At 69.0% G+C, this 49,180-nt stretch carries 53 protein-coding genes (1 of these 53 cut by a window edge); 25 read left to right on the top strand and 28 right to left on the bottom strand.

Going from position 1 to position 49,180, the window contains the following annotated elements:
* Window positions 1-92 precede the first annotated feature (92 nt).
* Together D3230_RS14975 and hisC are read right to left on the bottom strand one after the other, a co-directional pair.
* Window positions 93-1,112 (bottom strand): ABC transporter substrate-binding protein, encoded by a 1,020-nt coding sequence (locus D3230_RS14975; protein ID WP_202345856.1) that lies wholly within the window; start codon window positions 1,110-1,112, stop codon window positions 93-95.
* 268 nt (window positions 1,113-1,380) lie between these two features.
* Window positions 1,381-2,478 carry a histidinol-phosphate transaminase gene (hisC, locus tag D3230_RS14970; protein WP_202345855.1) on the bottom strand — a complete coding sequence of 366 codons (1,098 nt, stop codon included), beginning with the start codon at window positions 2,476-2,478 and terminating at the stop codon, window positions 1,381-1,383.
* A 177-nt stretch (window positions 2,479-2,655) separates the two neighbouring features.
* On the opposite strand from hisC, the gene D3230_RS14965 reads away from it, so the two are divergent.
* Window positions 2,656-3,153 carry an Lrp/AsnC family transcriptional regulator gene (locus D3230_RS14965; protein ID WP_202345854.1) on the top strand — a complete coding sequence of 166 codons (498 nt, stop codon included), beginning with the start codon at window positions 2,656-2,658 and terminating at the stop codon, window positions 3,151-3,153.
* 40 nt (window positions 3,154-3,193) lie between these two features.
* Here the strand turns inward: D3230_RS14965 and D3230_RS14960 are convergent, their stop codons facing one another.
* Window positions 3,194-3,763 (bottom strand): YbhB/YbcL family Raf kinase inhibitor-like protein, encoded by a 570-nt coding sequence (locus D3230_RS14960; protein ID WP_202345853.1) that lies wholly within the window; start codon window positions 3,761-3,763, stop codon window positions 3,194-3,196.
* 174 nt (window positions 3,764-3,937) lie between these two features.
* Here D3230_RS14960 and D3230_RS14955 point away from each other — a divergent pair, with 174 nt between their 5' ends.
* Window positions 3,938-4,717, top strand: a complete 780-nt coding sequence (locus D3230_RS14955; protein WP_202345852.1) for a FadR/GntR family transcriptional regulator — start codon at window positions 3,938-3,940, stop codon at window positions 4,715-4,717.
* Here D3230_RS14955 and D3230_RS14950 read toward each other — a convergent pair.
* The gene (locus D3230_RS14950) at window positions 4,714-5,547 is read right to left on the bottom strand and encodes a MerR family transcriptional regulator (protein ID WP_202345851.1); all 834 of its coding nucleotides are present in this window, start codon (window positions 5,545-5,547) and stop codon (window positions 4,714-4,716) included. The genes D3230_RS14955 and D3230_RS14950 overlap by 4 nt on opposite strands.
* A gap of 155 nt (window positions 5,548-5,702) precedes the next feature.
* Here D3230_RS14950 and D3230_RS14945 point away from each other — a divergent pair, with 155 nt between their 5' ends.
* Window positions 5,703-6,644, top strand: a complete 942-nt coding sequence (locus tag D3230_RS14945; protein WP_202345850.1) for a rhodanese-like domain-containing protein — start codon at window positions 5,703-5,705, stop codon at window positions 6,642-6,644.
* 179 nt (window positions 6,645-6,823) lie between these two features.
* Here the strand turns inward: D3230_RS14945 and D3230_RS14940 are convergent, their stop codons facing one another.
* Entirely contained in the window at window positions 6,824-7,426 is a 603-nt protein-coding gene (locus D3230_RS14940) for a TetR/AcrR family transcriptional regulator (RefSeq protein ID WP_202345849.1), read from the bottom strand.
* Window positions 7,427-7,491: 65 nt separating this feature from the next.
* On the opposite strand from D3230_RS14940, the gene D3230_RS14935 reads away from it, so the two are divergent.
* Both D3230_RS14935 and D3230_RS14930 read left to right on the top strand, forming a co-directional pair.
* Window positions 7,492-8,136, top strand: coding sequence for an NAD(P)H-dependent oxidoreductase (locus D3230_RS14935; RefSeq protein WP_202345848.1), 645 nt, complete (start codon window positions 7,492-7,494; stop codon window positions 8,134-8,136).
* 9 nt (window positions 8,137-8,145) lie between these two features.
* Window positions 8,146-9,228 carry a hypothetical protein gene (locus D3230_RS14930; protein ID WP_202345847.1) on the top strand — a complete coding sequence of 361 codons (1,083 nt, stop codon included), beginning with the start codon at window positions 8,146-8,148 and terminating at the stop codon, window positions 9,226-9,228.
* A gap of 21 nt (window positions 9,229-9,249) precedes the next feature.
* On the opposite strand, the gene D3230_RS14925 is transcribed toward D3230_RS14930, so the two are convergent.
* Window positions 9,250-11,226: a M13 family metallopeptidase gene (locus D3230_RS14925; RefSeq protein ID WP_202345846.1), complete on the bottom strand. Its 1,977-nt coding sequence runs from the start codon at window positions 11,224-11,226 to the stop codon at window positions 9,250-9,252.
* A gap of 128 nt (window positions 11,227-11,354) precedes the next feature.
* Here D3230_RS14925 and D3230_RS14920 point away from each other — a divergent pair, with 128 nt between their 5' ends.
* A complete protein-coding gene (locus D3230_RS14920; protein ID WP_202345845.1) occupies window positions 11,355-12,782 on the top strand; it encodes an MATE family efflux transporter in 1,428 nt (475 codons plus the stop codon).
* Window positions 12,783-12,809: 27 nt separating this feature from the next.
* Here the strand turns inward: D3230_RS14920 and D3230_RS14915 are convergent, their stop codons facing one another.
* From D3230_RS14915 to D3230_RS14905, 3 genes are all read right to left on the bottom strand, one after another.
* Complete coding sequence (locus D3230_RS14915; protein WP_337249200.1) at window positions 12,810-13,916, bottom strand: alcohol dehydrogenase catalytic domain-containing protein; 1,107 nt, start codon at window positions 13,914-13,916, stop codon at window positions 12,810-12,812.
* Between the two features lie 5 nt (window positions 13,917-13,921).
* Window positions 13,922-15,274 (bottom strand): MFS transporter, encoded by a 1,353-nt coding sequence (locus D3230_RS14910; RefSeq protein WP_202345843.1) that lies wholly within the window; start codon window positions 15,272-15,274, stop codon window positions 13,922-13,924.
* A gap of 138 nt (window positions 15,275-15,412) precedes the next feature.
* Window positions 15,413-16,678 carry a PucR family transcriptional regulator gene (locus D3230_RS14905; protein ID WP_202345842.1) on the bottom strand — a complete coding sequence of 422 codons (1,266 nt, stop codon included), beginning with the start codon at window positions 16,676-16,678 and terminating at the stop codon, window positions 15,413-15,415.
* 161 nt (window positions 16,679-16,839) lie between these two features.
* Between D3230_RS14905 and D3230_RS14900 the strand changes: the two genes are divergently transcribed.
* The 4 genes from D3230_RS14900 (at window position 16,840) to D3230_RS14885 (ending at window position 20,186) form a co-directional block, all read left to right on the top strand.
* Window positions 16,840-18,165 (top strand): MFS transporter, encoded by a 1,326-nt coding sequence (locus D3230_RS14900; protein ID WP_202345841.1) that lies wholly within the window; start codon window positions 16,840-16,842, stop codon window positions 18,163-18,165.
* 98 nt (window positions 18,166-18,263) lie between these two features.
* A complete protein-coding gene (gene nucS / locus D3230_RS14895; RefSeq protein ID WP_202345840.1) occupies window positions 18,264-18,956 on the top strand; it encodes an endonuclease NucS in 693 nt (230 codons plus the stop codon).
* A gap of 451 nt (window positions 18,957-19,407) precedes the next feature.
* Entirely contained in the window at window positions 19,408-19,947 is a 540-nt protein-coding gene (locus D3230_RS14890) for a TspO/MBR family protein (RefSeq protein ID WP_202345839.1), read from the top strand.
* 62 nt (window positions 19,948-20,009) lie between these two features.
* A complete protein-coding gene (locus D3230_RS14885; protein WP_202345838.1) occupies window positions 20,010-20,186 on the top strand; it encodes a hypothetical protein in 177 nt (58 codons plus the stop codon).
* Window positions 20,187-20,296: 110 nt separating this feature from the next.
* Here D3230_RS14885 and D3230_RS14880 read toward each other — a convergent pair whose 3' ends face one another.
* Window positions 20,297-20,680: an Hsp20/alpha crystallin family protein gene (locus D3230_RS14880; RefSeq protein WP_237467627.1), complete on the bottom strand. Its 384-nt coding sequence runs from the start codon at window positions 20,678-20,680 to the stop codon at window positions 20,297-20,299.
* A gap of 402 nt (window positions 20,681-21,082) precedes the next feature.
* Here D3230_RS14880 and D3230_RS14875 point away from each other — a divergent pair, with 402 nt between their 5' ends.
* The gene (locus D3230_RS14875) at window positions 21,083-21,436 is read left to right on the top strand and encodes an SMR family transporter (protein WP_202345836.1); all 354 of its coding nucleotides are present in this window, start codon (window positions 21,083-21,085) and stop codon (window positions 21,434-21,436) included.
* Window positions 21,433-21,756, top strand: coding sequence for a DMT family transporter (locus D3230_RS14870; protein WP_202345835.1), 324 nt, complete (start codon window positions 21,433-21,435; stop codon window positions 21,754-21,756). Before D3230_RS14875 ends, D3230_RS14870 begins: the two co-directional genes overlap by 4 nt.
* A gap of 59 nt (window positions 21,757-21,815) precedes the next feature.
* On the opposite strand, the gene D3230_RS14865 is transcribed toward D3230_RS14870, so the two are convergent.
* The gene (locus D3230_RS14865) at window positions 21,816-22,034 is read right to left on the bottom strand and encodes a hypothetical protein (protein ID WP_202345834.1); all 219 of its coding nucleotides are present in this window, start codon (window positions 22,032-22,034) and stop codon (window positions 21,816-21,818) included.
* A gap of 208 nt (window positions 22,035-22,242) precedes the next feature.
* Between D3230_RS14865 and D3230_RS14860 the strand changes: the two genes are divergently transcribed.
* The 3 genes from D3230_RS14860 to D3230_RS14850 all read left to right on the top strand — a co-directional run bounded on the left by D3230_RS14860 (window position 22,243) and on the right by D3230_RS14850 (window position 25,030).
* On the top strand, window positions 22,243-22,947 hold the full coding sequence (locus D3230_RS14860; RefSeq protein WP_202345833.1) for a phosphonatase-like hydrolase: 705 nt from the start codon (window positions 22,243-22,245) through the stop codon (window positions 22,945-22,947).
* The gene (locus D3230_RS14855) at window positions 22,944-24,053 is read left to right on the top strand and encodes a TIGR03364 family FAD-dependent oxidoreductase (protein WP_202345832.1); all 1,110 of its coding nucleotides are present in this window, start codon (window positions 22,944-22,946) and stop codon (window positions 24,051-24,053) included. Before D3230_RS14860 ends, D3230_RS14855 begins: the two co-directional genes overlap by 4 nt.
* Window positions 24,054-24,136: 83 nt before the next feature.
* A complete protein-coding gene (locus D3230_RS14850) occupies window positions 24,137-25,030 on the top strand; it encodes an alkaline phosphatase family protein (protein ID WP_202345831.1) in 894 nt (297 codons plus the stop codon).
* Between the two features lie 75 nt (window positions 25,031-25,105).
* On the opposite strand, the gene D3230_RS14845 is transcribed toward D3230_RS14850, so the two are convergent.
* From D3230_RS14845 to D3230_RS14820, 6 genes are all read right to left on the bottom strand, one after another.
* Window positions 25,106-26,257, bottom strand: a complete 1,152-nt coding sequence (locus tag D3230_RS14845; protein ID WP_202345830.1) for an ABC transporter ATP-binding protein — start codon at window positions 26,255-26,257, stop codon at window positions 25,106-25,108.
* A complete protein-coding gene (locus tag D3230_RS14840; protein ID WP_202345829.1) occupies window positions 26,254-27,153 on the bottom strand; it encodes an ABC transporter permease in 900 nt (299 codons plus the stop codon). The genes D3230_RS14845 and D3230_RS14840 overlap by 4 nt, the downstream gene beginning before the upstream one ends.
* Window positions 27,135-28,019 (bottom strand): ABC transporter permease, encoded by an 885-nt coding sequence (locus tag D3230_RS14835; RefSeq protein ID WP_202345828.1) that lies wholly within the window; start codon window positions 28,017-28,019, stop codon window positions 27,135-27,137. The genes D3230_RS14840 and D3230_RS14835 overlap by 19 nt, the downstream gene beginning before the upstream one ends.
* Window positions 28,016-29,146, bottom strand: coding sequence for an ABC transporter substrate-binding protein (locus D3230_RS14830; RefSeq protein ID WP_202345827.1), 1,131 nt, complete (start codon window positions 29,144-29,146; stop codon window positions 28,016-28,018). Before D3230_RS14830 ends, D3230_RS14835 begins: the two co-directional genes overlap by 4 nt.
* Window positions 29,147-29,405: 259 nt before the next feature.
* Window positions 29,406-29,603 (bottom strand): hypothetical protein, encoded by a 198-nt coding sequence (locus D3230_RS14825; RefSeq protein ID WP_202345826.1) that lies wholly within the window; start codon window positions 29,601-29,603, stop codon window positions 29,406-29,408.
* A gap of 132 nt (window positions 29,604-29,735) precedes the next feature.
* The gene (locus D3230_RS14820) at window positions 29,736-30,365 is read right to left on the bottom strand and encodes a TetR/AcrR family transcriptional regulator (protein ID WP_202345825.1); all 630 of its coding nucleotides are present in this window, start codon (window positions 30,363-30,365) and stop codon (window positions 29,736-29,738) included.
* Between the two features lie 91 nt (window positions 30,366-30,456).
* On the opposite strand from D3230_RS14820, the gene D3230_RS14815 reads away from it, so the two are divergent.
* From D3230_RS14815 to D3230_RS14800, 4 genes are read left to right on the top strand one after another with little or no spacing between them, the layout of a single operon-like run.
* Window positions 30,457-31,095, top strand: a complete 639-nt coding sequence (locus D3230_RS14815; protein ID WP_202345824.1) for a biotin transporter BioY — start codon at window positions 30,457-30,459, stop codon at window positions 31,093-31,095.
* A gap of 9 nt (window positions 31,096-31,104) precedes the next feature.
* Complete coding sequence (locus tag D3230_RS14810; protein WP_202345823.1) at window positions 31,105-31,875, top strand: ATP-binding cassette domain-containing protein; 771 nt, start codon at window positions 31,105-31,107, stop codon at window positions 31,873-31,875.
* Window positions 31,872-32,498 carry a CbiQ family ECF transporter T component gene (locus D3230_RS14805; protein ID WP_202345822.1) on the top strand — a complete coding sequence of 209 codons (627 nt, stop codon included), beginning with the start codon at window positions 31,872-31,874 and terminating at the stop codon, window positions 32,496-32,498. The genes D3230_RS14810 and D3230_RS14805 overlap by 4 nt, the downstream gene beginning before the upstream one ends.
* Before the next feature lie 54 nt (window positions 32,499-32,552).
* Window positions 32,553-33,065: an SseB family protein gene (locus D3230_RS14800; RefSeq protein WP_202345821.1), complete on the top strand. Its 513-nt coding sequence runs from the start codon at window positions 32,553-32,555 to the stop codon at window positions 33,063-33,065.
* Between the two features lie 75 nt (window positions 33,066-33,140).
* Here the strand turns inward: D3230_RS14800 and D3230_RS14795 are convergent, their stop codons facing one another.
* From D3230_RS14795 to pxpA, 6 genes are all read right to left on the bottom strand, one after another.
* Window positions 33,141-33,722: an HdeD family acid-resistance protein gene (locus tag D3230_RS14795; protein WP_202345820.1), complete on the bottom strand. Its 582-nt coding sequence runs from the start codon at window positions 33,720-33,722 to the stop codon at window positions 33,141-33,143.
* 204 nt (window positions 33,723-33,926) lie between these two features.
* Window positions 33,927-34,898, bottom strand: a complete 972-nt coding sequence (locus D3230_RS14790) for a 5-oxoprolinase subunit C family protein (protein WP_202345819.1) — start codon at window positions 34,896-34,898, stop codon at window positions 33,927-33,929.
* Window positions 34,888-35,781 (bottom strand): 5-oxoprolinase subunit B family protein, encoded by an 894-nt coding sequence (locus D3230_RS14785; RefSeq protein WP_202345818.1) that lies wholly within the window; start codon window positions 35,779-35,781, stop codon window positions 34,888-34,890. Before D3230_RS14785 ends, D3230_RS14790 begins: the two co-directional genes overlap by 11 nt.
* On the bottom strand, window positions 35,778-37,136 hold the full coding sequence (locus tag D3230_RS14780; protein ID WP_202345817.1) for an acetyl-CoA carboxylase biotin carboxylase subunit: 1,359 nt from the start codon (window positions 37,134-37,136) through the stop codon (window positions 35,778-35,780). Before D3230_RS14780 ends, D3230_RS14785 begins: the two co-directional genes overlap by 4 nt.
* A gap of 28 nt (window positions 37,137-37,164) precedes the next feature.
* Window positions 37,165-37,401 (bottom strand): acetyl-CoA carboxylase, encoded by a 237-nt coding sequence (locus tag D3230_RS14775; RefSeq protein WP_202345816.1) that lies wholly within the window; start codon window positions 37,399-37,401, stop codon window positions 37,165-37,167.
* A 46-nt stretch (window positions 37,402-37,447) separates the two neighbouring features.
* A complete protein-coding gene (gene pxpA / locus D3230_RS14770; protein WP_202345815.1) occupies window positions 37,448-38,182 on the bottom strand; it encodes a 5-oxoprolinase subunit PxpA in 735 nt (244 codons plus the stop codon).
* Window positions 38,183-38,276: 94 nt separating this feature from the next.
* On the opposite strand from pxpA, the gene D3230_RS14765 reads away from it, so the two are divergent.
* Window positions 38,277-39,743 carry a helix-turn-helix domain-containing protein gene (locus D3230_RS14765; RefSeq protein WP_202345814.1) on the top strand — a complete coding sequence of 489 codons (1,467 nt, stop codon included), beginning with the start codon at window positions 38,277-38,279 and terminating at the stop codon, window positions 39,741-39,743.
* Window positions 39,744-39,796: 53 nt separating this feature from the next.
* On the opposite strand, the gene D3230_RS14760 is transcribed toward D3230_RS14765, so the two are convergent.
* The 3 genes from D3230_RS14760 to D3230_RS14750 form a co-directional block, all read right to left on the bottom strand.
* The gene (locus D3230_RS14760) at window positions 39,797-41,197 is read right to left on the bottom strand and encodes a purine-cytosine permease family protein (protein ID WP_337249199.1); all 1,401 of its coding nucleotides are present in this window, start codon (window positions 41,195-41,197) and stop codon (window positions 39,797-39,799) included.
* Between the two features lie 299 nt (window positions 41,198-41,496).
* On the bottom strand, window positions 41,497-43,488 hold the full coding sequence (locus D3230_RS14755) for a hydantoinase B/oxoprolinase family protein (RefSeq protein WP_202345812.1): 1,992 nt from the start codon (window positions 43,486-43,488) through the stop codon (window positions 41,497-41,499).
* Window positions 43,485-45,527 (bottom strand): hydantoinase/oxoprolinase family protein, encoded by a 2,043-nt coding sequence (locus D3230_RS14750; RefSeq protein WP_202345811.1) that lies wholly within the window; start codon window positions 45,525-45,527, stop codon window positions 43,485-43,487. Before D3230_RS14750 ends, D3230_RS14755 begins: the two co-directional genes overlap by 4 nt.
* Before the next feature lie 175 nt (window positions 45,528-45,702).
* Here D3230_RS14750 and D3230_RS14745 point away from each other — a divergent pair, with 175 nt between their 5' ends.
* From D3230_RS14745 to D3230_RS14735, 3 genes are all read left to right on the top strand, one after another.
* On the top strand, window positions 45,703-46,971 hold the full coding sequence (locus tag D3230_RS14745) for a PucR family transcriptional regulator (protein WP_202345810.1): 1,269 nt from the start codon (window positions 45,703-45,705) through the stop codon (window positions 46,969-46,971).
* Between the two features lie 62 nt (window positions 46,972-47,033).
* Window positions 47,034-47,324, top strand: coding sequence for a cupin domain-containing protein (locus tag D3230_RS14740; protein ID WP_202345809.1), 291 nt, complete (start codon window positions 47,034-47,036; stop codon window positions 47,322-47,324).
* Window positions 47,321-47,788: a GNAT family N-acetyltransferase gene (locus D3230_RS14735; RefSeq protein ID WP_202345808.1), complete on the top strand. Its 468-nt coding sequence runs from the start codon at window positions 47,321-47,323 to the stop codon at window positions 47,786-47,788. Before D3230_RS14740 ends, D3230_RS14735 begins: the two co-directional genes overlap by 4 nt.
* A 174-nt stretch (window positions 47,789-47,962) precedes the next feature.
* On the opposite strand, the gene D3230_RS14730 is transcribed toward D3230_RS14735, so the two are convergent.
* Window positions 47,963-48,361: an acyl-CoA thioesterase gene (locus D3230_RS14730; RefSeq protein ID WP_202345807.1), complete on the bottom strand. Its 399-nt coding sequence runs from the start codon at window positions 48,359-48,361 to the stop codon at window positions 47,963-47,965.
* Between the two features lie 36 nt (window positions 48,362-48,397).
* Between D3230_RS14730 and D3230_RS14725 the strand changes: the two genes are divergently transcribed.
* On the top strand, window positions 48,398-48,616 hold the full coding sequence (locus D3230_RS14725; protein WP_202345806.1) for an SCO4848 family membrane protein: 219 nt from the start codon (window positions 48,398-48,400) through the stop codon (window positions 48,614-48,616).
* A 171-nt stretch (window positions 48,617-48,787) separates the two neighbouring features.
* Here the strand turns inward: D3230_RS14725 and D3230_RS14720 are convergent, their stop codons facing one another.
* A complete protein-coding gene (locus tag D3230_RS14720; protein ID WP_202345805.1) occupies window positions 48,788-48,967 on the bottom strand; it encodes a hypothetical protein in 180 nt (59 codons plus the stop codon).
* A gap of 133 nt (window positions 48,968-49,100) precedes the next feature.
* Between D3230_RS14720 and tagD the strand changes: the two genes are divergently transcribed.
* A protein-coding gene (gene tagD / locus D3230_RS14715; protein ID WP_202345804.1) for a glycerol-3-phosphate cytidylyltransferase crosses the window boundary here: on the top strand, window positions 49,101-49,180 show its 5' portion. It continues 319 nt past the right edge of the window; the window shows 80 of its 399 coding nt (coding positions 1-80); it begins with the start codon at window positions 49,101-49,103; its stop codon lies off the right edge, out of view.

Genomic DNA, 49,180 nt, shown 5'->3' with positions numbered 1-49,180 from the left:
AAGGTCAGGGAAATTGAGGACGCGGAAGGTGAGATACACACCGAGCGCCATCACGCCATAAATAAGGCCCAGTTCGATTGCACCGATCATGGTTACTTCACCACGTTCGCGGCGCGGTCGACGAGGTCGGCCGGCAGTTCGACACCGAGGCGCTTCGCAGCACCCAGGTTGACGGTGAGTTCGAGGTCCTTCGACGTCTCGACCGGCATGGTCGCGGGATCGGCGCCGTCCTTGAGGATCCGGATCGCCATCTCGCCCGTCTGCGCGCCGAGCTTGGTGTAGTCGATGCCCACGGTCGCCGCGGCACCGCCGTCGACGTGGGTGGAGTCGGAGCCGATGACCAGGATGCCCTTGTCCTCGGCGACGCCCACGATGGCGCCGATGCCCGAGGCGACGAGGTTGTCGCTCGGCGTGTAGATCGCGTCGACGTCGCCGAGCGATTCCGTGGCCTGCATGAGCTCAGAGGCGTTCGTGACCGTCGCTTCGACGACCTCCATGCCGTGCTTCTTGGCGGCCTCGCGGGCCAGCTCAACCTGCACCTGCGAGTTCACCTCGCCGGAACCGTAGACCATGCCGATCTTCTTCGCGTCGGGGTTGATCTCCGCGATCAGGTCGATCTGCTCGGCGACGGGGCTGAGGTCGCTCGTGCCGGTAACGTTGCCGCCCGGCTTCTCATTCGAGGCCACGAGATCCGCCGCAACCGCGTCGGTGACTGCGGTGAAGAGCACGGGCACGTCCGTCAGGTTCTGTGCCGCCGCCTGCGCCGACGGGGTGGCGATCGCGAGCGCGAGGTCCACCTTGTTGGTCGCGAACGTCTGCGCGATCGTGGTGGCGGTCGCCACCTCGGCGTTTGCGTTCTTCTCGTCGAACGTCACCGTCTCGCCCTCGACGTAGCCCGCGTCCGCGAAGGCCTGCTTGAAGCCCTCGGCCGCCGCGTCGAGCGCGGGGTGCTGCACGAACTGGCTGATCCCGATCGTGACCGAGTCGGTGCTCGCGCCCGAGCCCTCGTCCGAACCGCCGGCACCCGAGGTGCAGCCGGTCAGTACGAGAGCCGCTGAGGCGGCGAGACCTGCAAAGACGAGCGTCCGGTGACGGAAGCGTGTGCCTGCCATGGGTGTTCCTCACTCCAGTGTGATGATCCCCGGGTCTTCGTTCCCGGGGTATTGCGATTCGGTGCCACGAAGGCACCGGGTCCGTTGCTCGATCGTAGTGAGCTTCCGCCCAACTACCAACCTGACAAGAAAAGGTTAGGCAAAACGGGCATTGAGGGCATTCGTTTTGCGGTTGCAGTAGACAGTTTGTGCAGATTCTGCGCGAGATACGCGCGAAGTGCTCCGAGCGAAATGCCGACCCGCGGGGCTTCCCCCGCGGGTCGAGCCGCTACGCCGCGACGGAGGCGCCGATGCCCTCGGCCACCACCGCGGCCACGACGGCGTCGTTCTCGGCCGGATCGCCGATCGAGACGCGCACGCCCTCGCCCGCGAACGCGCGCACCGAGATGCCGTGGCGCTCAAACGCGGCACCGGCATCGGCCGTGGCCTCGCCCAGGGGCAGCCACACGAAGTTCGCCTCCGACGGGATCACCGTGAGCCCCTGTGCCTCGAGCGCCGCGGTCAGGCGGGTGCGCTCGGCCACCATCTCGTCGATCCGAAGCTGCAGTTCGTCCTCGGCCGCAAGCGAGGCCACCGCCGCCGCCTGAGCGAGCCGCGTGACCGCGAACGGGATCGCGACCTTGCGCAGCGCTTCGGCGACCTCCTCGGGTGCGATCGCGTAGCCGACCCGAAGCCCCGCGAGCCCGTAGGCCTTCGAGAAGGTGTGCAGCACCGCGATGTTCGGGTACCGCCGGAAGAACTCGATGCCGCTCGGCGAATCCGCGCTGCGGTCGAAGTGCACGTATGCCTCGTCCACGACCACGAGCACGTGGCTCGGCACCTGGGCCATAAAGGCGTCGAGCTCGGCCTCGGTGACCACCGTCCCGGTCGGGTTGTTCGGGTTGCACACGAAGATCAGGCTGGTGCGCTCCGTGATCGCCGCGGCCATCGCCGGCAGGTCGTGGCGCGCGTCCGCGTCGAGCGGCACCTCGACCGGGACCGCCCCGGCCACGCGCACCAGGATCGGGTATGCCTCGAAGGAGCGCCACGCGAACATTACCTCGTCGCCGGGGGCGGTCATCGCGTGGATGAGCTGCCCGGCGACCTCGACGGAGCCGGATCCGAGCGCGATGTTCTCGGGTGACACGTCGAAGCGGCGCGCCAGCGCTCCGGTGAGTTCCTCGGCGGCGATGCTCGGGTACCGGCTGATGGCCTCGGGCAGCACGGTCGTGAGGTGGGCCACGACGGAGGGCAGCGGCGGGTACGGGTTCTCGTTCGAGGAGAGCTTCACGCTCCGGCCGTCGGGCCCCGCCGGGGCCGGCTTGCCGGCGCGATACGCCGCGATCCGCTCAAGACCCGGCCGAAACGTTTGCGTCGCCTTCGACATGCGCACTCCTTGTTGTGTGGGGCTGCGCGCGAGGCTCGCGCGCAGCCGACTGACGTGCGCCACTCTAAGGACGGCGGGCTCGTCTCGTCAAACCGTATATGTGACTTCGGGCAATCTGCTCAGTTCGTATAGCATTACCGAAGGTTTGCAGTACATGATGCATGTTCGAGGAGGATCATGAGCATCGACCAGCTAGACGTTCGTCTCCTGACGCTCATTAGCGAGAATGCCGGCATCTCGGTCGTCGAATGCGCCCGCCGCCTGGGGGTCGCCCGGGCGACCGCCCAGGGCCGGCTCGACCGGCTGCGGCGCACCGGGGTCATTGCGTCGGAGGCACCCAGCATTGACCTCGCCGCCCTCGGGTACCCGCTGCGGACGTTTTGCACGATTCAGATCCAGCAGTCGGTGGGCCACCAGCGCGTGGCCGAGGGGCTCGCGCAGATCCCCGAGGTCCTCGAGCTGCACACCATCACCGGCGACTACGACATGATGGCAACCATCGTGTCGCGCTCCACCCGCGATCTGCAGCGGGTGCTTGACCGGATTTCCCACACCGAGGGCGTCGCGCGCGCCTCGACACGGCTGGCCCTGGAAAGCCACTTCAAGAACCGCACGCTGCCACTCGTGCGGAGCACGGTGCTCGCCGACGAGACGCCGCGCAAGCCCGCGCCGTAGCCGCGCGGCGAAGCCGCTGAGCGGGCGAAGCCGCTGAGCGCTAGGCGGCCTGACCAAACTCCCCGGTGGCCACGATGATCGCCCGCGCGAGCACCGCCTCCCGCATCATGAAGCCGAGGATCGCGGGGGTCGCCTCCGGGTCAATCTCGATCCGGGGCACGTTCAGCGCGTGCACCACGAACCAGTAGTGGTGCACGCCGGTCCCCGCGGGCGGGGACGCCCCGCGGAACGCGGGTTCACGGCGCTCGTTCGGGAGCGTCAGCGCGCCCTCCGGGAGCAGCTCGCTGCCCGGCGTCCCGGCCAGCGCACCGGCGCCCGCCGCGAGCTGCGTCACCGACGCGGGGATGTGTGCAACGGCCCAGTGCCAGAACCCGGACCCCGTGGGCGCGTCCGGGTCGAAGCAGGTCACCGCGAAGCTCCGCGTCTCCGCCGGAAACCCGGACCAGCTGAGCTGCGGCGAGCGGTTCGCTCCGCCGGCCGCCGCACCATAGAGCTCAGCCGGGAGCGGCTCGCCGTCTTGAATGTCCGCGCTCGTGAGGGTGAACCCCGGAACCTGGCGCATCTGCGCGTAGGGGTTGATCGCCCCGCGTCCCTGCGATGCCTGCGTCATCACCCGCTCCTCCCTGATCAGGCGCCGGTACGGATCACATCGGCGCGGTGAGGCCGTTTGACCGGCCCGTCTGCGCCTCAGCATACGAGGTCACGCCCCGGCTTGCCAGGACATCGGTCGCTATACTGGAGGCGATGAGTGGCGCGCCTGCGCCACACGAGATCCGGGGTGAACATGGCTGTGACGACAGGTTCAGAACGAGCCCGAGCGACCCTCGCATATCTGCGCCGCAAGATCACGACCGGCGAGTGGCCGGTGGGGAGCAGGATCCCGATCGAGCCCGAGCTCGCGGAGCAGACCGGCGTCGGCCGCTCGACGGTACGCGAGGCGGTGCGCTCGCTCGCGAGCATCGGCATGATCGAGACGCTGCCGGGGCGAGGCACCTTCGTGCGCTCGGCCGCGCCCACGAGCACGCTGCTCAATGAGTTCCTCACCGATTTCACGCTCGAAGAGATCTTGAGCTACCGCCGCGCCCTCGAGATCGAGGCCGCGCAGCAGGCCGCGATCCACCGCACCGAGGAGGACATGGCCGCGCTCGAGCTCGCGGCCACCGAGGAGATCGGGTGCACGCGGTGCCCCGTGCTCGGCTTCGCCGAAGGCGGCGACTCCGCCTTCGACAGCAAGTTCCACCGCCTCGTGTTCGACGCGGCGAAGAACCGGTTGCTCGCCTCGCTCTACGCCGGGATCAACGACCGCCTGCGCACCCCGGAGCACCGGGGCCGCCTGGCGAACGTCGCCACGGGTGCCGAGATGGAGCGCGACCACGCCCGCGTCCTCGACGCGATCCGCCGCCGCGACTTCATCGACGCGGTCCACGCGATGGTGGATCACGTGGACCACGACGTGGTGATCGTGAACGATCAGCACGAGGTCGTGCCGCCGCTCTCGCGCACGCCGGAGCAGCAGCAGCGCATTGACAGCGCCCGCGAGGCGCAGGAGAAGGCCCAGGTCTAGCGGCTCCCCCCGAGCTCGGTCGCGACGTAGCTGAGCAGCGCGTCACGCACGAGGGTGGCCCCGGGCTGCCCGCCATAGTTGGCGGCGAAGCGCTCGTCGAGCACGTACATTTCCGCGAGGCCGGTGACGTAGCCGGCGAGATCGCCCGCGGGCTCGTTCGCGGGCGTGCCCGGCACCGAGCGCAGCCAGGCCACGTGCCGCGCCGCAAGCTGCTGCGCCTCCGGGGACGCGGGATCGATGCCCCGTGCGGCGGCGGCCGTCCAGTCTCGGTTCAGCTCGGCCACCCGGCCCATCCACGAGGCGCGCTCGGACTCGTCGAGCCCGTCCCACCAGGCGCTGCTGCGCTCGGCCGCGTCGCGGCCCCAGCGTTCGGCCACCTCTTCGCGATACTCGGAGTGATCGAATCCGGCGAACATGTTTTCGGACATCAGGTCCCTTTCGGTGTGTGTTCTCGGTGCATCGGTGCTGGGCTGGCGCAGCGCCGCGATCGTGCGCTCGACGGCACCGATCTGCTCCGTGATCCGGCCGCGCTCGCGCTGCAGGAGTTCGAGGTGCGTGGCCAGGATCCGCGCTTCCGCGTGCTCGGGCGCCTCGGCGGATCCCGCCTGCGCGTCCTGGGACGCGAGGACCTCAGCGATGGCGTCGAGCCCGAGTCCCAGGTCGCGGAGCAGGAGCACGCGCTGCAGGCGCACCAGCGCCCGCTCGTCGTAGTAGCGGTAGCCGTTGCTCCCGATCCGGCTCGGCGGCAGGATCCCGACGCGGTCGTAGTGGCGCAGCGTACGCGAGGTGGTGCCCGCGGCGCGCGCCACCTCCTGAATCGATCGCTCCATGATCCGTCCGACCCCTCCGATGCTCTGCCGTGTGGCAGTGTCCACGATTTCGTGCACACCCTCACCGTAAGAGTTGACGTTACGTAAATGTCAAGCGCCCGGTCCACCGCCCGCGACGCGCCACGCGTCCAGCCACCCCGCGTACCATGGGAGGCGTGTCTGACGCCAAGATCCTGCTCTACTACGTGTTCGCCCCGGTTACTGACCCCGAGGCGGTGCGCCTGTGGCAGCAGCAGCTCTGCGAGTCGCTCGGGCTGCGGGGACGCATCATCATCTCGCGGCACGGCATCAACGGCACGGTCGGCGGCGAGCTCGACGCGTGCAAGCAGTACGCGCGGCGCACCCGCGAGTACGCCCCGTTCGCCGGCCTCGAGGTGAAGTGGAGCGAGGGCTCCGGCTTCGCCGAGACCGAGCCGACGATGCTGCACGGCGTCGACCGCAGCGCGCCCTGGAAGCGTTCCGCCGACTTCCCCAAACTCAGCGTCAAGGTGCGCGACGAGCTCGTCGCCTTCGGCATCCCCGACGAAACCCGGGTGGACGCAGACGGGGTCGTCGGCGGCGGCACCCACCTCTCCCCCGCCGCGGTGAACGAGCTGGTCGCCGAGCGGGGCGACGACGTCGTGTTCTTCGACGGGCGCAACGCCTGGGAGGCGGAGATCGGCCGCTTCAAGGGTGCCGTGGTGCCCGACACCCGCACCACGCACGACTTCATCACGCAGATCGAGAGCGGGGCGTTCGACGAGCTGAAGGGTCGCCCGGTCGTCACGTACTGCACGGGCGGGATCCGCTGCGAGATCCTCTCCGCCGCAATGATCGAGCGTGGCTTCGGCGAGGTTTACCAGATCGACGGCGGGATCGTCCGCTACGGCGAAGCCTTCGGCAACGACGGGCTCTGGGAGGGCTCCCTCGCGGTCTTTGACGGGCGGGAGGCCATGGAGTTCGCCCCCGGCGCCGCGCAGCTGGGCACCTGCACGGTCTGCGGCGAGCACACGACCCACCTCGCCAACTGCGCCGATCAGGCCTGCCGCGCACGCTTTGTCGCCTGCGCGACCCACGCGGGCGCGCACTGCCCTGCGCACGCGACCGTCGCGGCGTAACCTCCGCGCCGGGCGCCCGGGGCCCGCACGCGACGCGTGCGCCCACTCCCGCGCGCCCGGCGCGTACACCCTCTCCCACACCCGCGCCCCACCCACGGCGCGCGCACCCACTCCCACGCCCGGCGCGCGCATCGATGGGTGAGTTTTGGGTGCTTCACGCGGCCTGAAGCACCCAAAACTCACCCATCGATGGCGTTTTCCTCCCGCGTGAGGCCGGCGAGCAGGCGAGTGATCGCGGCATCGCTCGCCGCGAGGGCCTCCGCCTCGGTGAAGTGCCCCGCGGCGCAGAGCGTCCCGAGGCCGTGCACCAGCCCCCAGAGCGCGCGGATCTCGGCCTCGGCGACGAGGCCCGTGGCGGCAACGGTCTCGGCGAGGACGCGCTCCAGGCGCTCAATCCGGGGGGCCATCGCCACACTGGGCTGGGTGGGCACGCAGACGAGCGGGTCGTAGACCACGTTGAAGGCGTGCGGGTGGGCGACCGCGAATCGGATGTAGGCGGCCCCGCCCGCGCGGAGGCGGGCATCGGCCTCCACCCCGGCACCGTCGATCGCCGCCTCGACCGCGGCCGTGAGGTCGTCCATGCTGCGCTCGGCCAGGGCCTTCAGCAGCCCGAGCCGGTCCCGGAAGTGGTGGTACGGAGCGTTGTGACTCACGTTCGCGGCCCGCGCCACCTCGCGCAGGCTGATCTCGGCGGCGGGCATCTGCTCCAGCAGGTGCAGCGCGGCCTCCTCCAGCGCATCGGCCAGGCGGCCGTGGTGGTAGGACTCCCGGGAAGTTGACATGAGCAACATTGTCCCCTATCTTGACACTGTCCACACTGGTTGACACTGTCAAGATAGGATTTCCTGTGCCCGCTGCGCTCGTGATCGACGGCCACCCCAATCCCGACTCGCTCTCCGCCGAGCTCGCGCGTCGCTACGCCGCGGCCCACGGCGATGCGCGCGTCCTCACGCTCCGTGACCTGGAGTTCGACCTGCACATGCGATTCGGCTATCGCAAGCGCATCCCCGTCGAACCGGACCTCGCGGACGCGCGCGCCGCACTCCACGAGGCACGCCGCATTGTCGTGGTCGCCCCGATGTGGTGGGGCGGGGTCCCCGCGCTCCTCAAGGGCTTCTTCGATCGGGCCCTGCTCCCCGGCGACGAGTACCGGATGTCGAAGCTCGGCCTCCCGATCGGGCTCCTGCGCGGGCGTTCCGGCCGCTTCCTCATGCTCGCCGATACCCCGGCGTTCGCCCTGCCGTTCACGGGCAACGCGGCGGCCGGCCAGGTGGCGCGTCACACGCTCCGCTTCGTGGGAGTGCGCCCGTTTCGGGTCCATCGCTTCCTCGGCGTGGGCACGGCGAGCGATCGCCGCATCGAGCGCTGGATCGAGCGCGCCGCGCACCTGGGAATGGCCGACGGTCGCCGAGACGCCGCGCGCCACACGCCGGACCCCGCGCACGCACGCTCTCAGCGATCATCAGTTCCTGCACTCAGCAAGGTCGTTTAATCTGCAGATGTGAACGAAGAACCCGAGCGGCGTGCGCCCGAAACCGTGACCCGGTGGCTCCCACCCGAGTCCCCGGTGCCCGTCACTGGCGCGCCCGCGGGCGTGGTCTTTCCCGCACCGGACACCCACGTCGTCGAGTGGAATACCCAGGCCCCGGAGGACACCGCGCGACTCACCATGCTCGACCGGGCCGTCGATCGGGTCCTCGCGATCCAGCGCCCGCTCGTGCTCGCGCACCTGCGCCGGGTGGGCGCGCGCAACCCCGAAATGTCTCCCGCGATGCTCGCCCGTTCGCTCGAGCGCCGCTACCTCGCCGCCGTCACCGCGGGCGGCAGCGGGGTCGGGGCCGCAGCAGCGGTGCCCGGGATCGGCACTGTGGCCGCGCTCGGCATTGCCAGCGCGGAGACCGTGGGGTTCCTTGAAGCGACCGCACTCTACGCGCACTCGCTCGCCGAGCTCCACGGCATCGCGCTGCGCGATCCGGACCGCGCTCGGATCCTCGTCCTGACGCTGCTCCTCGGCGACGAGGGGCTCGGGCTCCTCCGTCAGATCACACAGCAGGCGTCCGGCGGCACGTCCCGATCCTCGTTCTGGGGCGAGCTCGTCTCGTCCTCGATGCCGCGGCAGCTCGTCGGCCCGCTGGTGGGACAGTTGAAGGACATGTTCATTCGGAAGGCCGCGCGCGCGGGCGGTGCCTCGGTCATCAGCAAGATCATGCCCTACGGCATCGGGGCCGTGCTCGGCGGTTCTGGCAACTTCGTGATGGCGCGGCGGGTCGTCGCGCGATCCCGCACCGCCTTCGGCCCTGCCCCGCACGCGCTGCCGGACGAACTCGCGATGCTCCGCGCCGAAACGGCCGCGCAGCCTACGCTGCGCGAGCGGTCCGTGGCACGGAAGGGCGAGCGGAGTGCCCGAAAAGCGGAGCGCGCGGAGCAGAAAGCACTGCGCGCGGAGCGGCGCGCCGGGCACACGGATCTCGCCGAGCACACGGATCGCGCCGAACACAGGGATCACGCCGAGCACACGGATTTCTCAGATCTCGCGGATCGCACTGAAACTGAGGCGCTGCGCACCGGGTCCGAGACGTCATAGGTCCGGACCCGGCGGCCGGGGCTACCAGATGCTGACGCGCTCCGCCGGATCGAGCCACAGCGCGTCGCCGGGCTGCGTACCGTAGGCCTCGTGGAACGGGGCGAGGTTGCGCAGGATCTGGTTGCACCGGAACTCATTGGGCGAGTGCGGGTCGATCGTGAGCAGTCGCACGGTCTCCTCGGGGCGCGACTTCTGCTGCCAGGCCTGCGCCCAGGAGAGGAAGAACCGCTCCGCGCCCGTCAGCCCATCGATGACGGGCGATTCGGCCCCGGCGAGCGAACGCAGGTACGCCTTCCACGCGATCTCAAGCCCGGACAGGTCCCCGATGTTCTCGCCGATCGTCAGCTCACCGTTCACCGTCTGACCGTCGGCGCCCTCAGGCGAGAGCTCGTTGTACTGGCCAATGAGCGCGCTCGTCAGCTGCTCGAACGCGGCGCGATCCGACTCGGTCCACCAGTCGGTGAGGCGCCCCTCGCCGTCGTAGCGGGAGCCCTGATCGTCGAAGCCGTGGCCGATCTCGTGGCCGATAACGGCCCCGATCGCGCCGAAATTCGCCGCCGCGTCGACATTCTTGTCGAAGAACGGGGGCTGCAGGATCGCCGCGGGGAACACGATCTCGTTGAAGCCCGGGTTGTAGTACGCGTTGACCGTCTGCGGGGTCATGAACCACTCGTCGCGATCGATCGGCTTGCCGACCTTGCCGAGCTCGCGCAGGAACTCGACCTCGGAGACGCTGCGCGCGTTGCCGAACAGGTCCCCCGCATCGACCGTGAGCGCGGAGTAGTCCCGCCACTTCACGGGGTACCCGATCTTCGGGGTGAAGCGGTCGAGCTTGTCGAGCGCGCGGGTACGGGTGTCGGCCCCCATCCACTCGAGCTGCTGGATCGACTCGCGGTAGGCCTCGATCAGGTGCTCGACCAGGCCATCCATGGCGGCCTTCGCGTCCTCGTCAAAGTGGCGTTCCACGTAGATCCGGCCCACGGCCTCGCCCATCGCGCCCTCGACGAAGGAGACGCCGCGCCGCCAGCGGTCGCGCTGCTCCGTCGCCCCCGTGAGCGCGGTGCCGTAGAACTCGAAGTTCGCGCGGGAGATCTCCTGCGACAGCAGCGCTGCCGATCCCCGCACGATCCCCCAGATCGTCCACGCCTTCCAGGCCTCCAGCTCTGCCTCCACCAACAGCTCCGACAGTCCAGTGAGCGCCTCGGGCTGTGCGGCGACGACCTCGGCGAACGCGGCGGTCGGCGCTCCCATCGCCGCAAGGTAGGCGGACCAATCGAGCTTCGGGGTGATCTCCCCGAGCTCCGCGAAGGTGCGGAGGTTGTAGAGCTTCTGAATGTCGCGGCTCGCAACCTTGTCCCAGTGGGAGGCGGCGATCCGGCGCTCCAGGTCGTAGCTCAACCCGGCCAGCCGGTCCGCGTCGGCGACCCCGGCAAGGCCCAGCATGCGCGCGATGTGCGCCTGGTACTGCTCACGGATCTCCGCGAACTGCTCCTCGCGATAGTAGGACTCGTCGGGCAGGCCGAGGCCGCCCTGCATCACGAAGACGATGTAGCGCGCGGGATCCCCCGGGTCGTTGTCGACGAACATGCCGAAGAACCCGCCGAGGCCGCGCCGCTCCAACCGGCCGACGTGCGCGATCAGCTCCTCGGTGCTGCCGAGCGCGAGCGTGCGCGCGATCTCGTCAGCGATGGGCTGGGCGCCCAGCGCGTCAACGCGCTCCACGTCCATAAAGCTCGCGTACAGCGCGGCCACCTTATCCGCCTCGGCAGTCGCTGGGGCACCGGGTGCGGGAGCCTCGGTGCCGGTAATAATGTCCCGGACCGCCTCCTCGGCGTTCTCCGCGAGCACGGCGAAGGAGCCGTAGCGCGCCTTGTCGCTCGGGATCTCCGTGCGTTCAATCCACTTGCCATTGACGTGCCGGTAGAGGTCGTCCTGGGGGCGGACGGCAGGATCAAGTTCGCTGAGGTCGATGCCGGAGGCAGGCGCTACGTTGCTCATGCGTCCAGACTAGCCGGGACGACTGACGTTGCCCGGGGTGCGCGCGCATTCACGCCGAATACCCTGCTGGCTTCCGGCCGCCGCTCGCCGAAAGGCCCGTGTCGGAGGCAGCCGCTACGGTAGTGCTCATGTCCGAGCACCCCGCCCCCTCCCCGGTTCCCAGCCCCGAGCCGGGCCGCCCCGCAGCGGCCGTCCCCGGACGCGCGGACGAGGCAGGAGCCCCCGAGACGGCTCGCGCGGAGCGCCGCAGGATCGACCGCGGGATCGCACACTTGGCGATCCCCGCGCTCGGCGCCCTCGTCGCGGAGCCGCTGTTTCTTCTCGTGGACTCGGCGCTCGTGGGGCACCTGGGGATGGCCCCGCTCGCCGGGCTCGCCGTTGCGGGCGCGATCCTGCAGACCGCCGTGGGGCTCATGGTGTTCCTCGCGTATTCGACGACCCCGCTCGTGGCGCGGCGTCGCGGCGCGGGAGATCTGCGCGGGGCCGTGCAGGCGGGCGTGGACGGGTTGTGGCTCGCGCTCGGGATCGGGATCGTGGTCGGGATCGCGATCTGGCTGCTCAGCGGCCCGCTGATCGCCGCGTTTGGCGTCGCGCCGGACACGGCGGAGCAGGCCCGGATCTACCTCACGGTCTCCTGCCTCGGAATCCCGGCCATGCTCGTGGTCTTTGCTGCGAGCGGGCTGCTGCGCGGACTCCAGGACACGCGCACGCCGCTCGCGGTCGCCACCATCGGCTTCGCGATCAACGCGATCCTCAACGTGTGGTTCATCCTCGGGCTCGGCTTCGGGATCGCGGGCAGCGCCTGGGGCACCATCATCGCCCAGTGGGGCATGGTCGCCGTGTACCTGATCGTCATCGCGCGCCACGCGCGGCGGGCGGGCGCGGGCTTCCTCCCGCACCGCGACGGGCTCGGGCACGCCGGCCGCAGCGGCGGGTGGCTGTTCATCCGCACGCTCGGGCTGCGCGCCGCGCTGCTCTCCACCGTCTTCGCCGCGACCAGCCACGGCACCGCCGCCACCGCGGGGTATCAGGTCGTGTTCACGATCTTCTCGACCGCGGCGTTCGCGCTCGACGCGCTCGCCATCGCCGCGCAGGCCCTGATCGGCGACGCCCTCGGCGCGAGCGACGCCCGCCGAGCCCGCCTCATCACGCGGCGCAGCGTGTTCTGGGGCATCGCCTGCGGGGCCGTGATCGGCGGCCTGCTCGCCGCCACCAGTCCCGTGCTCGGCCGCGTGTTCACCGGTGAGGCCGCGGTGCTCGAGATCCTGCCGCCAGCGCTCCTCGTGCTCGGCATCTCGCTGCCGCTCGGCGGGCTCGTCTTCGTGCTCGACGGCGTACTTATGGGAGCCGGAGACGCGCGCTACCTCGCGTGGACCAGCATGGTGAACCTCGCCGTCTATCTGCCGATCCTCTGGCTCCTCACCCGGCTCGCCCCCAGCGGGGCACCGGCGCTCGTCGCGCTGACGGCGGGGTTCACGATCGTGTTCATGCTGGCCCGCGCGGTCACCCTGGGGCTCCGTGCCCGGAGCGAGCGCTGGGTGCGACTCGGGGTGTGAACAGGTGCCCCGAGCCGCACCCCGAGATCAGGCCCGTGGATCGAAGGCGATGATCTGTCGCAGCGCGGCCCCCGACGCGAGATCATCCATTGCCCGGTTCACCTGGTCAAGGGTGATCGTAGCGCTCACGAGCTTCTCGATCGGGAGCCGGCCCTGACGCCAGAGCTCGACGTATTCGGGCACATCCTGGGCCGGATCGCCCGAACCGAGGTAGGACCCGATGATGGTCTTCGACTGCGCCACGACAGCGAGCGGATTCACCAGCGCAGTGTCCGCGGGGTTTCCCAAGCCCACCGCGACGAGCCTGCCGCCGCTCGCAACCGTCTCGACCCCCTGCGCGAACGCACGCGCGTTCCCGGTCGCCTCGACCACGACGTCCGCCTGGAGGCCACGCTCCGCGGCTTCTGCCGGGGTCATCGCTTCGTCCGCGATGATCGCTCGCGCACGCTCGTGTTTGCTGACGACGGGGTCCACCACCGTCACCCGTGCGGCGCCGAGTGCCGCCGCGACCAGCGCAGCCGCCATCCCGACGCCCCCCGCCCCGAACACCACGACACGCTCTCCTGGTCGCAGCTGCGCGGCGTTCTTGATCGCGCCGCCACCGGTGAGCACCGCGCACCCGAGGAGCGCCCCAACGTGGGCGGGCACATCATCGGGAACTGGGATCACCGAGCTCCGATGCACCACCGCGTGGGTCGCAAATCCCGACACCCCCGAGTGATGACTCACCGGCTCGTTGTCCCGGGACAGCCGAGTGCCGCCGCCCAGAAGCGTGCCGCCCGCGTTCGCGGCGTTGCCGCGCTCGCAGAGCCGGCGACCCCCGGCCTGGCACGCCTCGCAGGTGCCGCAGCGCGGCTGGAAGACCATGACCACGCGTTGACCCGGCGACAGCTCCACCCCCGCGCCAACCGCCTCGACGATTCCGCAGGCTTCGTGGCCCAAGAGCATGGGAACCTGGCGAATGCGATCACCATTCACCACGGAGAGATCGGAATGGCAGACCCCGGCGGCCTCCATCCGCACGAGCAGCTCCCCGGCCTGCGGGGGTGCCAGGTCGAGCTCCGCAACGGTCAGCGGCACCGTGTGCGCGTAGGGGCCGGACCGCCCACACTCCTCGAGCACTGCTCCGGTCATGCGCATCAGGCGACCCCCGCCCGCACGGGTTCCGGCTGTCCGATCCCCACGGTGTCCTCCGCGCCCACCGCATCCTCCTGGTGAACCAGCGCGGCATCACCCCGAGAGAGCAGGAGGCTCAGCAGCGTGACCGCCGCCGCGGCCGCAAGGTAGAGGGCCACGCCCTGCCACGACCCCGTAGCCGCGAGCAGCGCCCCGGCGATCAGCGGTGCCGGCGCGGAGGAGGCGATGCTCCCCAACTGGTACGACATTGCGGTGCCCGTGTACCGCACACGCGCGGGGAAGATGTCCGACACGTAGCTCGCGGCGGCGGCGTACGACAGCGCGTGCGAGACGGGCAGCATCAGCACCAGCGACAGGAAGAGCCAGACCTCGGAACCGGTGTTGATCAGGAGGAACATCGGGAAGGCGAGGACGATGAACATTGCGGCACCGAGCATGAGCGTCTTCGACCGCCCGATCCGGTCGGCAAGTTGCGCGGCGCGTGGAATCGTGAAGGCCTCGAGAATCGAGACGACGGTGAGCTGCAGCAGCACCACGCTTGAGCTGATTCCGACGTGCTCGGGGATATAGGTCAGGAGGAACACCGTGGCGATATAGAACGGGATGTTCGGCGCGAACAGCACCAGAATACCGAGGAGCATCGGCTTCTTCGCCGTTGCGAACACCTCCGCGATCGGCAGCTTCGACTGCGCTCCCGCGTCCTTGATCTTCGCGAACTCGGGCGACTCCGTAATGGCGAGGCGGACCCACAACCCGACAATCACGAGAACGCCGCTTGCGAGAAACGGGATCCGCCACCCCCAGGCCTGCACCTCGGCGGCCGGCATCAGCTGCACCAGGAAGAACGCTCCCGTGGACAGCGCCATCCCAATCGGCACCCCGCACTGCGGCCAGCTCGCATAGTACGCGCGTTTGTGCGCTGGCGCGTGCTCGGCCGCCATGAGGACCGCCCCGCTCCATTCACCTCCGACCGCGAACCCCTGCAGAATGCGCGCGGCGACCAGCAGGATCGGTGCCCACACGCCGATCTGGGCGTAGTTCGGGAGCAGTCCGATGACCACGGTGCCGCCGCCCATCATGAGCAGCGAGAGCACGAGCATCGATTTCCGGCCGAGGCGATCTCCGAAGTGCCCGAAGATGACCCCGCCGAAGGGGCGAGCCACAAACGCCACGCCGAACGTCGCGAGCGATGCCAGCATCCCGGCGGTGGGACTCAGGCTCGTGAAGAACTGGGTGTTGAACACCAATACGGCCGCGGTGCCGAACAAGAAGTAGTCGTACCATTCGATGCTGGTCCCCACGAGGCTCGCAAACGCGACTCTCCTCGCCGAAACACTCGTGCCTGCGGAAGCCATGGGCCTATCTCCTTTGATTTCCCGGATGGGTCAGACGTCAGTGGACGCATCCCACACGATACGGTCGCTCCGTGGGGTCGCTGAATTGATGACATCGCAGTCTTTCGGCACAAACACTGCAAAATTCGCAATGCTGCGCTACTGGATCCGGCGGATCCGATGACGCTTCAGCGCCAGGCTCAACAGGAGCAGCCCGTCAGGATACGAAGGATCATGCCCGGTGACGTCGCGGATGCGCTCGAGCCGGTACGTGACCGTGTTCGGGCTCACGGACAGATCCGCGGCGGCTTTGGACAGGTTGAAGCGGTGATCGTAGTAACTCTCCAGGGTCTTCACGAGGTCCGTGCCACGCTTCGCATCGTAGTTGCGCAGTGGGATCACGATCTCCTGTAAGAGCTCCTCGGCGTGCCGCGACTCGCGCACGAGATTGTCGAGCAGCACATCGGAGTACGCCAGACAGTGGCCGGCCAGTCCCGAGGAGAGTCCCGCGACCGCGGCCTCGTGCGCTTCGCGATAGCTTCGCGAGATCCCCGCGACCCCCGAGTAACTGCGCCCGAGCCCTCCAACGAACACGCCGAGCTGCCCCGCGACCACCCGCGCTCGCGCTTTCAGCGCCTCGTACTCGGCCGGGTTCTCGACCGGGCAGATCACAATCAATTCGTCATCCCGCACCCCGGAGAGCTGGCCCGCCCCCGAGTCCCGCAGGTGATACGTGGCCGTCGCGAGCGCTTCACGCAGCCGCGTTTCGTCCGCGCCGGGCACTCGGTGAAACAGCACCACCACGTACGCGCCTTGGAGTTCGACCTCCATGCCCGTGAGGAACCGGCCCGCGGGCTCGGTCGCGGCTTTCCCGAGCAGCAGGGCGTCCAGGTAATCCCCGCGCAGGACGTCGTGATCGCGGCGCACCCCCGAGGCCTCCTCGAGGAACGCCTGAGCCACGATCACTGAGACCCGGTCCACGTGTTCCATCACGCGCTGCGCGATCCCCAGGGCCGCGGTGCGTTCCGCAGCGCTCCCCGCACGAGCCTCGTCCTGAATCGCGCCCCACACCGTCTGACCCCAAATTCGATACGCGTGCAACACGCTCTCCATCGAGACGAACTGATAGGACCGGCGGGCGGCCGATGCGCGGAAGTTCGCAATCTCCTCCGGCCCAAACGGCACGCCGGTCCGGCACGACTCCAGGAGATTTCTGATGTTGCGGATCGCGAGCGGCAACATATCGTTCTCGACGGTGTTCTGGCCCAGGCCGCGATACTCGACAAGTTCGGCACGGTACCGCGCCACCAGCTGTGTGCCGAGCTCTTCGATCCGATCCTCCACCCGACGCAGCACGGCGTCCCCGTGCACATCAGGCAGGTGGGTGTCTGGGGCGGAGCCCTCATCGATGTCCTGCGGAGCCATGGCCGTCCTCTCAGAAATGCAGAGCGCACGGTACGGTTCGCGACGCTGGCGACAGCCTAGCGACGCTCCGCGCCCCTGGTGCGCGGTGGCGACGGGTGAACGCCTGGCAAACCCGGCTGCCGCCGCACTGGCCGCGCTCGCGGTAGCCCTAGACTCATCTGATGACCACTCCTGACGCCGCGCTGCGCCTGCGCGCCGCCCGCCGCTGGACCGCCGGCATCATCATCGTTTTCGCGCTGCTCGGCACCGGATTCGGCAGTTGGCTGAGCCGTCTTCCGGCGGTGCGGGATCACCTGGGGGCGAGCACCCTGGAGATGAGCGTGTTTGGCCTCATGCTCGCCCTCGGTTCCCTCACCGGACTGATCTTCTCCGGCCGCACCGTCACGTGGCTCGGGCCTCAGCGCACGCTCGCCGTGGGGATCATCGGCCAGGCGATCGCGATGCCCGCGGCGGCGCTGCTGTTCTGGTCCGGCGCGGTCGTGCCCGCGGTGGTCTGTCTGGTCCTGTTCGGGATTACCTTCGCGACCTCGGACGTGGCGATGAACGTGAGCGGTGCCGCGGCGGAGCGCGCCCTGGGCACGCCCCGCATGCCCCTCTTCCACGCGGCCTACAGCCTCGGAAGCGTCAGCTCGATGGGGCTTGGGGCGCTCGCGGAGGCGCTCGGCATCTCCGTGCCGCTCCACCTCGGCGTCCTGTTCGCGTGCCTGGTCGTGGGCGTCCTGCTGGCGCTGCGCATGGTGCCGAACACCGCCCAGGAGAGCGAACCCGAGCCACTGCTGCACTCGAGCGTGCACACCGGCCCGATCCAGATCGTGGTGCATCCCGAGTCCGCGATGCCCGAACCGCCGGTTCCGGGCGGAGCCGCGGCGTCTCCGGGGTCCGCGGCGGCCACGCCTCCCGCACCGCGCCCGCCGCAGCGCGGCTACTCGCCGTGGCGGGATCCGCGGATCCTCATCATCGGCCTGATCGCGATGAGCATGAGCCTCGCGGAGGGCACCGCCAGCGACTGGCTGCCCCTGGCCCTCGCGGACGGCCGCGGCTTCACGAACACCGCCGCCACCCTCACCCTCGGCGCGTTCTTCGTGTCCATGACCCTGACCCGGATCGCAGGATCCTGGCTCCTCACGCGCCTCGGCCGCGTCATCGTGCTCCGCGGCGGCGCCCTGCTCGTGGTGCTCGGCGTCGTCACGATGATCCTGGTGCCGGCCTCGTGGGCAAGCGTGGCGGCCGCCGTGCTCTGGGGCATCGGCTGCGCGTTCGGCTTCCCGGTCGGCATCTCGGCCGCGGCGGACAACCCGGCGACCGCCACCCGGGACGTCGCCGCGGTCTCCGCCATCGCGTACACGGCGTACCTGCTCGGCCCCATGCTGATCGGCTTCCTCGGCGAGCACTTCGGCCTACTGCAGGCGTTCTGGCCGCTCGTCGTGTTCGCGGTCATCGCCTTCATCTTCGCCGCGACGGCCCGAGAGCCGAAACCCGCCGCGTAGCTCATTGCGGGGATCCGGCACCGGTTCCGGCTCGCCGGGCCGCGCCGCCGGATCAGGCGCCCAGCCACCCAGCGCCAAGTCCGGGTAAACTACGGCGGGTGCGAATCGTTGTTGCTGACTGCTCTGTCGACTATGCCGGCCGGCTCTCGGCCCACCTGCCCCGGGCCAAGCGTGTGCTGATGCTCAAGAACGACGGCAGCATCCTCGTTCACTCCGACGGCGGCTCGTACAAGCCGCTGAACTGGATGAGCCCGCCGTGCTCCCTCGCCCCGGTCGAACTCGACGCGGAGCAGGAGGCCGCGGGCATCGTCGAGGCCTGGCAGGTGACGCACAAGAAGACCGCGGACAAGCTGATCGTGTCGATCTTCGAGTTTTTCCACGACAGCTCACACGACCTTGGCGTCGATCCCGGCCTCATCAAGGACGGCGTGGAGGCGCACCTGCAGGAGCTCCTCGCTGAGCAGATCGAGCTCGCGGGTGAGGGCCACACGCTCGTGCGGCGCGAGTACATGACCGCCATCGGCCCGGTCGACATCCTCGCCAAGGACGCGAGCGGCGGATCGGTCGCGATCGAGATCAAGCGCCGCGGCGGCATCGACGGGGTCGAGCAGCTCACCCGCTACCTGGAACTCATGAACCGCGATCCGAAGCTCGCCCCCGTGCAGGGCGTCTTCGCAGCGCAGGAGATCAAGCCGCAGGCCCGCACGCTCGCGGAGGATCGCGGGATCCGCTGTCTCGTGCTCGATTACGACGCGATGCGCGGCATGGAGGATCAGAACACCCTGTTCTGATCGCTCCCGCAAGATCATGGGGAGTCCGCAGCAGGAGTCCGAACGGAGTCCGCAGCAGTTTCGGGAGGCGTCCCAGGCTCGGCGGCACCCGCGGCGCTCGACGGCTCGTCAGCGCCCGGCCAGGGGTGCCCGCCAGTAGGGAAGCCAAGATCCTTCGCCGGGGTGCTGCTGAAGCTAGAGGAGCGCGCTTCGGGCGGAACTGTCGGCTACGCGACCGGTGGGACTGTGGGTCTTGCTGCTGGGGGCCGCGGCCTGGGTGGCGGGATCGTATCTGGCGCGTGGTCCGGCTGGTACGCAAGCCCCACAGCGCTCTCCCCAGTGCCGCAAGTGATCGTGGCCGAATGGGCCGTGGTGCAGCCTGTGGAGCCGCAGGCGTTTTTCGCGCCTCTTCAGGCCTTACCCCTGGAGACGCGTGTTGTTAGGTTGGTGGGAACCCGACGGAGGAGGGACTATGCACCACCGGCCCACCGTGGCTCGCCAGATCAGCGTTGGTCTTCTGTTGCTGATTGTTGTCGCAGGCATTGCGTACCTCGGATCACTTGCCACGATCCCGAATACCGAGGGGTGGTACGCCTCGGTGCGCAAGGCTCCGTGGAGTCCCCCGAACTGGGTGTTTGGTCCGGCGTGGTCGGTCCTGTACGTGTGCATCGCGGTGGCTGGGTGGCTGATCTGGCGCAGCGGCTGGACGCGGGATGGACGCAATGCCGCACGGCCGGCCCTGATTCTCTACGGTGTACAGCTGGGGCTGAATGCGCTGTGGACGCCCGTATTCTTCGCCGGCTACCCGCGAGTGGGCGAGGCTGCCTGGTGGGGTGCGATGGTGATCATGGTCCTGCTGATCGCGTGTGTCCTCGGCCTGATCGTGGCCGGTGCGCGGTGGTCGCAGGCGGCCGCGTGGCTCTTGGTCCCATATGTGCTGTGGCTTCTCTTCGCTGCGACGCTGAACGCGGCCATCATCAGCCTCAATGAGCCGATTGGCCCGCTGATCTGAGAATACTCTCGGGATTCAGCTCTAGCGTGTGTACAACAACTCGCCACAGCGAAGGAGGAAAGATGAACGAGAAGAAGGATCCCGATACTCCCTCCGAGGACCTCATCGACGAGCCGGTCATGGATGGTGCCACCGACACAATGGACAATTCCGCTGACCCCCGCAAGGGGCAGTCGGACCCGGCGTTGATTCGGCACCCTGAGAAAGGCGACAAGAACACGGCTCCCTATAATTTGTAGGCTCTGCGAAGCTCTGCATGGGTTCGGCCCCTCGCTCCTCCAGCTGGAGGAGCGAGGGGCCGAACCCATGTTTCACCTCTGCGAGGGAGGGTGGCCTCACCCAGGCGCCGTTATGCGGTGATGGACTTCCCGGTGGGGATGTCATCGTGGGCCATACCCACCTCGATCTTCCGTGGCTTTGCCTGCGCGCTCAGCGGCAGAACAACGCTCAGGACGCCATTCGTGTAGCTTGCGCTGATCGCTTCGGTGTCAATCCCCTCACCGATGCTGAACTGGCGCAGGTATCCGCCTTCGCTGCGTTCCTGCGCAATCCACTTCATGCCCTCGGCGGTGCCGGCCGAACGGTACGCGCGGATCGTCAGGAGCTGGCCGTCAAGATCGATGTCCAGACTTCCGGGGTCGATACCGGGGAGGTCGGCCGTGAGGACGTAGCGGTCCTGATCTCGGCTGAGGTCGACGGGCATGGGACGGGGGCCGCTGCGTGCCTGTCGCATGCCTCCAGTTCCACGCTCGAGGTCAGTGAAAGGGGCAAATGTCAGTGTCATTGAAATCAGTCTCCTTCCCATTGCTCCCTGAGGTCGAGCTCCTCAGGTGACAGATAAATTAGCACTCTCGTATGGAGAGTGCCAAATTCCGTGCTCGAGTCAGCCTCACGGCCGACCTCGCCGGTCATGAATCCCAGAACGCCAGAGCGCGAGAGCGCGAGAGCGCGAGAGCGCGAGCGCGCGAGAGCGCGAGCGCGCGAGCCCCGGTACCTGCTCGTGGGGTGCCGCAGTCACGCACCGTCACCGACCGCCAGTTCTCGTACGCCGGAACGCCCGCTCCTGATCCGCGGCGGCACGGCCCCCGTTGACCCCGGCGGGGCCGCTCGGCCAGACTGGTTCAGGGGAGGGCAAGTGACGAAGTGGATCATGCTGTCGGCGGCGATCCTCGCTGAGGTCGCGGGCACGCTTGCGCTGCGGGCGGCCGTGGACGAGCCGCTGTGGACCATCGGCGTGGTGATCGCGTACCTCACGGCGTTCACCCTGCTCGGGCTCACACTCCGCACCGGGATGCCGATCGGGGTCGCCTACGGGATCTGGGGCGCGGCCGGAGTGGCGCTCGTCGCGCTCCTCGCAACCGGGATCTTCGGGGAGCAACTGAGCCCGCTCTCGATGGCCGGCATCGCGGTGATCATCCTCGGTGTGGTGCTCGTGGAGTCCGGGGCCCACCCGGGGCGCAGCGCAGACCAGGCGGAGGCGCGGGCATGAGCTGGCTGTGGCTGATCCTCTCGATCCTCAGCGAGGTCGCCGCGACGCTGAGCCTGCGCGCCAGCGATGGCCTGCGGAAGCGACGCTGGATCACCCCCATCGCGCTCGGGTACCTCGCCGCCTTCACGTGCCTGGGCCTCGCGCTCAGCGCGGGCATGCCGGTCGGTGTGGCCTACGGGCTCTGGACCGCGATCGGGATCGTGCTCGTCGCCGTGTTCGCGCGGGCCGTGTGGAAGGAACCGCTGACGCGCCGCATGCTCATCGGCATCGCGTGCATCATCGTCGGCGTGCTGCTCGTGGAACTCGGGTCAGCGCACTAACGCGGGCGGCACTGGCGCGGGCGGCACTGCGCGGGCGGTGCCGCGCCACGACCTCTGCGCTAGTCCCCGCCGTAGTTCTCCTCGCGACGCTTCCGGCGAGGATTCGTCGTGGCCTTCAGAAACAACCGCACGAGTGACTGCTTCTTCTCGAAGTAGGCGTGCGCCTCGATCTCGCCCGCCGCGTACTGCGCCTCGAGTTCGTGCAGCGTCTCCTCGGCGGCGGACGCGTCAAAGCGTGAGTGCTGCGCACCAAACTCGTTCGATTCACGGATCGGCATTCCCGGTTTCCCCCTCACTGTGACCCGGCGAACTTCTCCTCCGCCACGCGCCTGCTCCCGCGGGATCCTGCGGGCGCGCACCCGTTTTTCTTCGGGCGTTCACGCGTCGTTTCCGTCCCGGTCGCCGCCCGGAGACGCAGCGTGCATAGCGTGGGTCTCGGCTCGACATGACCGGGCTCTGACCCTCCGAAGAAAGTAGCACCCCTGCATGGTTTCCCTCATTACTCTGGACGTCGCCGGCACCACCGTGAACGAGCGCGGTGCGGTGTACGACACCCTGAAGTCGGTCGTTGAGGAGGCGCTGTCCGTCACGATCTCCGACGAGGATCTGCGCCCCGCCCTGGGCGCCAACAAGGCCGAGGCGATCGCCGGCTTCCTGAACAAGTTCCGCGGCGAGGCCGATCCGGCCGAGGTCGAGCGCCTCTTCCTCGAGTTCCGCAGCAAGCTTGAGCAGAGCTACCGCGAGAACCCGCCGGTCGAACTCCCCGGCGTGGTCGACGCGATCCGTCGCATGCGTGCCGCGGGCATGCAGGTCTCGCTGACCACGGGGTTCGACCGCGGCGTGACCCAGATGATCCTCGACGAGCTCGGCTGGACCGTCGGCCCCGAGCCCACCGACACCGTCGATTTCGCCATCACCTCCGATGACGTCTCCACGGGCCGTCCGGCGCCGGAGCTCATCCAGGTCGCCATGCAGCGCTCCGGCGTCACCGACCCGGCCCAGGTGCTCGCCGCGGGCGACACCGAGCTGGATCTCGCCGCGGGCATGAACGCCGGCGCGAAGTACGTGGTGGCCGTGAGCACCGGCGCGCAGAGCGTCGAGCACCTCGCGACGTTCCCGCACACCCACGTGTGCGACGTGCGCGATCTGCCCGAGCTGCTCGGCGTGCCTGCGATCCAGCCCGCCCAGTGATCCCACCCCGCACCTTCGATCTCGCGGTCGTCGGCGCCGGCGTCATCGGGCTCGCCCACGCGGCGCTCGCCCAGGAACGCGGGCTCAGTGTCGTCGTGATCGAGCGCACGGATCGCCCCGTGGGCGCGTCCATCCGCAACTTCGGCCACGTCGGGATCACGACGCAGGAGGGTGAGGGTCTGGCCTACGCGACCGCGGGGCGGAGCCACTGGCTTCGCTTCGCGGAGCGGGCCGGGTTCTGGATCCGGCCCGCGGGCACCATGATCGTCGCTCGGGCCGAGGACGAGTGGGCGCTGCTGCACCGCTTCGCGGAGCTCCGCGGCGACGCCGTCGAGCTGCTTACCCCGGAGCGGACCCGCGAGCGCGCATCGATCCAGGATCCCCGCCTCCTCGGCTCCGCCTACTGCGGGAACGACCTGCGGATCAACTCCCCGGAGGCGATCCCGGCGCTCGCCGCGCACCTCGCGGAGGCGGGGGTGGAGTTCCGGTTCCGCACCAACGTGACCGGCGTGGAGTCGGGCCTCGTCCGCACGAGCCGGGGCGACGTGTCTGCCCGGCGGGTTGTTGTCGCGACCGGGCACGACCTGGATCTCCTCTTCCCGCAGCTCGCGGACGAGGGCGAGTTTCAGCGGTGCCTGCTGCACATGCTCGAAACCGATGCCCCGGCGGGCAGCCACTTCGATCCGGTGATCCTCACCGGCACCGCGGTGATGCGCTACGGCGGCCTCTCGCAGCACCCGGAGGCCGCCAGCATCCGCGAGCGCATGCAGCGGGACACCCCGGAGCTGCTCGACGCCTTCGTGAACGTCAAGATGTCGCAGCGCCCGAACGGGCGGCTCGTGATCGGCGACACGCACGCGTACGCGCACACGCACGCCCCCTTCAAGGACGAGTCCCTCGACGAGCTCCTGCTGCGCGAGTTCGCACAGCTGCTCGGTGCCCCGCTCACGGTGCGCCGGCGGTGGCACGGCGAGTACGCGTCCGCGGCGGCCGAGGACTTCTATGTGCGCGAGCCGCACCCCGGAGTGTTCGTCGCCTGTGTCACCAACGGCACGGGCATGAGCACGGGCATGGGCTTCGCCGAGTCCGTCCTCGACCGCATGTGATTCCCCACCCACCCGCGGGGTGTGGCGCTGCCCCGCGCCGCACCCCGCTTCGGCGTTTCCCCACCACACCACAGGAGCCTCCCGTGATCACGCTTCCCGCGTCCTTCCCTCCCCCGCCCGATACCGCCCCGCGCCGCCGGATCCTGCTCGTGGGCCTCGACGGCCTCCGCGTGGACCGCGCCATCGACGCGGGCCTCATGCCCACCCTTGCGCGCCTCGCGGCCGCGGGCAGCCGGCACCGCATGGTGGTCGCCACCCCCACGCTGTCCGGGCCGAGCTGGGCGACCATCCTCACGGGTGCCACGATCGCCGAGCACGGGGTGACCGATAACCAATTCTTCGGTGCGCGCCTGAGCCAGTACCCGGATCTGCTCAGCCGGGCGTTCTACGCGGATCCGCGGCGGGTGACCTTTGCCGCGGCCAGCTGGCCGCCGCTCGTGGATCCCGCGGGCTTCGGCCCCATCATCCACGAGCGCGTCGAGCAGCACCGCGCCGGCCAGCATCGCGTGGTGATCCGGGACGGGGAGACCCGCGGCTACGTGTCGTTCGACGCGGAAATGGTCGAGCACTCCCTGTGGGCGCTGCGCCACGACACCCCCGATGTGTGCTTCACCTACCTGTGCGACGCGGACGAGTCGGGCCACCTGCACGGCCCGCTCTCCCCCGAGTACGCGGCGTCCCTGGCCCGGCTCGACGCGCACCTGGCCCGCCTCGCGGCCGAGGTCGAGCGCCTCGCCGCGGAGAGCGGCGACGACTGGCTCCTCGCGGTGACGAGCGATCACGGGCACGTCGATGCGGGCGGCCACGGGGGCGACAGCGATATCGAGCGCGAATCGTTCGTGGTGCTCGCCCGACCGGGCCGCGCGCCGCTGGCGTGGCCCGCCGAGATCACCGCCACGAGTGTCACTCCGCGGCTCCTGGCGTTCCTTGATCCGGCACCGGCAGCACCGGCGACGGATCCGTCACCGGCACCCTAACCGCGAACACACGGGGTCGGGCCCGGGGCGAGCAGCGTGCTCGCCCCGGGCCCGACCCCGTGTGTCGACGCGCCGCTACGCGGATGCCGCCCGCTGGCGGAAGAACTCTGCGGCCTCGGGCACCACGGCACCCGCGGGCACGGACACATCGGCGGCGACGCGATAGATGGCGGGTTGCGTCAGCCGGATCGCGACGCGCTCCCCCACCGGCACCGTCACGACCTGATGGGTCGGCAGATCGACCTTCACCCGGTGCGCGCCGTCGAAGGTTTCGACGGTGATGCGCGTCGTTGCCCCCAGGAACAGGTGGGACGTGACCGTCCCCACCGCGTCCGTCGAGGGTTCGCACACGAGGGCGTCGGGCCGCACGAAGAGGCGGTCCGCGGCCGCGGCGTCGGCGGGCGGTGCCCAGAACTCCGGCTGCGGCGAGCGCGCGGCGACCGGCAGCTCGTTTGTCACGCCGACGAAGCCCGCGACAAACGCGCCCTCCGGGCGGAAGAACAGCTCGTCGGGGGTGGCGATCTGCTGGATCCGCCCGTCTCGCATCACCGCAACCCGGTCGGCCATCGCGAGCGCTTCTTCCTGGTCGTGGGTCACGAACACGACCGTGATCCCGGTGCGGAGCTGCAGTTCGCGGATTTCCTCCCGCAGTCCGGCGCGCACCTGCGCGTCGAGTGCCGAGAGCGGCTCGTCGAGCAGCAGGATCCCGGGACTGATCGCGAGGGCCCGCGCGAGCGCCACACGCTGCTGCTGCCCGCCCGAGAGCTGGTTCGGATAGCGGTTCTCGAATCCGCCGAGCCGCACGGTCTCGAGCATTTCGAGCGCGATCCGCTTCCGTTCGGCCCGCGGCACGCGGCGCAGCGCAAGTCCGAACTCGACGTTCTTCCGGACGGTGAGGTTCGGGAACAGGCTGTAAGACTGGAACACCATTCCGATCCCGCGCCGGTGGGGCGGCAGCGGCAGCACCGACTCCCCGTCGACGAGCACGTCGCCCCCGCTCGGGGTCTCGAAGCCGCCCAGGATCCGGAGCGCGGTGGTCTTGCCGCAGCCGGACGGGCCGAGCAGGGCGATGAACTCGCCCGCCTCGATGTGCAGCGACAGGTCCTCGAGCACGCTCGTGGCACCGTAGGACTTCTGCACGCCGCGGAACTCGATGGCGGCACCGGCGGGCGCGGCGGCGCGGGCCGCGGGACGGCTCAGCGTGCTGGGGGTGGCGGTCGAGGTCATGCGGAGGCCTTTCGGGATGCGGCGATCCGGGTGGATGCCTGGAGGACGAGGATCATCAGCGCCCAGGAGAGCAGGGTGACCAGCAGGGACACCGCTATGGAGGTGCGGAAGTTGCTGCCGGAGAGCGTCATGAGTTCGACGGAGAGCGTGTGGAAGCCGAGGGTGATCGAGAACGTGAACTCGGCGAGGCCCGCGGAGAGGCCGAAGAAGGCGCAGTACCAGAGGGAGGCCCGAATGTTCGGAGCGACGACGAGCAGCACGGCGAGCGGGAACGGGGCCCCCAGGCCGCGGGCGCTGTCGAGCAGCTGCGTCACCGGGATCGTCGCGAGGGCGTTGTCGATGATGCGGAACGTGAAAGGGAGCAGCACGACGACGTAGCAGCCGAGGAGCACGAGCGGGAATGACGGGTCCTGGAGGAACTGGCTGATCGCCCGCGCGGTGTCTCCCGCATCGACGCCGGCCCGGAGCACCGCCATCACCCCGGCGACGAGCGCGATCGCGGGGACCACGAGCGGCAGCATGCAGATCACCTCGACGAGCGGCCGGAACCGCTGCGCGGAGACGTGCAAGAGCACGACGGTGGGGACGAGGATCACGAGCAGGATCACCACGGAGGCCGCGGAGAGGCCCAGCGAGAGGCCGAGGCTCCCCATGACCGCCGGGGACGAGAGCGCATCGGTGAGTGCGGTGAGGGTGAGCCCCTCACCGGGCACCCAGAAGCTAAACCAGAGCCCGGCCAGCATCGGGACCGCCAGGTAGGTCACCAGGAGGAGCAGCGCGAGCACCGCGAGCACCCGGGGCCAGCGCGGAGCCCGGTAGGGGCGGGGCGCGGGGATCGGGTCGGCGGCGCGGGATCCGGCGGAGGGCCGGTCCGCGGTTACTTCGAGGACAGCCACTGCCGGCTCCGTTTCTGCAGGGGGAGCGAGATCGCGAGGGTGATGAGGGCGATCACGATCATGTTGACGCTGAGGGCCATCGCGACGTTCTCTTGACCCGAGGAGTTCCCGCCGGTGAGCAGACCCGCGATCTTGAGCGTGACGAGGGGGAAGTTCGCACCGCCGATGAGCGCCGCCGCGGACACGTGCGTCGCAAAGGACGCCCCGAAGAGCAGCACAAATCCGCTGATGAGGGAGGGGAGCACCACCGGCAAGCCGACGCGCCCCCAGAACTGGATCCCCGGGGCCCCGAGCGAGGCGGCGGCCTCACGCCACTCGCGCTTGACGCCCTGCAGGGTGGGCAGGAACAGCATCACCATGGTCGGGATCAAGAAGTACTGGTACATCAGGACGAGACCGCCGGAGCTGTACAGGGAGAACCCGAGTGCGTCGAGCCCCAGCACCCCCGTCAGGATCCCGACGCTGCCGAGAATCACGATGAAGGAGAAGGCGAGGCTGATCCCGCCGGAGTTGGCGAGCACCGTCGCGAGCACGGTGGTGACCGAGTTCACGCGATCCGACGCGAGCGTCACGACCGCTTGTGCGACGAGCGCCCCGAGCACCGTGCCGATGGTGGCGGCGATGAGGCTCACCTGCAGGCTGTTCAGGATCGACTCGCCCTGGGCACCCGAGACGCTGCGGGCGAAGTTCTGCAGGCCGAAGGCCGTCTCCCCGGGGCTGCCGGGCACGGGGACCTGGAACGCGGAGAGGATGAGGCCGAGCAGGGGGACCAGGAGGAACAGGCACGCGAACCCCAGGAACGGGGTCAGGCCCAGGACGGCCCGGGGCGGCTTCACAGCCGCCCCGGCGAGCGCACCGCGACTCATGCGGTGGTGACCTCCAGCCATGCCGTGGTCAGCTGCGCCTTCGCGGCCTCCCGCTGCGCAGCGGTCGGGGTCTGCGCCTCGCCCTCCGCGGGCGGCAGCGCCGCCACGGCGGCCTCGTCGGCGGTCCCGGCCTCGATCATCTCGGGCAGGCGCACCGGACGCGTCTGGCCCTCGAGGAAGATGTTCTGGCCCTCGTCGCTGAAGATGAATTCCATCCACAGGCGTGCCGCAGCCGGGTGCGGCGCATCCGCGTTGATCGACGCCGCGTAGTACGCGGACCACAGCACGTCGGTGGGAACGTTGACCTCGAACGTGATCCCGGCCTCGGCGAGCTTCGTCGCCGACGCGAGGTTCAGGTAGTCCCAGCTCAGTACGATCGGGGTTTCGCCGCGCTCGATCGTGCCGTCGTTCGCGACGACCTTGGTCATGTTGCCGCTGTCCGAGAGCTTCTGGAAGAAGTCGACGCCGGGCTGGATATCGTCAAGCGAGCCGCCGTTGGCGAGCGACATGGCCCACACGATGTTGAACTCGAGCTCCCCGGACGTGGGGTCCTCGAAGGCCCCGATCTTGCCCTGGTATTCGGGCTTCGCGAGATCCGCGATCGTCGTGGGGCACGTCTCGACGCGGTCGGCGTCGCAGCCGATGCTCATGTAGCCGCCGTACTGGCTCGTCCACTGGTTGTCGGCCCCGTGCAGGCCGGCGGCGAGATCCGGCACCGTGGCGGGGCGGTACGCCGCCAGCAGCTCCTGGGCGGCACCGTCCTCCGCGAAGGAGACGCCCGTGTCGAGGTAGTCGATCGAGCGGTCCTGCCCCACACGTTGCTGGATCACGTTGATCTGCTCCTGGCTGGAGCTCATCGAGACGTCGTTGTCGATCTCGATGCCGTACTTCTCGGTGAACGCCGCTTTCAGCTCGCCGTAGTTCGCCCAGTCGTCGAACAGGCCCATGGTGTGCAGCGCGCCCTCCTCCTGGGCTGCGGCGACCAGTGCGTCCATACCGCCGCCGGCCTCGGCGCTCGAGGCCGTGGCCCAGGGGCTGTCCTCGGCCGGTGCGGAGGAGGTCGCGCAGCCGGTCAGCGCGAGGGCGGCCACCACGAGCGCGGTCGCAGAGACGGGAAACAGCTTCATGCCAGTGTTCCAATGCAGTCGAGAAACAAAAAATGGCCGACAGATCATCCGGCCACATGAATCTCAACATCACCGCGTGAACGGCTGACAGCGACACCGGCACGCGCAGGTAAACGCGGGCCAACCACTCAGGGCGACTCCGTGAACACCCCTTTGCCCAGGAAGGCACCCCCGAACACACGACACCGCCCGCCCCGAGGAATCGGGGCGGGCGGTGTCGGTTCAGGCGGAGCGGATCGCCAAGCGATCCGAAGGGGCACTAGTGCTCGCGCAGCTCGTCCTTGACGTCGTTGCGCGCCTTCACGGCGTCGCGCTCTGCTTCGGCCCGTTTCACATCGGCCTCCGCGCGCACCTCATCGATCTTGTCCTTGGCTTTATCGACCCCGTCTTCGACGGCCTGGCCGACCTTCTTGGCCGCTGCCTCAGCATTGTGCTTGGCGTCTTCAAGAAATCCCATTGGTGTTGCCCCCTTCGTTTCCGTTGGTGGACCCCCAGTGTTTCGCGCTTTTCTGAGAGAAAACGCAACGCTTTCTGAGTACACGGTGAACGTACTGAGTACAGTTGCGGCGATCGCGCGGTGCGCAAGGACTCAGTGGGATGGCGCACTCAGGTCGACCGCTGGCGCGTGCTGAAGTGCGACGAGTCCGCCGAGAATCAACTCGATCCCGCGCCCGAAGGAGGCGTCGAGATCGCTTCCCGCGGGGCTCGCCTCTCCGCCGGGCACCGGCGCCGCGGACGCCACCTGCTCCCCCACGAGGGCCCCCAGCGCGGCGGCCTGCCGGTGCGTCTGGGTGGACTGCGCATGTCCGAACGTGAAGAACATCAGGGTGCGCGCGGCGTCGCCTCCGACAAGCTTCGCCAGCTCGTCTTCGACGCGCGAGCGCCCCGTACGGAACGCCGTGGCGGTCGCCACCACATCGGCGCCGTCGCGCACGGCGAGCATCGCTTCCCGGAGGTCACCGCAGAGCCGTCGCGCCGCGTCCAAACGCGCGGCGACGGGCACCTCCGCGAGCGCGCGATCCGTGCGGGGGCCGACGCCCTGCACAATCTGGTCGGCCATGAGGGCGAGCAGCGACTGCTTGTTCGGGACGTGGTGATAGAGCGCGCTCGGCTGCACGTCGAGCTCCGCAGCGACCCGTCGCATCGAGCAGTTCTCGAGGCCCTGCGCGTCCAGGACACGCAGGGCCGCGACGACGACATCGGCGAGTGAGTTGCGCATGTTTCCAGCCTAGCGCTAACCTGAACACCATTCACCAGAACACTGTTCAGGTTGGGATCTTCCCCGCCCGGCACCCACCCCAGGAGTATCGATGACCGACGCCACCGCAGTCGCACCCCCCGCCCGGCAGGCCCGCCGACGCGGCACCCCCGGCACCGATCTCGCCCTGATCGCCACCTTCGCGGCCCTGATCGCGGTCTGCGCGCTGCTCCCCGCGATCAGCGTCGGCGGGGCCGTGCCGATCACCCTCCAAACCTTCGCCGTGATGCTCGCGGGCGCGGTGCTCGGCGCCCGCCGCGGATTCCTCGCGGTGCTGCTCTACCTCGCGGTCGGCGCCATCGGCCTCCCCGTGTTTAGCGGTGGCTCGGCGGGACTTGCCCCGTTCGCCGGCCCCTCGGTGGGGTACCTGGTCGCGTTCCCCCTCGCCGCCCTCGCCACCGGGTTCTTCGTCGAACGGCTCCCGCGCTCGCGCGTGGTCGCAAGCATCCCCCTGATCATGCTTTCGGGCCTCGCCGCGAGCTTCCTCTTCATTCATCCCCTCGGGATCCTCGGCATGTCCTGGCGCGCCGACCTGACCCTGGGTCAGGCGTTCATCGCAGACCTCGCCTTCTGGCCGGGCGACGTCATCAAGAACCTCCTCATGGCAATCGTCGCGACCGCCGTGCACCGAGCGTTCCCCGCACTGCTCCCGGCACGCGCGCGGCGAGACCGCACGACGCAGACCGCGTAGGATCGCCGGGTGATCGAGTTTCAGCAGGCCGCCGTCGTCGTTCCCGGCCCCGACGGGGACACGACGGTCCTGCACCCGACGTCGCTCACACTGACCGAGCCGCGCGTCTCGATCATTGGGGCGAACGGTTCGGGCAAGTCCACGCTTGCGCGGCTGATCAATGGCCTCGTCGAGCCCAGCAGTGGCACCGTCCGCATCGGCGCAGCCCGCAACCGCACCTCTCCCGCCGGCACCGATGACGTCGATCCCGTGCTCGACACACGGACCGACGGGGCTGCGGTGCGCCGCGCGGTCGGCTTCGTGTTCACCGATCCGGCCGCGCAACTCATCATGCCGACGGTCGCGGAAGACGTCGCGCTGTCCCTGCGCCGTCGCATCCGCGGGAAGGCGGAGCGGCGCGAGGCGGCGCTCGCGGTCCTCGCCCGGTTCGGGCTCGACGCGCTCGCCGATCGCAGCGTACACACGCTTTCGGGGGGACAAAAGCAGCTGCTCGCGATCGCCGCGGTGCTCGCGACGGATCCCGCAATCCTCGTCGCCGACGAGCCCACCACGCTCCTGGACCTGCGCAACGCCCTCCGCATCAGCGAGCTGCTCTTCGGGCTCCCCCAGCAGCTCGTCGTGGTCACCCACGACCTGGAACTCGCGGCCCGCGCCGACCGCACCCTGGTCATCGCGGACGGCCGCGTCGCCTTCGACGGGCCGCCCGCCGCGGCCATCGCCCACTACCGGGCGAGCGCGGTGGGCATCTCCGACGCGACGCCCCCGTGGGGCGCTCCGTGAGCTCGGTCAGCCCCCTGGGCGCGTATCTGCCCGGAAGCGGACCGCTGCACCGGCTCCGCCCCGGCGCAAAACTGCTCGGCCTCTTCGTCTTCGCCACCACTGTGGTGCTGCTGCGCGGACCGGTCGCCACCGGGATCGCGCTCGGGATCGCGATCCTGCTCGCCCTCCTCGCGGGGCTTCGCGGGCGCGACTTCTGGCGCGTGCTGCGCGGCTTTGCCCTGATCGCTGTCCCGCTGTTCGCGTTTCAGGCGTGGCAGCACGGCTGGGAACGCGGCGTCGAGGTCGTGGGCGACCTGTTCGCCTTGATCCTTGCGGCGAGCGCGGTCACCGCGAGCACCGCGGTCGACGACATGCTCGACACCGTCGCCTGGGCGCTCCGGCCGCTGCGGCCGTTCGGCGTGCACCCCGAACGCGTCGCGTTCGCGTTCTCCCTGGTGATCCGCGCGGTGCCGAGCATCCTCGATATCGCCCATGAGACCCAGGCGGCCGCCCGCGCACGCGGGCTCGAGCGCAGCCCCCGCGCCAGGCTCGTTCCGCTCGTGCTCCGCTCGGTGGCCCACGCGCAGCTCACGGGCGAGGCGATGACGGCGCGCGGGATCGGCGACGACGAAGACCCGCACTGACCTCCGCGCGCCCCGCCGGGGCACCGGATCCGTCGCAGCCCGTAGGCTAGACGCATGGCTGACGCGCACTCCCCCGAACCCGACGCGGACGTTCCTGATCCGGGCACCGATCCGGACGAGGAGATCCCCGCGGAGGTCCACGCAGACTACGCGAACGAGACGGCCCGCGCGGCCCTCCGCGCGCTCCAGGACACGCCGGACTACGAACACCTCGCGGCGTTCCTCCTCGCCCTGCGCGAGGGCTTCCTCGTGGTCGACATCACGGGCACCGCGGGGAAGAAGCGCGGGCCGCGGGCGCGCACCCTCCGATCCACCTCGGGTCAGCTGGTGCTCCCGATCTTCACCTCGATGGCCGAGCTGCGAGCGGTCGCCCCCGCGAGCCGGTCCGAGGAGCTGAAGGGGGCGGTGATTCCCGCCCAGCAGGCGCTCGCGCTGATCGCGTCCGACCGCTTCGTCGCGGCGGAGTTCGACAAGGCTTCGGCGGCGCTTGTCGTGCTGCGGAAGTACGTCGAGCTCGCGGCCAGCAGCGTCGAGATCACCGCGGAGTCCGTCGCGGCGCTGAAGTAACGCCGCCCCGATACACGCACAGAGCGGTCCGCCCCCGTTCGGGGCGGACCGCTCTGCGCATTGCGGGGGAGTCGGTTACAGCGACTTCATCGAGAAGGCGCGAATCACCTGCACGATGCCCATGACCACCATCGAGATGCCGAGCAGCAGCCACAGGGTGACCGCACCGAGCAGCGGCGAGAGCAGCAGCACGATGCCGGCAATCACGCTGATGATGCCGTAAATGATCGTCCACACCTTGCTGCCGCTCTTGCCCGCGACGGTGAAGGCCATGACGCCCTCGAACAGCCACAGGATGCCGACCGTGATCGACAGGAACATCGCGAGCACGACGGCCGCGGCGCCGATGTTCATCATCATGACGATACCGCCGGCAATGTAGAGCAGGCCGAGCAGGATGTGCCCCACGCGCGCCCAGCCGCCGAGCGTGCGGCTGAAGATCGACGAGCCGAGGTACACGACGCCGACGACCAGCGCGTACGCGGCCATCACGACCGCGAGCACCTGCATGGCGACGACGCCGGACTTCGCGGGGTTGAAGATGATGAGCAGGCCGAGCACGAGGGCGATGAGCCCGCCCACGCCGAACGCGGTGCGTACCCCGTCGGTGAGGCGGGCCTCGACGGGTGCCTGGCTCGGAGTTTCGGTGCCAGTCATGAGAATCCTCCTTCGCTTCGCTGTACCGGATCAGTACAGCCGATGACTCCCATCCAAGCGCATCCGCAGGGTTTTGCGAAGGACAGCGCCGCTTTCACCCCCTGAAGCGTTACATTCCGGGCACCTCGATCAGCCCCGTGCGGCTTGTGGGTCGCGCTGCAGCCGGCCCACAACCATCCGAGCGGTCACGAGCGGCATGGCACGCTACCCTGCCGCCCACACCCGCGCGAACCGGGCGCGCCGATCCGCACGCGCCTGCAGCGCCTCGGCCATGGTCACCGGAGCAAACCGCACCTTCGCGCCCGGCGCGAGCCGAGCAAACAGATCCATATCAGCGCTGATCACGGTCGCGGCCTGGGCGTAGCCGCCGCCGGATACCGCGTCGCAGTGCAACACGATGGGCTGGGTGCCGCCGGGAATCTGGATCGACCCCACCGGGTATCCGGCGTCCGTGATGTTGGAGGGGTCTTGCCCCGCCCCGAAGGGCTGCTCCTTCTCCTGCCACGGCGCGCCGGGTCCGTCGAAGCGAAGCCCCATGCGATCGGCCACCGGGGTCAGGGTCCACTCGCTCTCGGTCAGGTGCCGCAGGCCTTCCGCGGTCAGGAGATGGTCGTACAGGCCCAGCATGACGCGGACCTCCACGTCGCGTGAGAACTGTGGGCGCAGGGCCTCCGGGATCTCGCTCAGTTCCGGAAGCGCCGAGCGCACGCGCTCCCCGACGGGAAGCAGATCACCGGCCTGCAGGCCCCGACCCGCGAAGCCACCCAACTTCCCAATCGGATACGTAGACCGGGAGCCGAGCACGACGGGCACGTCAATGCCCCCGGCCACCGCCACGAAGAACTTCGCCCCGGCCTGCAGGATCCCAAACGAGAGCTCATCCCCGCTCCGGAGTTCCACTCTCGCGCTGTGCGCCACGGGTTCCCCGTTCACGAGCACCTGGACGGGCGCGCCGGTCACCGCGATCACCGCGTCCGCGTGGGTGCGGAGTGATGGGCCGAGGTACGTGCACTCCAGCACGGCCTCGTCCGGCGTGTTCCCCACCAGACGATTCCCCAGGGTCGCGGCGTACTGATCCATCGCGCCTCCCTGCGGAATTCCGAAGCGGTAATAGCCAAAGCGACCGCGGTCCTGCACCGTCGTCGCGAGCCCCGGAGTCAAAATCTCAAGCGGCATCGAGGGCCTCCAATAGCGTCCGGTTGTATGCGTCCGCGTCGCGCAACGCGTCGGCGAGCGTGAACGTGACGGGTGCGTATTTGTAGCGGTAGGTCCCGGCGGCGACCTCAGCCTCAATCTCGCGGTACTCGGCTTCGTCAACCGGGCGATACTTCACAATGTCACCCGTGCGGAAGAGCACCATGAAGTCAGCGAAGTCGGCCAAACGTTGCTCGGGATCGAAGATCGGTGTCGGCGTGATCCCCAGCATCTGGTACCCACCCGCGCCGCGGACGGAGTAGTGAGCGGTGAAGCAACCGCCGATGCCGACGGTGTGCGGCGGCGTGTCTGTGCGCGGGCTCAGGTACTTCGGGACTTCGAGCTGGCGTTCCCGCGGCGTGAGCTGGAAGAGGAAGGGAAGTCCCGCGACGAAGCCCACCATCGACACCAGCCACGGGGCTTCGTGGTGCCGCCGAATGAACTCCTCCGGGCCCGAGAGCCCGTTCACCGCAGCGCTGTAGTCCAGGTCCGTGCCGCTGGGTGCCTGATGGTAGCCCTCGCGGAACCGCGCCTCCGTCTCTCGCGTGTAGGGGTCCGCATACCAAACGGGCACCTCGACGATGCGGGTGTCGAGTGTGCCCTCACCGGCCCGTTTCACGGCCGCTTCGTCTTCGCGCACGGCACGCTCCAGCACGTCGTGCGGCAGCACGTCCGGGTCGAACCTGACGAGCAGCGAGGCATTCGCCGGGCACACGTCGACCACGCCGGCCAACTGCCGTTCGGAGAGACGCAGCGCCATCGAATTCGCCACGAAGTTTGCTTCCAGCGACATTTCGGGCGAGATCTCGACGAGCAGGAACTCGTCCCCGCCCCAGCTGTATCGCGCGTGTTCATCCAGCATCATGACTTGCCACCTCCCAGCAGTCCGGGAACGGACTCGATATAGGTCGTGTAATGGTTGGCTTCCTGGAAATCGTCGAGCGCCACCAGGCGGCGCATGAGCGGAATCGTCGACCGGATCCCGGTGACGTTGGTTTCGGCGAGGGCGCGCGCAGCGCGCGCGAGCGCGCGTTGTCGGTCGATATCCCACACCACGAGCTTGCCGAGCAACGAGTCGTAGAAGGGCACGACCACCTGACCGGCGGCAAAGCCGAAGTCCGCACGCACCCCGGGCCCCCCCGACACCTCCAACGCGTCAATGCGCCCCGGGCTGGGAAGGAAGTTGTTGTCCGGGTCCTCCGCGTTGATACGGAACTCGAAGGCGTGCCCCTCCAGGCGGATGTCCTCCTGGGCGTACCCCAACCGCTCGCCGCTCGCGATCCGGAGCTGTTCGCGCACGAGGTCGATGCCGGTGATCGCCTCACTGATGGGGTGCTCCACCTGCAGACGCGTGTTCATCTCAATGAACGCGATCTCCTGGCGTACGGGGTCATACAAGAACTCGACCGTGCCGGCACCGATGTACCCGGATTGCCGCGCGAGTTCGACGGAGGTGTCCCGCATGCGCGCGCGCAGCTCATCCGGGAGTCCCGGGGCGGGGGCTTCCTCGATCACCTTCTGCTGTCGTCGCTGCATCGAGCAATCGCGGTCTCCCAGGTGCACCCAGGTTTCCCCGTCCCCGAGCACCTGCACCTCGACGTGGCGCGCGCGGGTGACAAACCGCTCGAAGTACACGTCGCTCGAATTGAACGCGGCGAGCGCTTCGGCTTGCGCAACCTCGACCGTGCGCCGCAGCGCCTCGCGATTCTCGATCCGACGGATCCCCCGGCCTCCGCCGCCGGCCGACGCCTTGACAACGAGCGGGTAGCCGATCGTCTCGGCAATCCCCTCCAGATCGGCGCTGGGGTCCAGCGCCCCCTCAGTGCCGGCGAGCACCGGGACCCCCGCGGTCATCGCGGCCTGGCGCGCACGCGATTTGTCGCCCATGAGGCGGATCGACTCGGGGCTCGGGCCCACCCAGACCAGCCCGGCGTCGAGAACCTTCTGCGCGAAGTCGGCGTTCTCAGACAGGAAGCCGTAACCGGGGTGCACCGCATCCGCACCGGACTCGCGCGCGGCCTGAATCACGGCGTCGTGGTTGAGATAGCTCAGGCCCGCCGGGGCCGGGCCGATGACGATGTGCTCGTCGGCGAGCTGCGCCGCGAGCGAGTCCCGATCGGCCTCGCTCACCACCGCGACCGTGCCAATGCCCATTTCGCGTGCCGTCCGGATGATCCGTACCGCGATTTCGCCGCGGTTAGCGATCAGGAGCTTCTTCACTGTGGTGTCCTTCGGAGTTCGGGAGGGGTTAATCAATGATCGCGATGATGTCGCCGGGGCCCACCATGCCGTTGTCGGCAATGGAGAACTCACGAAGCACGCCGGCGACGTCGCTGCGCACCTCCGTGAACTGCTTCATAATCTCGATCACGCCGATGGTCTGCCCGGCGTCCACCGTGTCACCGGCCTCAACGAACGGTGGCTTGTTCGGGGCCGGGCGGCGGTAGAAGACTCCGGGAATGGGCGCGGTAATTTCGGTACTCATATCTCTGCTCTCAAAAGGTGGGTGCTGGGGAAGTGAAAGATCAGGGTTACGCGGCGAGTGCGGCCCGGACGGCCGCGGCAACCTCACCGGCGTTCGCCGTATCGGAGTGCACGCAGATGCTGTCGAACTCAATGCGCAGCTCGGTGCCGTCGACGGCGAGGACGGTGCCGTCGGCCGCAGCGCGCTTCGCCCGAACGGCCGCGGCCGCGGGATCGGTCGCGTGCGGTTGCCGCAGGATGATGAGGCTGGCGTCAGCCGCGTAGTCCAGGTCAACATACAGCTCGCCAACAAACTCGGCCCCCACCTGCGCTGCGGCACGCTGATGGGCGGTTCCCGCGAGGCCGTAGATCGGGACGCCGTAGTCACGCGCGACTCGGGCCGCCGCGGCGGCCAGCTCCTCGTCACGGGAGAGCATGCCATAGAGCGAACCGTGCGGTTTGATGTGCCCCAGGGTCATTTCGTACTTGGCGAGGAACCCGACGAGTGCGGCGGTTTGATACCTGACGAGATGCTCGACCTCCTCGGGCGTGAGCTTCATCTCGCGGCGGCCGAACCCGACGAGATCGGGGAGCCCGGGATGCGCGCCGACGAGGACGCCGTGCTGGCGCGCGAGGGCAACGGTCGCGTCCATCGTCGCTGGGTCACCGGAGTGGAACCCGCACGCCACGTTCGCGACGTCGATGAGCGGCATGAGCGCGCCGTCGTTGCCGAACGTGTGCAGGCCGAGGGCTTCGCCCATGTCCGAATTGAGGGAAATCTGATCACGACGCTGTGCTGTCATGCAGCTAAAGCTACGCCGTCGAGTTCGGGAAGGTTATTATGCAACTGCGAGAGAAACCGATGGAATATTGTGCAACTGCGAGAAAGGGGTCCGCGTGCGCGTCGCTGATCTGCTGGCCGAACACACGCTTCACCTGCGCCTCGAAACACCGACGGGGCCGCAGCGACTGAGCCGAGAGATCAGCCGCTGCGCGCCGACCGAGCACCTCGACCCCACGCCGTTTCTCGACCCGAACGTGCTCCTCCTGACGTCGGGGATCGGCATGAACTTTTCCGAGCAGAGCATTTGGGACGGCTACGTGGAGCGACTCACCCGCGTACCGATCGCCGCCCTTGCGTTCGCGGTGGGTGCCGCGCACAAGACCCTGCCCCCGGGCCTGGTGCTCGCCTGCACCCGGCACGATCTGCCCCTGCTCGAGGTGCCCACCACGGTGCCCCTGCTCAAAATCGACCAGCACGTCGAGGGCATGCTCGGCGCCGAGCGGCTCGCTCGCTTCGACCGCGGCTGGCACCTGGCCGACAAGTGCGCCAAGCTCGCGAGCCAGGGGGCTGAGATCTCCACCCTGCTCGCCGCGATCTACGAGGCGCTCGACGCCCCGATCGCGGTGTTTGACGCCTTCGACACCCTGATCGCGCAGTACCCCGAGTCCCTGGCCTGGCGCGCCACGACCGCCATGGAGTCACAGCCCGACGTTCTGCTGGTGCCGCTCCCGATGGGGCTCAGCACGCCGTGCCAGCTCGCCGTGCGACTCTACCGCCCGGCCACCGAGGTCGAGGCCCTCCTCGCACCCGTCACCTCGATCCTCGCGCTCCAGCTCAATCGCTCGGTGTCCGTCGATGCGAGTAGCCATCAGGACATGCTTCGCTTCGCGAACCGCTGCGTCGCCTGGTCCGAGGCGACACGTGGCGACGTTGCGGACGCGTTCAACGAACTCGGGCTCAGCCGGCGGGCGGAGACCACGCTCCTGGTCGCCGATCTCAGCGGCGAACACGCCAGCGCCGCCTGGAAACTGCGGGTGGCGTTGCACGACGCATTCCACGATGTCCGACTCTCCGAACTCGACACGCAACTCGTCGCACTGGCACAGTTTCCGCGCGAAGAAGCCGCCGAGCTCACCCGCCGGTTCCTCACGATTCAAGAGGGATTACCGCTCGTGTTGAGCGTCCCCACGCACACGATCGACGAACTCCGCATCGCGCTCGTGCACGCGCTCGACCTCGTGCGACATGTCAGCGCCCCGGTCGTGGCTCCGGCGCTCGGCTTGAGCGCCGTGGTGGCGGCGGCGGCGGGGCGCGGGGCGCGCGAGGCGGCGGCCCGGTTCCTGGCCCCGCTGCTCGAACACGACGAACACCGAACGACGGAGCTGATGCCCACGCTCCGGGTGTGGCTGCGCAACGATGCCCAGCCGTCACGCACCTGCGAGGAGCTCTTCATCCACAGGAACTCACTGAGCTACCGGCTGCGACGGATCGAGCAGTTGCTCGGCATCTCCCTCGATACGCTCGACGGCCGCGCAACCTGCCTGATGGCACTGCGACTCGTGGAGTTCGAGCCGTACTAAAACGCCGCGGTCCCGACCCTGCGTCGCCGCCGGGCCGGGACCGCGGCGCCTCGCTACCGCGCGGCGGGAATCGTGGGGATGAGGCCCGTGCGGCTCGTGGGGTTCACCTTCCAGAGCAGTCCATAGACCACCGCCGCCGCGACGGCCGTCAGGAGCGGCCCCCAGGTCGCACCGACCCCGGCAAGCTCCGGGGTGATGGTCCCCAGCTGCAGCATGAAGATCCCGATGACGGTCGCCACGATCCAGGCGATGAGACCGTTGCTGTTGAAGGCGCGATAGTTGCGATCCTCGATCGCGGCGTGCTCCTCGTTCTTCCATCGCCCGAGGAGGATGTGGGTCAGCGCGATCGCGACCCAGGCGGTCACCAGCACCCCCTGCCACGCAAGCGCGATGAGCAGATACTGCACCACGGGGAGCAGCATGAACAGGTAAATGATCACGGAGGAGACCACCACCCACGCCACGTTGGGCATCTTGATCTTGAAGACCTTTTCCCCGAACGCCCGGAGATTCGCTGCCCCGAGGTAGTAGTTCGCCGTATTGATGCGCGTTTGCGTCGCGATCACCACGAGCAGGCCGAGCACCCCCATCAGGCTCACCAGGCCGCCGGCGAGTCCGGTTTCCGAGGCCTCGATACCGGGGATCGTGAACGTCAGGAAGATCCCGACGAACGCCGAGAAACCGTAGGCGAGCACGTAGAACAGCGGGCCGAAGGTGACGCGCTGGTGGTAGCGAATGTCCTGACGCTTGCCGAGCGCCGCGAAGTCCATGGTGAACATCATCATGATCCACACGCCCATGTACCCAGCGAACGTGGCGAGCCAGCCGGGGCCGCCCATGGCGAGCGTCACCGGAAGCTCGGGGGCCTGCGTCAGCCACGTGTCGGAGAACCCATACTGCACGCCCGCCCAGATCACCGCGGCGATCAGCCCAAAGAAGTAGATCGGCATCAAGATCCCGTTGATCTTGTCCAGGAAGCGACGCACGCCGCCGATGACGAGCGGAGTCGAATACAGCACGACGATGAGGCTCCACAGCCACATTTCGCCGCCGAAGGCCGTCATGAACGCGTACGCTACGATCGACCCCTCAAACACCGCGTAGTAGATCGCGATGAGGGCGAAGATGATCATGGCGATGGCCGATCCGGCATTGCCGAGGATCGTCCGTGAGAACTGCGCGACGGTGGTCCGATTGTTGATCGCGTACCGCGACAACACGGTGTTGATCAGCCCGTAGACGATGATCGTCAGGACGATGCCGATGATCGCGTTGACGGTGCCGTAGGCGGACGCCATTGCCGCCCCGATATAGACGAAGAAGAACGCGCTGGCTGTGCCGTACCACGCCATCGTCAGGCGGCCACGACTCATCTGGTCGTCGTCATTGCCCTCCCGCGCAAGCGCGTCGGTGGCTTCCACGTCCAGGTTACTTCCGGTTAGATTGAGACTCACGAGTGGTACCTCCATTGGTATCAGGGTGGGTGCCGGGCTCGCGAAATCGCGCTCCGTTGCGCGACCTCGGGAGTCCGACTGGGCAGGCTCGCCGCGACGCATGCCACTGCGCAGTCAGCGGTGGGGCTCGCTCTCACGTGCCGCTCCGACGGGCACCCATTCATTGTCACGAGCCGGAGTGCTGACCAGTATTGGGCGTACGCCGGAAGAATCATCCAAAGTTCTGTCGAATGCACAATCCACGAGTCGAGCTCGTGATGGTGCGCGGCCCGGGGCGGAACCCGCCCCGGGCCGGGTTCCTAGCGGCTCCAGCCGGCCACGGAACGGCGCAGCATCTGCTCCCGATGCTGGCGGGTGGTCTCGGCGAAGAGCTCGCCGGTGCCCCAGTCGAGGATCACGCCGTAGCGCCGGATCACGTCGAGCAGGTCGATCTCCCCGGAACGGTACCGCGCCGCGATATCTTCCGGATCCGCGGCGAGCCACCCGGTGCGCTGCGACCGGATCTCGGCGCGCAGGGCCGTCGTCGCCTCGTGATCGATCGCATACTGATCCAGATCCGGATCGATCGCCGTGATCACCACGCCGTAGTCCGCGGCGGCGCGGGCGAGAGACACGTACTCGTCGATCACGTCTTCGAGCACCTCATCGGGTGTGCGCTCCAGGGGATCGCCGAAGCCACCGCCGCCGGCAGACGGCCGGTAAAAGGTGTCCCCGGGCTGCACGGGCACGGAGGAGAAGATCGAGCCGAGGAACCGCTCGTGCTCGGTATCGCGGTTGAGCCACACCCCGTGCGGGATCGACGGCAGCCCGCCCTCGATGCCCCAGGTGATCGAGCGGGCGCGATCGCAGCAGTAGCTCATGACCGAGGCGTCGGCGTCGGTGAGCGTGCCGCCCTTCTCCACCCCGCAGCCGCCGCGGAAGCGCCCGGGACCGCCCGAGTCCGTGCCGATCTGGTGCATCGTCGTGAGGACGGGCGTGAGCCGCTCCTGCCCCTCGCAGGCCTGCACCGCAAGCCCGACCCCGAACACGGGTGCCGTGGCGCTCGAGCCGTCCTTCGAGGAACGTCCGCCCCAGCCGCCGGCCATCCAGTCGTACCACATGAAGTACGGATTCTCGTCGTGGCGGGAGTCGCGGCCGCCGACCAGCAAATACTCCAGGTTGAACGCGCACGCCATCGCGCGCTCCGGCATGATCTGCGACCAGATCTCGAAGATCCCGTTCATGAGTTTCTCGTACGGTCCGGAGCAGAAACCGGTCACGGCGTAGGGCCAGCCGGCGTTCACCACCGTGCCCTCCGGCCCGATATCGGCGGTCACCGCCGCGTAGAAGCCCGAGTTCAGCGGCACGTCCGGGAAGAACGTCTTGGTCCCGGCGTAAATCGCGGAGAACGTGGTGCCGTAGCCGGAGTTCAGGAAGGTATCGACCACGTCGGCGCTTCCCTCCAAGTCGTAGTGGATCCCCTCGCCGTCGAGCGTCATCACGATCTTGATCGGCACGAGCCCCTCGGCCTTGCCCGGATCGAGATCGAGGTAGTCGACCGTCTCCCAGCGGCCGTGCGGCAATTCCGCGAGCCGGCGGCGCACGGTCCGCTCCACGTAGTCCTGGGTCTCCTGCATCGCGAGTTCCACGGTGCTCGTGCCGTAGCGTTCCACGAGGCGCAGCACCTCGCGCTCACACACCGCCGTCGCCTCGGCTTGCGCGTGCAGATCGCCGAGCGCCTGTTCGGGGGCGCGGGTGTTGGCGACCAGCAGCTGGGCCACATCGTGCAGGAAGACCCCGCGCGACCAGACGCGGATCGGGGTGATGCGCAGGCCCTCGCCGAAGTGTTCGGAGGCGGACACGTCGAACGAGCCCGGCACCTTGCCGCCGATGTCCGCCCAGTGGCCCTTGTTCTGAGCGAAGGCGATGATCCGCCCGGACGAGAAGATGGGCCGCACGAAGGAGACATCGTTGAAGTGGGTGCCGCCACGGTACGGGTCGTTGATCGCGAACACGTCGCCGGGGTTGATGTCGTCGCCGAACTGCTCGATCACGGCCTTGGCCTGGAAGTGCAGGGTACCGACGTGGACCGCGATATCGCCCGATCCCTGCATCACGGTGTTGCCCTGCGCGTCGCACAGGGCCGAGGAGAAATCGCGCGAGTAGATGACGAAGGAGTAGCAGGTGCGCAGGATCTGCTCGCTCATCAGGTCCACGCTGGTGGCGAAGGCGTTCTTCAGCACCTCGAAGGTGACCGGGTCCAGCGCCGTCTGGCGGGCCGGGGCGGTGAGCGTGCCGGTGGGGGTAGTCATCGGGAGACCTCCTCGAGAGTGATACGAATGTTGAGCCACTCGTCGATCTCGGCGCGCGTGTGCGGCGGAACGACGGTGGTGGAGTCCAGCTGGTTGATGATGCCGGGACCGGCGAACGCGGTGCCCGCGCGCAGCGCGTCCCGGTCATACACCGGGGTATCGACCCACCCGTCCGCGCCGAAGTACACGGGGCGACGACTCTCCGGTTCGCCCGGTTCCTGCGGCACGGGCTCCGCCGGGCGGAACGACGGCTTCGGAATCTTGCCGACCGCGCCGAGGTGCAGCTGGTAGACCTCGACCGGCGCGTCGTCCTGCCGGAACGCGAACTCGCGCTCGTACTCCTCGTGGAAGGTGCGCACCGCGCGCGCCAGCGCCCCGGGGCCCGAGCCCATCGGCACCTGGAGCGAGCGCCACTGGCCCTGGTAGCGCATCGAGATCTTGCGCTGCAGCATCGCGTCCGCCTCGGCGACGCCCTCGTGCCGCAGCCGCGCGGAGGCCTCAGTCTCGAGCTCCACAAAGGCCTGCTCGATCGCTTCCTCGTCGGCACCCGAGGCCAGTCCCGTAAACATCTGGGCGAAGTCGTGCTGAATGTCCACGAGCAAGCACCCCATCGCGGAGGTCACGCCCGGGTTGGGCGGCACGATCACCGTCGGAATCCCGAGTTCCCGCGCAACGTCGGCACCGTGCAGGGCACCGGCACCGCCGAAGGCCAGCAGGGCGAAATCACGCGGGTCATAGCCGCGCCGGATCGACACGAGGCGCACGGCGTCGGCCATGTTCGCGTTCGCGACCGAGACGATCGCCTGCGCGGCCTCCTCGAGCCCCATGCCGAGCGGCTCGGCGATCACGCGCTGGATCGCTTCTTCCGAGCGCGCGCGGTCGAGCTGCTTCACGCCGCCGGCCAGGGAGGTTCCGAGCCGGCCGAGCACCACGTTCGCGTCAGTGTTCGTTGGCTGGTCGCCGCCGGTCGCGTAGCAGGCCGGCCCGGGGTCGGCGCCCGCGGACTGGGGCCCGTTGCGCAACGATCCGGCGATGTCGATGTGGGCGAGGGATCCGCCGCCCGCACCGATGGTGAGCACCTCGATCGAGGGGAAGATGATCGGGTGGCCGTACTCCACCTGCCACTCCTGTGAGACGCGCAGCTCGCCGCCGGCGACCAGGGAGATGTCGGTCGAGGTGCCGCCCATGTCCAGGCTCACCGCGTTCTCGTAGCCGCACTGCTGGGCGATGTGCTTCGCGGAGATCGCGCCTGCCGCGATTCCCGAGGCGGCGAGCCGCACCGGGAACTTCTCGACGAGCCGCGGGGTCATGGATCCCCCGCCTGAGTGGAGCAGCAGCAGGTCGCCGCCGTAGCCGCCCTCGCGCAGCCGCTCCGCGAGTCGGTTCACGTATCCGGAGACGAGTGGCGCGAGGACCGCGTTGGCGACGGCGGTGTTGAAGCGCGGGTACTCGAAGATCTCGGGGAGCACCTCCGCGGAGGTCGAGACGGTCGCGTCCGGGATGATCTCTTCGAGGATCTCCCGCATCCGCGTCTCGTGCGCCGCGTTGGCGTAGGAATTGAGGAAGCACACCGCGACCGTCTTCACGCCGCGCCGGCGCAGCAACTCCGCGAGCTGACGGGCCTCAGTCTCGTCGAGCGGCGTCACCGTCTGCCCGTTGTAGTCCACGCGCTCCGTGACCTCGAAACGGTCGCGGCGGCGGATGTACGGCTCGGAGACGTCGTTGTAGGCGTCCCAGAGATCGTCCTTCGTGCCGTCGCGGATCTCGAGCACGTCGCGAAACCCGCGGGTGGTCACGAGGGCGGCCGCCGGGAAGTTCCGGGTGATCAGGGCGTTGGTCGCCACGGTGGTGCCGTGAGAAAACAGCGCCACGTCGCTGAGATCGATCTGGCCGCGCTCCACGCCGTTCATCACGGCGATCATGGGATCGCTCGGCGTTGACGGCACCTTGGTCACGCGCATCTGCTGGGTGGCGTCGTCGAAGATGCAGACGTCGGTAAACGTCCCTCCGACGTCGACCGCGACACGGACACTGCTCATGGGGCTCCTCCTGAAGTTCGTCGTTGAGTTCCGGATGCATCTAACCTTTGTGCCCTGGCGGCTCCGGGTCACTGGAGAATCTCACGCTTTCTCCGCGGCCGTATGTAGAATCTCCAAGAAATGGCGGGATCGCGGGGTGCAAACCTCTCGTTCATACAATCTCCGAAGGTGGAGCATGGCAAATTCCTCCGGCGCGCACGCAGAACTCGAGCGGTTGCGCACCACGCTCGATCTCACGAACGCGCTCCTCGCCGCGGTCTCCTCCACCGATCCGGTGCACGCGCTCACCGCCCGCATGGCGACCCTCTGCCACGGCACCGCGATCATCTACGACTTCGAGGGCGCCGTCGTGGCGAGCACCGGCGAGGCACCCACCCAGCTCATCTGGAACGAGGTCTCCGGCACCCATCAGCGCGAGCTCACGCTCGACATCGGCCGCTGGCACGTGCGCACGCGCCGCGTCTCGCTCCGGGCCGGCGTGCACGTCATCGCGATCGCCAGCCGTGGTGCCGGCACGATCGCCGCGACCGGGGAACAGCTCCTCGACACTTCCGAGCGGCTACTCGGCGCGGTGCACGGCATCCAGTACGGGGCCACGCAGCGCGACCGACGCGACAACGAACAGCTCATCGCCGCGCTGCACGACGGCGTCGTACCCGCACGCGAGCACCGGTTCTGGAGCCGCCTCGCGCAGTTCCGGTTCCCGGCGTACTCGCCCGTCCGCGCCCTCGAATTCGCGCCGTTCGACGGGGCCTCCGCGAACGACACCCAGCTCGCGCAGCTCATCGGCCGCGCCCGCTCCGACGACGTGCCGCTGCTCATCATGCTGCGCCGCGTCGACATGGACTCGCCCGCGACGATCGCGGCGCTCGTTCCGGAATCCCCGGAGAGCGACCACTGGATCGCCGAGGTCTCCCGCCTCTTCTTGACCGGGGTCTCGGCCCCGTTCGCATCCCTCTCGCGCGTGTCTGAGGGCGTGCGCGAGGCGGAGACGGCGCTCGGCATCGCGCGCCAGTGGGCTGGCGCCGCTGACGCGCCCGCTGCGCTCGGCCCGGTGCTGATCGACCGGATCGACCTCGCGACGTGGCTGCTCTCCCACGTCGATCCGCGGCAACTCGAAGCCCGCATCGCCGCGACACTCGCCCCGATTTCGTCGCCGCAACTCCGCGACACCCTCGTCACCTATTTCGCCGCCGAGCAGAACATCGCCCGCACCGCGGAGGCGCTGTTCGTCCATCCCAACACGATCCGCTACCGGCTCGCCCGCGTCGAAGAAGAGACGGGGCAAGCGGTGAGCTCCGCCTTCGCCGCCGCAAACCTCATTCTGGCCCTCTACCCGGAGCTGATCGGCCGCTGGTCCGCGCTTCGGGGCCCGTCCGGCAGCCCCGGACTCACGCGGCGGGGACCTCACGGACCCACTGGCGACTCGTCCCCCGTCCCCTAGGCTAGGGATCACCGCAGCTGCGGCTCTGGGCACCGCCCACCACTCAGACATCAAGGAGGATCATGAGCACCGGATCACACGGCGAAGTACAGCTGGAAAACGAGTACTTCCGCGTCACGCAGTGGACCATCGAGCCGGGCGGCGTCATCCCGATGCACCGCCACGACTACGAGTACGTGGTGGTCCCCATGGTCACCGACACCATGCACGTCACGAACGCCGACGGCAGCGAGATCGTCGCGGAGCTCGTCGCGGGGCAGAGCTACACCCGGTCGGCGGGCTCGGAGCACCAGGTCGAGAACCGCACTTCGACCGAGAACATCGTCTTCGTCGAGACGGAGCGCCTCGCGTGAGCGCCGCACCGGAGTCCGCGGTCACCGTTCGCCCGATCGCCGCGGAGGATCGCGCGGCGTGGGGTGAGCTCTACCGCGGGTACCGCGACTTCTACGGCAAGCCGCACGACGACGCGGTGTACGACACCGTGTGGGGGTGGCTCATGGATTCCGCCCACGAGACCCGCGGCCTCATCGCGGAGGCCGGCGGCGTCCCCGTCGGGATCGGGCATTTCCGACGCTTCGCGCGGCCCATCGACGGCGGTCACGGGCTGTACCTCGACGACCTGTTCACCGCCGAGACCGCCCGCGGATCCGGGGCCGGCGGCGCGATCCTCGACCGCCTGGCCGAGATCGCCGCTGACGAGGGGGCCGCGCTGGTGCGCTGGATCACCGCCGACAGCAACGCGACCGCGCGCCGACTGTACGACCGCGTCGCCACGCAGACCCCCTGGGTCACCTACGACCTCGCGCCCCGCCGCTAGGCCGCGCACGCGCCGCGCCACGCTTCGCGCAGGGCACCGCGCCAAGCTCCGCACCAACCCCCGCCGAGAACGCGATTTCGCACCTGTTGTGATTCACACAGGTGCGAAATCGCGTTCTCGGCGGATGCAGTGCGGTGCAGCAGGGTGCAGCAAGGTGCAGCCCGGCTGGGCGGGTTACTCGCGGAGGCGCTCGGTGCCCGTGGTGGGCACGGTGCGGCCGTGCACCACGGTCGCACCGTCACTGTCGACCGCCACGAACACGATCTCATTCAGGGTGAGCACCTCGCTCCCGGTCACCGCGTTCTCCACGCGGCAGCTCAGCGTGATCGAGGTCCGTCCGAACGTGACCACGCGGTACTCGAGCTCGAGCAGGTCCCCGCGGTCAGCGCGGGAGACGAAGTCGATGGCCGACATGTGGCGGGTGACCACGTCGATCGTGCCGAGCTGCGCGACGGCCACGATCGCGGCCTCCTCGTCGACCCACTGCAGCAGCCGGCCGCCGAACAGCGCCCCGTGCTGGTTCAGGTCCTCGGGTTTGACCCACTTGCGCACGACGTGCCGATACTCACTCATGGCCACAGCATAGTGTGGCCACCGTAGACTGCAGGCATGCTTGTTTTCGCCGGGATTCTGCTGCTCGTCAATGCCGCCTACAACATCATCGTGTGGCCGCAGTTCTGGAAGCGGGTGGCGAAGGATCCGCGGGCGCGGGACGAGCAGGGCCGGGCGACCCGGTTCCTCACGGTGCACGCGGTGCTGATCGGGATCGCGCTGCTGATCGCCGTGCTGTCGGCGATCGCCGGAGCCCTCGTCCTGATGCAGGCGTAGCGACGCCCACGGGCCCGCACCGCGGCCCACGCGGGCGCGCGCTGCGGGCCGCGGACGCACGCCCCTCGCTCAATCCACAGGAGATTCTCGAGCCAGGTGCCGGATCCGGGTCGAAATCTCCTGTGGATTCGTGAATCTCCGAGGTTTTCGTGACGCGTCCGCGCGCCGGGCTCACTCCGTGTCGGTCTCCTCGGTCTCCTCGGGGGCGGGATTCGGGTGCCCCGACTCGGTGTGCGTCGCGGGGCCCAGGTGGGACGCACCGCCCTCGTCGACCCACTCGTGTCCGTCCTCGGTGTTGAGCGCGGGATCGGATTCGTGGTCCGGTGTCTTACGCTGCGACTCCTGGTTCATGGCGGATTCCCCTCCCGTTCGCGCCCGCCTGAGCGGGCTGATGTGCGGACCACACTACGCTCCTCCCGCACCCGGCAACACCCCCTTGACAGCGCTCTCAGCGGCATCCATGGTGACCGCTTAGGATAGAGGGATGAAGCGGATCCTGACCTACGGCACGTTTGATCTCCTGCACTGGGGACACATCCGGCTGCTCCGGCGGGCCCGAGCGCT

Origin of the sequence: Leucobacter chromiireducens subsp. solipictus (assembly GCF_016758195.1) — a bacterium.
In the GTDB taxonomy this organism is placed as follows: Bacteria; Actinomycetota; Actinomycetes; order Actinomycetales; family Microbacteriaceae; genus Leucobacter; species Leucobacter solipictus.
Note: the sequence above shows the minus strand (reverse complement) of the source record. Positions and strands in the feature narration are given on the sequence as shown.

Excerpts from the sequence above, each read along its gene's own strand:
- D3230_RS14820 (WP_202345825.1), bottom strand. The coding sequence starts at position 30,365 with ATGCGCAACTCACTCGCCGATGTCGTCGTCGCGGCCCTGCGTGTCCTG.
- D3230_RS14940 (WP_202345849.1), bottom strand. The coding sequence starts at position 7,426 with ATGTCAACTTCCCGGGAGTCCTACCACCACGGCCGCCTGGCCGATGCG.
- D3230_RS14750 (WP_202345811.1), bottom strand. The coding sequence starts at position 45,527 with ATGAGCAGTGTCCGTGTCGCGGTCGACGTCGGAGGGACGTTTACCGAC.
- D3230_RS14790 (WP_202345819.1), bottom strand. The coding sequence starts at position 34,898 with ATGCCGCTTGAGATTTTGACTCCGGGGCTCGCGACGACGGTGCAGGAC.
- hisC (WP_202345855.1), bottom strand. The coding sequence starts at position 2,478 with ATGTCGAAGGCGACGCAAACGTTTCGGCCGGGTCTTGAGCGGATCGCG.
- D3230_RS14835 (WP_202345828.1), bottom strand. The coding sequence starts at position 28,019 with ATGAGTCGCGGTGCGCTCGCCGGGGCGGCTGTGAAGCCGCCCCGGGCC.
- D3230_RS14720 (WP_202345805.1), bottom strand. The coding sequence starts at position 48,967 with ATGAACCAGGAGTCGCAGCGTAAGACACCGGACCACGAATCCGATCCC.
- D3230_RS14830 (WP_202345827.1), bottom strand. The coding sequence starts at position 29,146 with ATGAAGCTGTTTCCCGTCTCTGCGACCGCGCTCGTGGTGGCCGCCCTC.
- D3230_RS14890 (WP_202345839.1), top strand. The coding sequence starts at position 19,408 with ATGCACCACCGGCCCACCGTGGCTCGCCAGATCAGCGTTGGTCTTCTG.
- D3230_RS14785 (WP_202345818.1), bottom strand. The coding sequence starts at position 35,781 with ATGATGCTGGATGAACACGCGCGATACAGCTGGGGCGGGGACGAGTTC.
- D3230_RS14905 (WP_202345842.1), bottom strand. The coding sequence starts at position 16,678 with ATGGCTCCGCAGGACATCGATGAGGGCTCCGCCCCAGACACCCACCTG.
- D3230_RS14915 (WP_337249200.1), bottom strand. The coding sequence starts at position 13,916 with ATGACCGGAGCAGTGCTCGAGGAGTGTGGGCGGTCCGGCCCCTACGCG.
- D3230_RS14870 (WP_202345835.1), top strand. The coding sequence starts at position 21,433 with ATGAGCTGGCTGTGGCTGATCCTCTCGATCCTCAGCGAGGTCGCCGCG.
- D3230_RS14955 (WP_202345852.1), top strand. The coding sequence starts at position 3,938 with ATGGCTGTGACGACAGGTTCAGAACGAGCCCGAGCGACCCTCGCATAT.
- D3230_RS14920 (WP_202345845.1), top strand. The coding sequence starts at position 11,355 with ATGTCCGAGCACCCCGCCCCCTCCCCGGTTCCCAGCCCCGAGCCGGGC.
- D3230_RS14815 (WP_202345824.1), top strand. The coding sequence starts at position 30,457 with ATGACCGACGCCACCGCAGTCGCACCCCCCGCCCGGCAGGCCCGCCGA.
- D3230_RS14800 (WP_202345821.1), top strand. The coding sequence starts at position 32,553 with ATGGCTGACGCGCACTCCCCCGAACCCGACGCGGACGTTCCTGATCCG.
- D3230_RS14900 (WP_202345841.1), top strand. The coding sequence starts at position 16,840 with ATGACCACTCCTGACGCCGCGCTGCGCCTGCGCGCCGCCCGCCGCTGG.
- D3230_RS14825 (WP_202345826.1), bottom strand. The coding sequence starts at position 29,603 with ATGGGATTTCTTGAAGACGCCAAGCACAATGCTGAGGCAGCGGCCAAG.
- D3230_RS14740 (WP_202345809.1), top strand. The coding sequence starts at position 47,034 with ATGAGCACCGGATCACACGGCGAAGTACAGCTGGAAAACGAGTACTTC.
- D3230_RS14725 (WP_202345806.1), top strand. The coding sequence starts at position 48,398 with ATGCTTGTTTTCGCCGGGATTCTGCTGCTCGTCAATGCCGCCTACAAC.
- D3230_RS14845 (WP_202345830.1), bottom strand. The coding sequence starts at position 26,257 with ATGACCTCGACCGCCACCCCCAGCACGCTGAGCCGTCCCGCGGCCCGC.
- D3230_RS14860 (WP_202345833.1), top strand. The coding sequence starts at position 22,243 with ATGGTTTCCCTCATTACTCTGGACGTCGCCGGCACCACCGTGAACGAG.
- D3230_RS14885 (WP_202345838.1), top strand. The coding sequence starts at position 20,010 with ATGAACGAGAAGAAGGATCCCGATACTCCCTCCGAGGACCTCATCGAC.
- D3230_RS14730 (WP_202345807.1), bottom strand. The coding sequence starts at position 48,361 with ATGAGTGAGTATCGGCACGTCGTGCGCAAGTGGGTCAAACCCGAGGAC.
- D3230_RS14965 (WP_202345854.1), top strand. The coding sequence starts at position 2,656 with ATGAGCATCGACCAGCTAGACGTTCGTCTCCTGACGCTCATTAGCGAG.
- D3230_RS14880 (WP_237467627.1), bottom strand. The coding sequence starts at position 20,680 with ATGCGACAGGCACGCAGCGGCCCCCGTCCCATGCCCGTCGACCTCAGC.
- pxpA (WP_202345815.1), bottom strand. The coding sequence starts at position 38,182 with ATGACAGCACAGCGTCGTGATCAGATTTCCCTCAATTCGGACATGGGC.
- D3230_RS14960 (WP_202345853.1), bottom strand. The coding sequence starts at position 3,763 with ATGACGCAGGCATCGCAGGGACGCGGGGCGATCAACCCCTACGCGCAG.
- D3230_RS14795 (WP_202345820.1), bottom strand. The coding sequence starts at position 33,722 with ATGACTGGCACCGAAACTCCGAGCCAGGCACCCGTCGAGGCCCGCCTC.
- D3230_RS14755 (WP_202345812.1), bottom strand. The coding sequence starts at position 43,488 with ATGACTACCCCCACCGGCACGCTCACCGCCCCGGCCCGCCAGACGGCG.
- D3230_RS14975 (WP_202345856.1), bottom strand. The coding sequence starts at position 1,112 with ATGGCAGGCACACGCTTCCGTCACCGGACGCTCGTCTTTGCAGGTCTC.
- D3230_RS14775 (WP_202345816.1), bottom strand. The coding sequence starts at position 37,401 with ATGAGTACCGAAATTACCGCGCCCATTCCCGGAGTCTTCTACCGCCGC.
- D3230_RS14910 (WP_202345843.1), bottom strand. The coding sequence starts at position 15,274 with ATGGCTTCCGCAGGCACGAGTGTTTCGGCGAGGAGAGTCGCGTTTGCG.
- D3230_RS14950 (WP_202345851.1), bottom strand. The coding sequence starts at position 5,547 with ATGGAGCGATCGATTCAGGAGGTGGCGCGCGCCGCGGGCACCACCTCG.
- D3230_RS14865 (WP_202345834.1), bottom strand. The coding sequence starts at position 22,034 with ATGCCGATCCGTGAATCGAACGAGTTTGGTGCGCAGCACTCACGCTTT.
- D3230_RS14925 (WP_202345846.1), bottom strand. The coding sequence starts at position 11,226 with ATGAGCAACGTAGCGCCTGCCTCCGGCATCGACCTCAGCGAACTTGAT.
- D3230_RS14745 (WP_202345810.1), top strand. The coding sequence starts at position 45,703 with ATGGCAAATTCCTCCGGCGCGCACGCAGAACTCGAGCGGTTGCGCACC.